44 protein-coding genes and 3 pseudogenes (2 of these 47 only partly in view) are annotated in these 57,671 nt (G+C 61.8%); 28 read left to right on the top strand and 19 right to left on the bottom strand.

The genetic code is table 11. The features are described from left to right. A protein-coding gene (locus OUO20_RS02065) for an NAD(P)H-binding protein (protein ID WP_268002747.1) crosses the window boundary here: on the bottom strand, nucleotides 1-60 show its 5' end (the start). The gene continues 831 nt to the left of window position 1, outside the view; the window shows 60 of its 891 coding nt (coding positions 1-60); its start codon is at nucleotides 58-60; its stop codon lies off the left edge, out of view. Beyond that, nucleotides 57-506 (bottom strand): nuclear transport factor 2 family protein, encoded by a 450-nt coding sequence (locus OUO20_RS02060; protein ID WP_268002746.1) that lies wholly within the window; start codon nucleotides 504-506, stop codon nucleotides 57-59. The genes OUO20_RS02065 and OUO20_RS02060 overlap by 4 nt, the downstream gene beginning before the upstream one ends. Before the next feature lie 98 nt (nucleotides 507-604). On the opposite strand from OUO20_RS02060, the gene OUO20_RS02055 reads away from it, so the two are divergent. Together OUO20_RS02055 and OUO20_RS02050 are read left to right on the top strand one after the other, a co-directional pair. Further along, nucleotides 605-1,120 carry a TetR/AcrR family transcriptional regulator gene (locus OUO20_RS02055; RefSeq protein WP_268002745.1) on the top strand — a complete coding sequence of 172 codons (516 nt, stop codon included), beginning with the start codon at nucleotides 605-607 and terminating at the stop codon, nucleotides 1,118-1,120. Nucleotides 1,121-1,131: 11 nt separating this feature from the next. Further along, complete coding sequence (locus tag OUO20_RS02050; protein ID WP_268002744.1) at nucleotides 1,132-1,266, top strand: hypothetical protein; 135 nt, start codon at nucleotides 1,132-1,134, stop codon at nucleotides 1,264-1,266. A 24-nt stretch (nucleotides 1,267-1,290) separates the two neighbouring features. Here OUO20_RS02050 and OUO20_RS02045 read toward each other — a convergent pair whose 3' ends face one another. Both OUO20_RS02045 and OUO20_RS02040 read right to left on the bottom strand, forming a co-directional pair. Continuing rightward, nucleotides 1,291-2,382, bottom strand: a complete 1,092-nt coding sequence (locus tag OUO20_RS02045; RefSeq protein ID WP_268002743.1) for a HoxN/HupN/NixA family nickel/cobalt transporter — start codon at nucleotides 2,380-2,382, stop codon at nucleotides 1,291-1,293. A 10-nt stretch (nucleotides 2,383-2,392) separates the two neighbouring features. Further along, nucleotides 2,393-2,908 (bottom strand): cupin domain-containing protein, encoded by a 516-nt coding sequence (locus OUO20_RS02040; protein ID WP_026265952.1) that lies wholly within the window; start codon nucleotides 2,906-2,908, stop codon nucleotides 2,393-2,395. 77 nt (nucleotides 2,909-2,985) lie between these two features. Here OUO20_RS02040 and OUO20_RS02035 point away from each other — a divergent pair, with 77 nt between their 5' ends. From OUO20_RS02035 to OUO20_RS02015, 5 genes are all read left to right on the top strand, one after another. Beyond that, nucleotides 2,986-3,597: a TetR/AcrR family transcriptional regulator gene (locus OUO20_RS02035; RefSeq protein ID WP_268002742.1), complete on the top strand. Its 612-nt coding sequence runs from the start codon at nucleotides 2,986-2,988 to the stop codon at nucleotides 3,595-3,597. 97 nt (nucleotides 3,598-3,694) lie between these two features. After that, complete coding sequence (locus OUO20_RS02030; protein ID WP_268002741.1) at nucleotides 3,695-3,997, top strand: YciI-like protein; 303 nt, start codon at nucleotides 3,695-3,697, stop codon at nucleotides 3,995-3,997. Between the two features lie 116 nt (nucleotides 3,998-4,113). Continuing rightward, nucleotides 4,114-5,808: an amidohydrolase gene (locus OUO20_RS02025; protein WP_268002740.1), complete on the top strand. Its 1,695-nt coding sequence runs from the start codon at nucleotides 4,114-4,116 to the stop codon at nucleotides 5,806-5,808. 109 nt (nucleotides 5,809-5,917) lie between these two features. Next, nucleotides 5,918-7,081: an MFS transporter gene (locus OUO20_RS02020; protein WP_268002739.1), complete on the top strand. Its 1,164-nt coding sequence runs from the start codon at nucleotides 5,918-5,920 to the stop codon at nucleotides 7,079-7,081. Nucleotides 7,082-7,221: 140 nt separating this feature from the next. Continuing rightward, complete coding sequence (locus tag OUO20_RS02015) at nucleotides 7,222-7,797, top strand: HNH endonuclease (protein ID WP_268002738.1); 576 nt, start codon at nucleotides 7,222-7,224, stop codon at nucleotides 7,795-7,797. A gap of 17 nt (nucleotides 7,798-7,814) precedes the next feature. On the opposite strand, the gene OUO20_RS02010 is transcribed toward OUO20_RS02015, so the two are convergent. From OUO20_RS02010 to OUO20_RS02000, 3 genes are all read right to left on the bottom strand, one after another. Next, complete coding sequence (locus OUO20_RS02010) at nucleotides 7,815-8,663, bottom strand: SAM-dependent methyltransferase (RefSeq protein WP_268002737.1); 849 nt, start codon at nucleotides 8,661-8,663, stop codon at nucleotides 7,815-7,817. A gap of 38 nt (nucleotides 8,664-8,701) precedes the next feature. After that, entirely contained in the window at nucleotides 8,702-9,955 is a 1,254-nt protein-coding gene (locus OUO20_RS02005; protein WP_268002736.1) for a S8 family serine peptidase, read from the bottom strand. Between the two features lie 198 nt (nucleotides 9,956-10,153). Then, nucleotides 10,154-11,320, bottom strand: coding sequence for a beta-propeller fold lactonase family protein (locus OUO20_RS02000; RefSeq protein ID WP_268002735.1), 1,167 nt, complete (start codon nucleotides 11,318-11,320; stop codon nucleotides 10,154-10,156). A gap of 763 nt (nucleotides 11,321-12,083) precedes the next feature. Between OUO20_RS02000 and OUO20_RS01995 the strand changes: the two are divergent. The 8 genes and pseudogenes from OUO20_RS01995 to OUO20_RS01960 form a co-directional block, all read left to right on the top strand. Beyond that, nucleotides 12,084-12,553, top strand: a pseudogene (locus OUO20_RS01995) (PfkB family carbohydrate kinase); the annotation flags it as partial. 810 nt (nucleotides 12,554-13,363) lie between these two features. Continuing rightward, complete coding sequence (locus tag OUO20_RS01990) at nucleotides 13,364-13,912, top strand: DUF2335 domain-containing protein (RefSeq protein WP_268002734.1); 549 nt, start codon at nucleotides 13,364-13,366, stop codon at nucleotides 13,910-13,912. 416 nt (nucleotides 13,913-14,328) lie between these two features. Further along, complete coding sequence (locus OUO20_RS01985; protein WP_326498063.1) at nucleotides 14,329-16,308, top strand: type I restriction-modification system subunit M; 1,980 nt, start codon at nucleotides 14,329-14,331, stop codon at nucleotides 16,306-16,308. Beyond that, nucleotides 16,305-17,594, top strand: coding sequence for a restriction endonuclease subunit S (locus tag OUO20_RS01980; protein ID WP_442781108.1), 1,290 nt, complete (start codon nucleotides 16,305-16,307; stop codon nucleotides 17,592-17,594). The genes OUO20_RS01985 and OUO20_RS01980 overlap by 4 nt, the downstream gene beginning before the upstream one ends. Further along, complete coding sequence (locus OUO20_RS01975; RefSeq protein WP_268002732.1) at nucleotides 17,591-18,526, top strand: restriction endonuclease; 936 nt, start codon at nucleotides 17,591-17,593, stop codon at nucleotides 18,524-18,526. The genes OUO20_RS01980 and OUO20_RS01975 overlap by 4 nt, the downstream gene beginning before the upstream one ends. 11 nt (nucleotides 18,527-18,537) lie before the next feature. Continuing rightward, a complete protein-coding gene (locus OUO20_RS01970; RefSeq protein WP_268002731.1) occupies nucleotides 18,538-21,615 on the top strand; it encodes a type I restriction endonuclease subunit R in 3,078 nt (1,025 codons plus the stop codon). After that, the gene (locus OUO20_RS01965; RefSeq protein ID WP_268002730.1) at nucleotides 21,612-23,054 is read left to right on the top strand and encodes an AAA family ATPase; all 1,443 of its coding nucleotides are present in this window, start codon (nucleotides 21,612-21,614) and stop codon (nucleotides 23,052-23,054) included. Before OUO20_RS01970 ends, OUO20_RS01965 begins: the two co-directional genes overlap by 4 nt. Further along, nucleotides 23,044-23,931: a hypothetical protein gene (locus tag OUO20_RS01960; protein ID WP_268002729.1), complete on the top strand. Its 888-nt coding sequence runs from the start codon at nucleotides 23,044-23,046 to the stop codon at nucleotides 23,929-23,931. The genes OUO20_RS01965 and OUO20_RS01960 overlap by 11 nt, the downstream gene beginning before the upstream one ends. An 80-nt stretch (nucleotides 23,932-24,011) precedes the next feature. On the opposite strand, the gene OUO20_RS01955 is transcribed toward OUO20_RS01960, so the two are convergent. The 4 genes from OUO20_RS01955 to OUO20_RS01940 form a co-directional block, all read right to left on the bottom strand. Then, nucleotides 24,012-27,119 carry a DUF3427 domain-containing protein gene (locus OUO20_RS01955; protein ID WP_268003363.1) on the bottom strand — a complete coding sequence of 1,036 codons (3,108 nt, stop codon included), beginning with the start codon at nucleotides 27,117-27,119 and terminating at the stop codon, nucleotides 24,012-24,014. Nucleotides 27,120-27,273: 154 nt separating this feature from the next. Next, entirely contained in the window at nucleotides 27,274-29,952 is a 2,679-nt protein-coding gene (locus tag OUO20_RS01950; protein ID WP_268002728.1) for a DUF1998 domain-containing protein, read from the bottom strand. Between the two features lie 74 nt (nucleotides 29,953-30,026). Next, nucleotides 30,027-32,624, bottom strand: coding sequence for a DEAD/DEAH box helicase (locus tag OUO20_RS01945; protein WP_268002727.1), 2,598 nt, complete (start codon nucleotides 32,622-32,624; stop codon nucleotides 30,027-30,029). Next, nucleotides 32,621-35,716 carry a hypothetical protein gene (locus OUO20_RS01940; protein ID WP_268002726.1) on the bottom strand — a complete coding sequence of 1,032 codons (3,096 nt, stop codon included), beginning with the start codon at nucleotides 35,714-35,716 and terminating at the stop codon, nucleotides 32,621-32,623. Before OUO20_RS01940 ends, OUO20_RS01945 begins: the two co-directional genes overlap by 4 nt. A 241-nt stretch (nucleotides 35,717-35,957) precedes the next feature. Here OUO20_RS01940 and OUO20_RS01935 point away from each other — a divergent pair, with 241 nt between their 5' ends. The 3 genes from OUO20_RS01935 to OUO20_RS01925 all read left to right on the top strand — a co-directional run bounded on the left by OUO20_RS01935 (nucleotide 35,958) and on the right by OUO20_RS01925 (nucleotide 39,948). After that, nucleotides 35,958-37,640 carry an NERD domain-containing protein gene (locus OUO20_RS01935; protein ID WP_268002725.1) on the top strand — a complete coding sequence of 561 codons (1,683 nt, stop codon included), beginning with the start codon at nucleotides 35,958-35,960 and terminating at the stop codon, nucleotides 37,638-37,640. A gap of 312 nt (nucleotides 37,641-37,952) precedes the next feature. Beyond that, a complete protein-coding gene (locus OUO20_RS01930) occupies nucleotides 37,953-39,119 on the top strand; it encodes a hypothetical protein (protein WP_268002724.1) in 1,167 nt (388 codons plus the stop codon). Between the two features lie 139 nt (nucleotides 39,120-39,258). Continuing rightward, nucleotides 39,259-39,948 carry a hypothetical protein gene (locus OUO20_RS01925; protein ID WP_268002723.1) on the top strand — a complete coding sequence of 230 codons (690 nt, stop codon included), beginning with the start codon at nucleotides 39,259-39,261 and terminating at the stop codon, nucleotides 39,946-39,948. A 254-nt stretch (nucleotides 39,949-40,202) separates the two neighbouring features. Here the strand turns inward: OUO20_RS01925 and OUO20_RS01920 are convergent, their stop codons facing one another. The 3 genes from OUO20_RS01920 to OUO20_RS01910 are packed head-to-tail and all read right to left on the bottom strand — an operon-like array spanning nucleotide 40,203 to nucleotide 43,064. Continuing rightward, nucleotides 40,203-40,982, bottom strand: a complete 780-nt coding sequence (locus OUO20_RS01920; protein WP_268002722.1) for a carbon-nitrogen hydrolase family protein — start codon at nucleotides 40,980-40,982, stop codon at nucleotides 40,203-40,205. A 48-nt stretch (nucleotides 40,983-41,030) separates the two neighbouring features. After that, nucleotides 41,031-42,380, bottom strand: coding sequence for an APC family permease (locus tag OUO20_RS01915; protein ID WP_268002721.1), 1,350 nt, complete (start codon nucleotides 42,378-42,380; stop codon nucleotides 41,031-41,033). Between the two features lie 9 nt (nucleotides 42,381-42,389). Beyond that, nucleotides 42,390-43,064 carry a carbon-nitrogen hydrolase family protein gene (locus tag OUO20_RS01910; RefSeq protein WP_268003362.1) on the bottom strand — a complete coding sequence of 225 codons (675 nt, stop codon included), beginning with the start codon at nucleotides 43,062-43,064 and terminating at the stop codon, nucleotides 42,390-42,392. 298 nt (nucleotides 43,065-43,362) lie between these two features. Between OUO20_RS01910 and OUO20_RS01905 the strand changes: the two genes are divergently transcribed. From OUO20_RS01905 to OUO20_RS01885, 5 genes and pseudogenes are all read left to right on the top strand, one after another. Further along, nucleotides 43,363-44,130, top strand: coding sequence for a FadR/GntR family transcriptional regulator (locus tag OUO20_RS01905; RefSeq protein WP_268002720.1), 768 nt, complete (start codon nucleotides 43,363-43,365; stop codon nucleotides 44,128-44,130). Between the two features lie 344 nt (nucleotides 44,131-44,474). Next, nucleotides 44,475-45,368 (top strand): Ltp family lipoprotein, encoded by an 894-nt coding sequence (locus OUO20_RS01900; RefSeq protein WP_268002719.1) that lies wholly within the window; start codon nucleotides 44,475-44,477, stop codon nucleotides 45,366-45,368. Nucleotides 45,369-45,803: 435 nt separating this feature from the next. Continuing rightward, nucleotides 45,804-45,980 (top strand): hypothetical protein, encoded by a 177-nt coding sequence (locus OUO20_RS01895; RefSeq protein ID WP_268002718.1) that lies wholly within the window; start codon nucleotides 45,804-45,806, stop codon nucleotides 45,978-45,980. 185 nt (nucleotides 45,981-46,165) lie between these two features. After that, nucleotides 46,166-46,348 (top strand): annotated as a pseudogene (locus OUO20_RS01890) (J domain-containing protein); the annotation flags it as partial. Nucleotides 46,349-46,822: 474 nt separating this feature from the next. Continuing rightward, entirely contained in the window at nucleotides 46,823-47,413 is a 591-nt protein-coding gene (locus OUO20_RS01885) for a nuclease-related domain-containing protein (RefSeq protein WP_268003489.1), read from the top strand. Between the two features lie 87 nt (nucleotides 47,414-47,500). On the opposite strand, the gene OUO20_RS01880 is transcribed toward OUO20_RS01885, so the two are convergent. The 3 genes and pseudogenes from OUO20_RS01880 to hisC all read right to left on the bottom strand — a co-directional run bounded on the left by OUO20_RS01880 (nucleotide 47,501) and on the right by hisC (nucleotide 51,174). Then, nucleotides 47,501-48,466 carry a DUF3883 domain-containing protein gene (locus OUO20_RS01880; RefSeq protein WP_268002717.1) on the bottom strand — a complete coding sequence of 322 codons (966 nt, stop codon included), beginning with the start codon at nucleotides 48,464-48,466 and terminating at the stop codon, nucleotides 47,501-47,503. Between the two features lie 154 nt (nucleotides 48,467-48,620). Continuing rightward, complete coding sequence (locus OUO20_RS01875) at nucleotides 48,621-50,033, bottom strand: amino acid permease (RefSeq protein WP_268002716.1); 1,413 nt, start codon at nucleotides 50,031-50,033, stop codon at nucleotides 48,621-48,623. A 44-nt stretch (nucleotides 50,034-50,077) separates the two neighbouring features. Beyond that, nucleotides 50,078-51,174: pseudogene (hisC, locus tag OUO20_RS01870) on the bottom strand (histidinol-phosphate transaminase). A gap of 93 nt (nucleotides 51,175-51,267) precedes the next feature. Between hisC and OUO20_RS01865 the strand changes: the two are divergent. Further along, complete coding sequence (locus OUO20_RS01865) at nucleotides 51,268-51,771, top strand: Lrp/AsnC family transcriptional regulator (protein WP_144600646.1); 504 nt, start codon at nucleotides 51,268-51,270, stop codon at nucleotides 51,769-51,771. Between the two features lie 116 nt (nucleotides 51,772-51,887). After that, nucleotides 51,888-53,546: a thiamine pyrophosphate-binding protein gene (locus OUO20_RS01860; RefSeq protein WP_268002715.1), complete on the top strand. Its 1,659-nt coding sequence runs from the start codon at nucleotides 51,888-51,890 to the stop codon at nucleotides 53,544-53,546. A 31-nt stretch (nucleotides 53,547-53,577) separates the two neighbouring features. Here the strand turns inward: OUO20_RS01860 and OUO20_RS01855 are convergent, their stop codons facing one another. Next, nucleotides 53,578-53,799 (bottom strand): hypothetical protein, encoded by a 222-nt coding sequence (locus tag OUO20_RS01855; RefSeq protein WP_268002714.1) that lies wholly within the window; start codon nucleotides 53,797-53,799, stop codon nucleotides 53,578-53,580. A 617-nt stretch (nucleotides 53,800-54,416) separates the two neighbouring features. Beyond that, nucleotides 54,417-55,001 carry a hypothetical protein gene (locus tag OUO20_RS01850; RefSeq protein ID WP_268002713.1) on the bottom strand — a complete coding sequence of 195 codons (585 nt, stop codon included), beginning with the start codon at nucleotides 54,999-55,001 and terminating at the stop codon, nucleotides 54,417-54,419. Between the two features lie 264 nt (nucleotides 55,002-55,265). On the opposite strand from OUO20_RS01850, the gene OUO20_RS01845 reads away from it, so the two are divergent. From OUO20_RS01845 to OUO20_RS01835, 3 genes are all read left to right on the top strand, one after another. Next, on the top strand, nucleotides 55,266-56,246 hold the full coding sequence (locus OUO20_RS01845; protein WP_268002712.1) for a hypothetical protein: 981 nt from the start codon (nucleotides 55,266-55,268) through the stop codon (nucleotides 56,244-56,246). A gap of 105 nt (nucleotides 56,247-56,351) precedes the next feature. Beyond that, nucleotides 56,352-57,101: an SDR family oxidoreductase gene (locus tag OUO20_RS01840; protein WP_268002711.1), complete on the top strand. Its 750-nt coding sequence runs from the start codon at nucleotides 56,352-56,354 to the stop codon at nucleotides 57,099-57,101. A gap of 84 nt (nucleotides 57,102-57,185) precedes the next feature. Further along, on the top strand, nucleotides 57,186-57,671 hold the 5' portion of the coding sequence (locus tag OUO20_RS01835; protein ID WP_268002710.1) for a hypothetical protein. It continues 270 nt past the right edge of the window; the window shows 486 of its 756 coding nt (coding positions 1-486); the start codon lies at nucleotides 57,186-57,188; its stop codon lies off the right edge, out of view.

The following is a 57,671-nucleotide window of genomic DNA, read 5'->3' as shown; positions in this document are numbered from 1 at the left end:
AACGAGCAGGGGAACCACGGCGCGGCCGAGGCGGCCGGTGCCGCCGACCACCAGGATCATGACCGGTCACCTCCGGCCGCACCATGGACTGCCTCCCGGACGGCTTCGTTCACGTCGCCGGAGTCCTGGTCCACGGGTTCGAGGTAGAACTGGGCCGCGGCAATTTTGTCGTCGCGGAGGGTGAAGATGGCCACCCCTGCGGCGCGCTGCACGGATCCGTCCGGCCGGGTGCCGCGGTTGCTCCATTCCATCCAGACCTTGCCGTCCGGTCCGGTGGCCGCGTCATGGACCGTCAGGGTGAGGTCCGGCAGGCCGGCAAAGAGCGCCGTCCAGTTCTTCCGGACCTGCGCGGAGCCCGTGAAGCTGCGGGCCGGGTGGACGGGGGTGGTGTTCCGGTAGTCCTCCGCGAACTGGGACACCATGGCCTCGAGGTCATGGCGGTTGGCCGCGGCCAGCATGCGCCGGACCGGGCCTTCGGGGACGCGCCCGATTCCTGAAGCGTCCATGATCTGCTCCTTAGGTTCCGTCGCGGGAGGCGGAGAGGCTGGTACGCTGAATTTGATACAGTCAGATGTATCTAACTGATACAAGGAGCTTAAGCCCGATGGGACCCGCGGTCAATGGTGCGCCACCCCGCCCCCGCAGCTACGACGCCCGGCGCCGGCAGGAGGCTGCCGGGGAAGCCAGGAAACGGGTGCTGGCCCAGTCCCGCGCGCTGTTCCTGGCCCACGGCTACGGCCGGACCACCATCGCCGCCATCGCCCACGCGGCCGGCGTCTCCAAGGAGTCCGTATACAAGGGGTTCGGCGGAAAGCCTGGGCTGGTGCGTGCCATCTACGAACAGAGCCTGCTGGGCGCCGGCGGCCCGCCGGCGGAAGAGCGGTCGGACCGCGCCCAGGCCACGGTCACCGATCCCCGCGAACTCATGGAGCAGTTCGGCCGCTTCATTTCCGAGGTGAGCCCGCTGGGCTCCCCGTCTACCTCCTCATCCGGGACGCCGCGGCGAGCGGGGACCAGGACATGGCCGCGCTCCTGCGCGACGTGGATGACGGGCGGTACCAACGGATGCTGCACAACGCGCGCCAGGTGCTCGGAAGGGGATTCCTGCGGCCGGGCCTGACGGCGGAGGAGGTGGCCGACGTCTTCTTCATGAGCACCTCGGCCGAGCTCTACGAAACCCTGGTCCTCAAGCGCGGCTGGAGTGCCGAACATTTCGGACGATTCATGGCCCGCACCTTGGCGGCCAACCTCCTGCCGGAAGGCTGAGGCAAACGGGAACCAAAAGGCGGCTCACTCCTCCAGGCTGGCAGCAGTGGGCGAGCCGCCCCGGAACCTCCAGATGAAGACCCCGGCCAGCCAGGCGAGAACAAACAAGCCAACCAACGCGTAGCCAAGCCCCGTCAGATCGATGCCGCCGATGGCCGCAAAGACCCCGGAAACCGCTCCCGTATTCGCCGTAACCACGGACAGCAGTTCCACGGTCCCCACACCCAGCGCCACGGTGGCCGAGAGCCCGGTCAACAGCAGGTTGTACAGCAGCCTCCGGCGCGGATGCTCGAACGCCCAACCGTAGGCCGCATCCATGAACCACCCATCCAGGCTGTCAAACAGGCTCATGCCCGCCGCGAAGAGGACGGGCAGGGTGAGGACGGCGTACCAGGGAAGTTCCACCGCCGCCGCTCCCCCGGCCACAACCAGCAGCGCCACCTCGGTGGCCGTATCGAATCCCAGGCCGAACAGCAGCCCCACCCAATACATCTGGGCGGGCCGGGTGATGCTGCGAAGGACCGGGCGCAGCAGGCGGACCAGAAGGCCCGGAACCTCGACAGTCGTCCCCAATCCCGGCTGCCCCGCCCGCAGCCGGAAGTCCTTGGCGACGCGGACCAGCAGGGCAAGGTTGAGGAAGGCCAGGAGGTAAAGGAACAATCCTGAGATGGTGGCGCCCACTGGTCCCAGGACCTCCCGCCACCACGAGGCGCCATCTCCGAGCTGGTTTCCCAGGCTGCGGGCTCCCGCAGCCAGCAGCAGGCAGAGGCCAAGGACGATGCTGGAGTGGCCAAGGGAGAACCAGAAACCGACGGAGACGGGCCGAAGGCCCTCACCCATGAGCTTTCGGGTGGTGCCGTCGATCGCGGCGATGTGGTCCACGTCGAAGGCGTGGCGCATGCCCAGCAGGTAGGCACCTAGCCCGATCCCCAGTCCGAAGACCTGGCTCGAGCCCAGGAGGAGGTTCTGCGGGACGACGCCCAGCACCAGCACTCCCCAGCCCACCACGTGCAGCAGAAGTACGACGGCGGCCATTCCGGCCAGCGGCGCGCCCGGCTTCTGCGCGGCGGGGCCACGTCGCCGTCCCCTTCGGTAAAGGGGAACCTGGAGGCCCATGGCCTTCCCGTCAGCCCATCGGTGGATTTAGCCCGTACCGGGCGATGATGTCCGGCAGCCATGGCGCCTCGCCGAACTGGAGGCCGTATTCTGCGGCCAGTTTGCCGATGGCTTCAGGGTCCGGCGGTCCACCGGCTTCAAGCTGGTCGGCCAGTCCCCAGAAGAAATGCTCGAACCCGGCCGGGCTGATGACTTCGATCATCCGCGCCGGAACTTTCCCCGCATTCCACATGGTGTGCAGTTCGCCGCGCGGTTTGGTGATGTAGCCCCCGGCACCCAGCACTGCCTCGCGCTCACCGGACCGGAATCCGATCTCGCCTTCCAGGACGATTGAGTATTCGTCCTCCCGGCTGTGCATATGCACTGGAACCAAGGCCCCCACCGGAAACGGGTGTTCCACGATGGAGATCTGCTCGTTGGTGTGTTCACCGAACAGTTTGAAGACAACCCCGATACTTCCGAGACTGCCCTGGCGTCCCTCCCCAGGCTGCACGACTGTCAGCCGCGGAGCCTCCTCAGCGCCCATGGCATCCATCCCTTTCCATTTCGATATACAGTTGTGTATATCGAATTGTCAGCCCACGCAGGACCGGTGTCAATACTTTGAGTGAACAGCAGCGTTCAGCCAAAGCGCGCAAGTACCAGATGAACAAGCGTGCCGAGCAGGTGGACACCACCCGGCAGCGCATCGTGGACGCGGCGGTGGCGCTCCACGGGTCAGTCGGCCCTGCCCGGACCACCATTGCGGGCATCGCCGAGCAGGCCCAGGTCACCCGGCTGACGGTCTACCGTCATTTCGCCGACGAGGAAGCGCTGTTCTCCGCCTGCTCCTCGCACTGGCTTTCACAACAGCAGCTGCCAGATCCTTCGGCGTGGTGTGAGCACCCGGACCCCCTCCAACGCCTCCATGCCGGACTCACAGACCTGTACCGGTTCTACCGCGACGGCGAGCCAATGCTCAGGAACATCTACGGCGATTGGGCCGCCCTTCCGGAAAAGCACCGCACAGGCCTCCGGGAGCGCGACACGTTCTTCCGTGACCGCCTCCTGGAGGCATTTCCGGAGCCAGGCAGCGCCAGGCTGCGCGCCGTCGTCGCCCACGCGGTGTCCTTCTGGACCTGGCGTTCCCTCTGCCACGACAACGTGCTCGCAGATGAGGACGCCGTCCACGCCATGACGGACTTGGCTGCGGTGACGGCCGGCCTGCGGCGCTGACCCACCGCTGCCCTTCCAGCCGCTGCTTGGCAGGGACGCAGGTGGGTACGCTACTTCTACAACGAGCGAAACCACTCAACGAAATGGACGGAACCACATGCACGCCGTGCTCGAATACACCTACGAGGACAACTACCTTCAGACCCGCGGACAATATCGTTCAGCCCACCTCAAGGCGGGCTGGGAAGCAGTGGAACGGGCCGAGCTTCTGTTGGGCGGGGCCGTTGGTGACGGACCCTTCACCGGGTTGCTGATCTTCACCGGCGAGAACGCACTCGAGGCGGCAAAGGCCTTTGCAGCCGCCGATCCCTACGTCAAAGCTGGCGTAGTGACGTCCTGGACCGCCCGCCCCTGGACAACGGTGCTGGGAAAAGAGGCGGCCACCCCCGTCCGGCCCTAAGACCAGGCTGGGACGGCGGCCTGCCGGGATTTGCAAATGCCGTGCACGGAGAGTCAAGCAACCAGTAGCGCGGCAACTTAGTGTTGTGGTCCAAAGCACCTTCAGGGACTGGGATTATGGACAACACAGCTGACCTTCTTCTGATCAACGGCGTCATTGACACCCTGCACGATGAACTCCCCCGCGTCACATCACTTGCGGTCAAGGCCGGGAAGGTCCACGCCGTCGGATTGTTGGCCGAGGCCGCGGCGGGGCCGGGCACTGAGATCATCAACCTCGGCGGCGCCTACGTCATGCCCGGGCTGCTTGACGTCCACAATCACCACATGCTGGCAGGGCAGATGGACTTGTTCGAATGCAACGAGGCGCCCACCAAGTCGCTCGATGACCTCCTCACCGCCGTCGCAGAGTATGCAGGGAGCCTGGGCCACGACGAGTGGGTGGTCGGTGGAAGCTGGGGTTCCGGACTCCTGGCCGAACTCAACTCCGTGGAAACGCTCCTCCGTTTTGATGCCGCAACCGGCGGACGGCCTGCCATCTTGAAAGACGACAGCAAGCACAACAGGTGGGTGAATTCCCGGGGCCTGGAACTGGCCGGAATCGGCCAGCACACTCCGGATCCCGAGGGTGGCCAGATAATGCGGGATGCTTCGGGGCGTGCCACCGGTGTCCTCATCGAGGCCGGTGGCGTCCTGGCGGAACAGACGCTGGCGCGGGTGCAGCCGCGGTCCACCCAGGACCTCTCCCGGGCCGCAGCGCGCGGCATCGAGATCCTCCATTCCTACGGCGTGACGGGATTCCAGGATGCGGCATCCTCACTCCAGATGTTGCAGGCGCTGAAAGAGCTCGACGAAACCGGTGAACTCGCTGCCTGGGTGGTGACGTCCATGCAAGCCAATGATTTTATTTTCGGCACCACGCCGCTCGGCGAGGGCATCATCGCCCATCGCGAAGAGACACGGTCCCGGCACCACCGGCCGGACTTCATCAAGATCTTCCTTGACGGGGTGCCCCCGGCGGGGACTGCGGCGTTCATCGAACCCTATTTGCCGGATGTCGGCTTCCCGGAGTGCCACTGCGGGGGCACCACCATGCCTGCAGCAGAGCTGGAGCGCTGGCTGATGGGCACGGCGGAGCGTGGTATTTCCGCCAAGATCCACTGCACGGGCGACGCGTCGGTCCGGCTGGTGCTCGACACCGTGGCGAAGGTCCGCTCAGCCGGACACATCATGCCGAAGTACCACATCGCCCACGGCCAGTTTGTCCAGGAACAGGACATCCCCCGGTTTGCCGAACTCGATGTCACCGCCGACATCTCCCCGTCGTTGTGGTTCCCCGGTGTCATCTCCGAGGCCATTGCCACGGTGCTCCCGGCGGAGAGGGCGTCGAAAATGCAGCCCAACCGCTCCCTGCTGGACGCCGGGGCCCGCATCGCCGGCGGCTCGGACTGGCCAGTCAGCGTGTCTCCGAATGCGTGGGAAGGAATCTACGGCTTGGTAACCCGGCAGGACCCAACAGGGCAATTCCCTGGCACGCTCTGGCCCGAACAGGCCATTTCACTCCCGGAAGCCATCCGGGTGTACACCACCAACTCGGCACAGGCGATGGGCCTGGACGATGTCACCGGCTCCCTGGTCCCGGGAAAGTCGGCGGATTTCATCGTCCTGAGTGCCAATCCGTACGAGATCGACACCGAACAAATCGCGCACATCAAAACCCGCCAGACCTGGTTCGCAGGCCGCAAGGTCTTCGATGCAGAAACAACGGACCCCGCAGCCCCGGCCGAAGGACGCGCAGCGCAGCGCGCCTGACGGCTTCCGCATAACCCCTGCTCCGTGTGTGCCCGGCAGGGGCTCACCAACACCCAATTCCCGCCGACGGCGGCCTTCGCCGCTTCGTCCTGCCCGAAAGACAAACATCATGGCCACCACCGCACAAGCTGCCCGGGCAGCCGTCTCCCCAGATAAGGGGACGTACACCTATATCGCCGTTTTCAGCGCAGTCCTGTACACCGTCCTGCTGATTGCCCCGGTGATCGCAGGCAAACTGATCGAGCAGTTCGGCCTTACACCAGTCCAGGTGGGGACACTCTTCTCCCTGGAGCTCGGCGCCTTCAGCCTGGCCACCGTGCCGGCCTATCTCTGGCTCCGGCGGCTGAACCTGAGGACGGCGAGCTATATCTTCACCGCGGTGGTCATTGCCGGCAACGTGGTTTCCGGCTTTGTGGACGATTTCGGCCTGTTGATGATCGCCCGGGTGGTGACCAGCCTCGCGGCCGGCTCCATCACCGTGATCATCTTGACCCTTAGTGGCAAAACCGCCAACCCCAGCCGCGCCTTTGGAATATTCGTCGTTTTCCAGCTGGCCATGGGAGCACTGATTCTTGCCGTCTTCCCCTCCCTGTTCGCGGGGGCGGCAGTTTCAGCGATCTACTGGACACTCGCCGGACTTGCCGTGCTGTGCCTCCTGGTTGTCAACCGCATCGACGGCGAGGTGCTGCGGACCGCCGCCGCACCCGCCCCAGGGCAGGCAGCGAACCGCGTCCCGGTGCTCAAAGCGGCCGCGGGAATGGCCGCTGTCCTCCTCTTCTACATCGCGCTCGGCGGTGTCTGGTCTTTCATTGCCCAGATCTCGGCCGCTTCCGGCATCGACCTTTCCGCCAGCAGCCTTGTCCTTTCCCTTGCTACCGTCGGCGGCATCCTGTCAGCCCTTGTTGCCACCGCACTTGGTGAGACGCCGCGCCGGAAGCTTTACCTGGCGGCAGGTTACGCAGGCATGGCCCTTAGCATCGTGCTTCTTTTCGGTTCACCGGCCCTGATCCAATTCGCCGTCGCCGCTGTGATCTTCAAGTTCGCCTGGACCTTCATCCTGCCGTACCTGCTGTCCACGTTGTCCTCGCTTTCCAGCGGCGCACACCTGATGAACACCACCAACCTCATGATCGGCACCGGCTTCTCCATCGGTCCGATTGTCAGCGGGGCATTGATCCAATCGGCCGGTGGTTCGTTCACGGGCATGCTCGTCTTCGCCCTCGCCGGCGTGCTGGCGTCCGGCGCTCTGGTCCTGATCGCCCAGCGCCGCTAGTCCCTGAGGCGGCGGCGGCCCCTGATTCGGGAAGTTCAGCAAAAACTCGGTAAAACCTGGGACATCCGCCCCCACCCGGCCTATACGATTTCCTGGACGACCGGGATCGGGGGCTTCCGGCGAACAAAACAGGGGGATCTATGCCGGAACTCAGCCGCATCTATTGGACCCGGCAGGGGCTTCGCCTGGCGTATTCAGCGGTGATGGTTTGGCTCGCTGTCGCGGTGATGTCAGCGCTCATGTCGAAGGCAGCTCCGGCTGCGGGAGCGGGAGCGTCCTCCGCCGCCGGGGTGTTGCGCAGCTTGTTCGACGGCGTCGTCGCCGCGGTCACTGTCCCCGGCGTGGCCGCCGTCGTTCTTGGCATTACGGCCGCCATCATCAGCAGCCGGGACCTACGACGCCGGGATCCCGTGCGGCGCTTCACCCGCCAGCAGCGCCGCGAAGGGATGGCCCGCGCTGGCGGGCTATGCGAGCTGGAAGCCGGGTTTGGGCGTCGCTGCGGCCGCCCGGCTGAGCACGGCGACCACTTTTACCCGTGGTCCAAGGGCGGTTCCACCAGTCTGCAGAACTTCGTGGCGGCCTGCGCCAGGTGCAACCGAGCCAAACGTGCCAGGATCCCGTCTCCGGGCCAGCAGCGGCGGATGGAACGACGACGGCGTGAGTACCTGCCGCCGTCGTCCCCCGTCAGCGTGGGCGAACGGCAGCCGCTGTCCTGAGGCAGTTGGCGTGCGGGCTACGGCCCGCTATCCCCCGCCTTTGAGAGCGTGAATATGCCGTAGCGCATTGCACCGGTGCGGTAGGCCAGGATCAGGCGGGGAATGCCCAGGAACGAGTTGCGGTTGCGTGCGCTCAGGGCGAGGCGGCGTGTCTCGCGGTCGGTGATCAACGCCTTTACGAGCCGGCCGGCGCAGATCGGCCAGGTCCGGGCGACGCGGCGGCTGACGTCCTCATAGCCGGTGACCGCAAAGGCCGCCGCCCTTGCCATCGCCTCATACTCCTCGCGCGTGCCCATCGAGGGCAGGCGCCCTTCCCGGCAGATCGGCTCCAGCAGGTGACGGACCTTCCACCCGCTGGCACCGGTCTCGGCGAGCCACGCGCAGATGACGAAGCGGGCGCCGGGTGACAGCACGCGGTGCGCCTCGGCGAAGAACCTGGGTTTATCGACCATGTGCTCGCTCGACTCGATGGCCCAGGCCGCATCGGCCGAGGCGTCGTCAAGGCCGTTGGCGAGCCAGTCGCGGACCTGGATGTCCACGTCCGGTACACCATGCGTGGCGGCGTAGCGGGCCTGCTCAGCGGACAGCGTGAAGCCGGTGACCCGGACACCTCGTGTCACTGCGAGCCGCCTCGCTGTGGAGCCGTAACCGCAGCCGATGTCGATGCACGCCTGGCCCGGCATCAGCCCCAGGCGATCGCCAACTGTATCGACCAGCGCCTCGACGGCCTCGCCGGGTGTCTCATGGCCGGTCACCCAGAGGCCGTGATGGACATGCTCCCCCCACACCCGGCGATAGACGGGATCGAGCTCGTCATAGTGATCGGCCACCGCCACAGCGTTCTGGGAGATATCGGGGACGATCACGCCACGACCCTACAACGGGCTCCTCGCCGCCGGAAGGGTCAACAACCTAGCGCCCCGACCGCTCTGCAGGCGTTAACCCGGCCATGGGCCCAGTCCTTCCCGATGTCGCCAGCCGCGTCGGTGGTGGATTCGACCTTGGCGCGGATGTCCGAGGTGGTGCCGCCGGGGTTCGCACTGCGGGCGAGCGCGGCAACTGCGGCAACAACCGGTGAGGCCATCGACGTGCCGCTGCCGATGTCGTACCCCTGGGAACGGTTGTACTCCCTGGCGAGCGTGAACTTGTGGTTGGGGAAAGTGGAGTAGACGCTGACCCCCGGCGCTGCCACGTCCACCCACGTGCCATAGGTGGAGAATGTCGCCTTCGTGTCGTTGTTGTCGGTTGCGCCCACGGCAATGACATTGGCGTACGCGGCCGGGTAATTCATGGAGGTGTTCCCACCGTTGCCGGCCGCGGCAACCAGCACCACACCCGCGTTCCAGGCATTATTGACCGCAGTTTCCAGGGTGGTTGACGCGCCGACCGCGAGGCTCATGTTTATGACCTTCGCGCCGTTCTTGACGGCCCAGTTGATGCCGTTCGCCAGGCCTGAGCTTGATCCCATCCCCGTGTCGCTGAGAATTTTCCCGGCCAGGATGCTGCATCCCGGGCACACGCCGGCCACACCCATGCCGTTGTTGGCGGTGGCGGCAACGATTCCTGCGACGTGGGTTCCGTGGCCGTAGTTGTCGTCGTTGCTCCTGGACGTGGTGAAGTTGGTCCGCGCCACGACCTTCGGGTTGATGTCGGGGTTGTCCATCGCGACGCCGGAGTCGAGGACAGCCACCCGGATCCCGGTACCTGTGGTGACGGTCCAGGCTTCCACCGCGTCCACGTCGGCGTCAGGTTTGCCCGCAGGAACGGTCAGGGTACCGGCGGTGTTCGTGAATGACTGGCCTGTGTTTTGCAGGGCGTACTGGCTGGGGAAGTAGGTGTCGTTCGAAGCCGGAGTGACCACATAGTCCGGTTCGGCGTATTCCACCGCGGGGTTCCGGCCCAGCGCTTCGACCAGCTGCAGCTCCTTCCCTGCCGGCACGGTGATCAGGTGCGCGCCGGTGCTGCCGACGTCGGGCCCGTCGGTAAGCCCGTGCGATCGGAGGGCGCCCGCGGCGGCGGCATTGTCGCGGAATTTGACCAGGATCTGCCCTGCAGTGATGGCAGGGTCGGCCGCGGCATTGCCGGGGACCACACCGCCCAGAAAGGAGCCAATAACCAGGAGAAGGGCGGCGAAGCTCGCCAGCACAGGCTTTTTCATGGGCTTATCTTCCGCGCGCGTGGCCCGGCTGGATAGGGGGAAAGCCCCTTGATATTTTCCCGGTCACCCGGGCTGTGGCCAGCAGGCAGGGCAGGAGGAACGACGGCGGCACTTGCGTCCCGCCGTCGTCCTTCCTTCCATAACGGGCGTCCGCCCGCCAGCCCTATGGGCGTGCTCGACCGACCGTGGCGTGTTGGCTCAGCGGGCCTTCGCCTTGGTCACGGTGATTGTGATGCGGTCCGTGACTGCGTGGGGGCTGACCCCGTTGGAGGCGGTGACCCTGAATGTGAACTTGCCGGCCTTCGTCGGGGTTCCGGACAGGACTCCTGTGGCGCCGTCCAGGCTGAGGCCTGCAGGCAGTGCACCGGAGGACACATGGAAGGTCGGCGCCGGGGCAGCCGTGGCGGCGAACGTGTAGCTGTAGGCGGCCCGCGTGTTCGCCTTGGTGGGCGGTGTGGCCGCGGTGAACACCGGCGGTGCTGCGTCCACGGTGATGACCGATACCGTGTTGGAAACGGTGTTGACGACGTAGGCAGCCGACCCGTCCGGGGAGACGGCAACACCGGTCGGATGGGTCCCGGCCGGGATGGTGGAGGTCACCGTACCGGACGCGACGTCGACGACCGACACCGTGTCGGCCGCGGAGTTGGTGACGTAGGCCGCTGACCCGTTCGGGGCGATCGCAACACTGTCCGGGGCAAACCCGACCGGGATGGTGGAGGTCACCGTACCCGATGCCACCTCGATGACGGACACTGAGTCGCCCTCGTTGTTGGCGACGTAGGCTTTTGACCCGTCCGGGGTGAACGCCACGCCCGTGGGAGATGACCCGACCGGGATCGTGGAAGTCATCGTGCCCGAGGCGACGTCTATGACCGACACCATGTTGGAGTCCTGCCCGTTGCTGACGTAGGCCTTGGACCCGTCCGGGGCGAACGCAACGGCATTCGGAAGCGGCCCCACCGGGATCGTGGAAGCCACCGTGCCCGAGGCCACATCGATGACCGACACCGTGCCTGAACCGCTGCCGCCGCTGGTGACATAGGCCGTCGCCCCGTCGGGGGCAAACGCAACGGCGAACGGAGCCGCCCCGACCGGGATCGCGGAAGCCACCGTGCCCGACGCGACATCGATGACCGACACCATGTCGGAATCCCCGCTGGTGACGTAGGCGATCGACATGTCCGGGGCGATCGCCAGATCGATGGGAGACACCCCGACCGGGCTTGTGGAAGTTACCGTGTCCGAGACGACATCGATGACCGACACCGTGCCGGCTTCCCAGTTGGTGACGTAGGCTTTCGACCCGTCCGGGGTGAACGCAACCTCCCTGGGGCTTGAACCGACCGGGATCGTGGCAGTCACCGTGGCTGCAGCGTTTGCAGGGACAGGGCCGACCATCACGAGGGCCGCCAGGATTGTACCGAGGATGCCCGCCCGCCGGCCGCGAAGGCGTGCAGCGAACGAACGTGGTCCTTGGTAGCGCCGGGACCCTGTATTGAGTAGCTGCATCACGTTTCCCCCTGCTTGAAGAGCGAATTCTGTTGTGGAGCGTGCGGACATCGGAAGCCACCCTCTGACGGCTGGCCGAAAATACGGCGTGAGCGGAGTCTATAAACCAGGCAAAACCATGGTCACCGTTGGCCCGTACCTGTCTTTTGGACCGGTACTACCTGTTGTGAAGTGCGGCGAGACTGGCGAGCAAGAGTTTTTTCATGGGGGTAATCTTCCGCAGACGAGGCCCGGCTAGATAGGGGGAAATATCCCTTGATGAATTTCCGGTTACCCGGGCAGTGACCAGCAGGCAGGGTAGGCGGCACGACGGCGGCACGTGCGTCCCGCCGTCGGCCTTCCTTCCATGCCGGGCTTGGCCTGGCTGTCAATCTCCCGATGTCTGCCCGTGAATGAGCCTTTGTCCAACAAACACGTCCGACGCTCAACTAGGCTGGAGACCCCGAACCCACCACACAAGAAGCGAGACATAACGTGTACCAGGACGCCGTCCGGTTCCTGTCCCAGCCGGTGGCCGCCCAGCCCGGCGCGCCCCTCCGCGTCGCCGTGTACTCGCGGATCGCCGAAGCCATCCGCAACGGCCTCCTCACCCCCGGCTCCATGATCCCCACCGACGGTGCTGTGCCAGCTGGAGGTCGGCCTGCCCGTGGTGCTGGAGGCTTCACGGAAGGCGCAGGGTTTCTTTGTGCTGAACGCGCCGCCGGCGGTGGATCTGCCGGCGGAGCTGCTGCAGCGGTGCGACCTGGTGATCGTCAATGAGAGCGAGTACGCCCTGATCCCCGGCTTTGCGGAGGCAAAGCTGGTGGCCGTGACGTACGGCAAGGACGGGTCGTCGATGTTCGAGCACGGCCGGAAGGTGGCCGAGGCTCCGTCTGTTGCGGTGGAGGTGGCGAACACGGTGGGTGCGGGTGACGCGTTCTGCGCCGCTCTGGTCCTGGCGCTGCGGAGCGGTCTGGACTACACGCGGGCTTTGGCTGTGGCCAATGCCGTGGGGCCGATGCCGTGGGCGACCCGTCGTCACAGCCGGATTTGGCACAGCTGGGCCACTACGTGGAGCGGACTGCTGCTTCAGGGGCCTCCTTGTGAATATCACCCTGCCGCTGACTGTCGCGCTCCGGCGGGGGTGCCGGCGGACTTTCCAGAGGTCCGGCGCACCACCCGCGAGGCCTACCTCCGGGCGGGACACTTCGCTGCCGATCATCCGTATATGACTGTGCTGGAGGACGCGGAGCACCGGGGCCGAACACGCTCAGGTGTGGGTGGCCGGGGCCGCCGGCAACGTGGCCGCGGCGGTGACCCTGACGCTCGCCGTCTTGGACGCCGACGCCGTGACCGGCTGAGGACGGCATCTGCGAAGCCAACCACGACTAGACCCGGCCCCTGCACCCATAGATCCCCTGCAGTTGGCATCGACTTCGCTGTTTGGAGTATCGATATGAGCTGCAGCTACTTGAACGCTGAAGAAAACAATCCTTGCACCGACACTACGTACCGCCTTTCAACAGACGTTTGCTGGGCCTTCGCAGCGGACGCCCACCGAAGACGCAGCCTCCTACAGCAAGACCATTCTTAAGCCCAAGGTGCTATCATCCGGAACATACAAGTGACGGTTGGCGTTACATGTACATGCGATCGTCTTCCAGCGAAGATTGGGGACCGGCATATGAGTTTTAAGGGATGGCGAGTAAGTGTGAGCGACAAGAATAGAGCCACTTTGCTCTTCTGCATGCCGAGTTTCCTCTCGGGCGCTGCTCAAGTATTTGATTTTATGGGAGACAGCGTTTGCATATACAACACTAGCCCGTCGCCTGAGGCAGCTGACGAACGGGCTACATATCAGGACTGGGCTTCAGTAGGGGATGATCTCATTTCCGCCTACCGTGCCACAACGGCTCTATGAGCCACGAGTCACCCAGCGAGCCGCATCCCAAGAACTTAAATCCTGATGCGGCGAAGGTGGTCCCGCGTCAGCAAGATGAAGATGATCCCCTCGACAAAGTCTTCGAGGGGATTCCGCTCGATGAAGAGAAAAAGGAAACCGTCATACAACGGTTGGAACTCTTACAGGGACAGTTCTCTAGCCCTGTTCCACCTCCCTTCATCATGCGTGAGCACGGTGAAGTTCTTTCAAGCGCACCTGAACGCATTTTCGCAATGGCGGAGCGGCAAGCAGCCCACCGCCAAAGCTTAGAACAGCGTGTAACCAAAGGCGCCGACATTCGGGCCTATATTGGGCAAGGCTGCGCTCTGACGGTTGCGCTAGTCTTTGGCTATTTTTCCTACGATCTGATTCGTGGCGGTGCCGAGGTAGCCGGTGCCGTCCTTGGCACGGTAGACCTAGTCGGGCTTGTGAGTGTTTTCTTGGTAGGTCGCAGAAGGCAATCCGTGGAAGCACAACGAAGGCCTCTGCCGCCAAGCCAAGTCGAACAAGAAGAGCAAGAGTAACCCTTAGCTAGGGCCTTCGCCCGGTTCGCCCGTGAGCTCTTCTTGCGGGGCCACGCTGCCGGCTTATTCCCATCCGATGCAAGTCGAAAAACGCAAAAAGCCTTCTCTCGCGACAGACCCATGCCATTGTAGTTCGGGTCTGGAACCATGCCTTGTCCTCTGATGGGGTAAACGGGGGATTTTTGCGTGGTGTTGTGGACTCTTTTCAACGCTCAATTGAGATACGGCTGGATCTTCTACAGTCTTCTGACACCTTGGCGAGCTACTAACGCGCGTCCTAGGGCGGCCGCAACTACTGACAGAAGTACAATGCAAAGCGAGTACGTGCGTGATCGAATAGGGCTGCACGGCAATGGGGAGAACGCCAGCGGCAAATCAAAGGAAGCACGCCTGCCCCACTGCCCGCAGCATGGGAAGTGGGAGCAGTGGCCGGCAACAACAACGCCAACCTGGTGTGGAGCATCGCGAATATTCTGCGGGGTACTTACAAACCCGCGCAGTACGGCTCGGTGATCCTGCCGTTCACCATCCTCCGCCGCTTGGACTGCGTCCTGGACTCCACAAAGGACGCCGTCCTGCAGGAAGCAGAGGCCAAGAAGGACCTCAACATCCCGCTCGACACCTTCCTCCAGAAGGCCTCCGGCCACAGCTTCTTCAACACCTCCAAGTTCAACTTCGCCAAACTCCTGGATGACCCCACCAACATCAAGGCGAACATCCTCAACTACGTCCAGGGATTCTCGGAGAACACCCGGGACATCTTCGAACGCTTCGAGTTCTACAAGACACTCGAGAAGCTGGACAGCTCGGACCTGCTCTACCACGTCACCAAGGACTTCGCCGCGATCGACCTCCACCCCGAGACCATCAGCAACATCGAGATGGGCCTCATGTTCGAGGAGCTCATCCGCCGCTTCGCCGAAGCCTCCAACGAAACCGCCGGTGAGCACTTCACCCCGCGCGAAGTCATCCAGCTCATGGTCCAGCTGCTGCTGAACTACGACGACGACGTCCTCACCAAAGAGGGCATCGTCCGGTCCATATACGACCCCACCGCCGGAACCGGCGGCATGCTCACCGTCGCGCAGGAGCACCTGCACGCACTCAACCCCAGCGCCTCCCTCGTCGCCTATGGGCAAGAAATCAACGACGAGTCCTACGCCATCTGCAAGTCGGACCTGCTTATCAAGGGCCAGGACATCTCCAAGATCTCGGTCGGCGACACCCTCGCCAACGACCAGAACATCGGCCAGCAGTTCGACTTCATGCTCTCCAACCCGCCCTTCGGCGTGGAATGGAAGAAGATCCAGCCGCAGATCCAGAAGGAGCACGAACTACACGGCTTCGACGGCCGCTTCGGGCCGGGCCTCCCCCGTGTCAGTGACGGCTCGCTGTTGTTCCTGCTTCATCTGGTCCGCAAGATGCGTCCCGCGCACGACGGCGGCTCCCGCATCGGCATCGTCCTGAACGGCTCGCCGCTGTTCACCGGCGGCGCCGGCTCGGGCGAGTCCGAGATCCGCAAATACCTGATCGAGAACGACTTCGTGGAGGCTATCATCGCGCTGCCCACGGACATGTTCTACAACACCGGCATCGCCACCTACATCTGGATCCTCTCCAACAGCAAGAAGCAGAAACACCCGGAACGCACCGGAAAGATCCAGCTAATCAACGGTGTCGATTTCTTCCAAAAGATGCGCAAGAGCCTCGGCTCCAAGCGCAAGGAGCTCGGCCCCAACGACATCGCCGCTATCGTTCAGCTTTACGGCACGTTCGAAGACGACGGCGAGACCTCCAAGATCTTCAACAACCAGGACTTCGGCTACTCCAACATCACGGTCGAACGGCCGTTGAAGCTCAACTTCGCTTGCACGCCGCAGCGGATAGATGCCGTCCTGGCCCAGAAGCCGGTCGAGAAGCTGTCCGACGACGACCGGCAGCTTATCGAGAAGACGCTCACCCGGCTCGGCGAAGACGAGACGAAGCTCTGGAAGAACCGTGAAGGTTTCCTCAAGACCCTCAAGCCCGCCCTCGCTGGCGCTGGGCTCAAACTAGGCGCCCCGGTCCTGAAAGCTGTCTTGTCCGGGCTTTCCGAACGCGACGAGACCGCCGACTTCTGCAAGGGCCCCAAGGGATCACCCGAGGCAGACACTGACCTCCGCGACACCGAAAACGTCCCGCTGGGCGAGGACATCACGGCCTACTTCGAACGCGAAGTCCTCCCCCACGTCCCCGACGCTTGGATCGACGAGTCCAGGACCAAGGTCGGATACGAAATCCCCTTCACCCGGCACTTCTACAAGTACGTCGCGCCCAGGTCTTTGGAGGAAATCGACACGGACCTCAACAAGCTCATCGCCGAGATCACGACGCTGCTAGTTGAGGTCGAGAAGTGAAAGTACGAGCGGAGATCGCCCCTGCCGATCTACCAGAGGGTTGGCCCATGCGGAGGGTCCGGGACGTTGCAACCCTAATAAATGGTTTTCCATTCAAATCCGAGGATTTTGACAGCTCAGGGGAAGTTCCCTTGGTGAGGATTCGAGATCTGACCGCCTCCGATTTCGAACTCTACGTTCCTAAATCCGCTGTTCCTGATGAGTCTCTGATGAAAAACGGTGATCTCGCAATTGGAATGGATGGCGATTTCAACTCCGTGCTTTGGGCTCGAGGTCCAGCGGCGCTCAACCAGCGAGTATGCATACTCCGGCCTCGACGAGGCACGGACATTAGGTTTCTGGGTTACGTCTTGCCGTCCGTCCTTCAGATCATCAACGACCTAACTTATTCGACGACGGTGAAGCATCTGTCCGGCTCCGATGTACTTCAGCAACTGCTCCCTTTCCCAGACGTTAAGCTCCAGCAACGTATATGCCAGTATCTGGACCGCGAGACCGCCAAGATCGACGACCTGATCTGCAAGCAGGAGCGGCTCATCGAACTGCTCGCCGAGAAGCGTCAGGCCATCATCACCCACGCTGTCACAAAGGGCCTCGACCCCACTGTCCCCACCAAATCCTCCGGTGTTCCTTGGCAGGGCCCCGTTCCGGAGCACTGGACAGTTCAGCCGCTGAAGAATCTGATTCGAATGCAGACCGGCGTTACGCTCGGCAAGGATTTCTCTGAGGTTGAGACTGAGACGTATCCGTATCTGCGAGTGGCAAACGTTCAAATCGGATATGTCGACCTTAATGAAGTCAAGGAAATCGACTTGCCCAAAGACTTGGCCGCGACGTCCATGCTGCGGGCTGGTGACGTGCTCATGACAGAAGGCGGGGACCGAGACAAGTTGGCCCGCGGCTGCATTTGGGAAGCTCAGATAGCTCCATGCGTGCACCAGAACCACATCTTCGCGGTGCGAACTGGCGATCAATTATTCAATAAGTTCTTGGTTCTGGCTCTGGACGCTGATCCTGCGCGAGCCTACTTCTACTTCACTGGCAAACAGTCGACCAATCTGGCGTCAACGAACTCTACGACGGTCAAGAACTTCAGGTTTGGTGTTCCACCAGTGGTTGAACAGCACCGGATTGTCGACCATCTCGGACGAAAGACCCGGCTCATCGATGACCTCGTGGATAAGGCAAATGCGGTTATTTCCACTCTGAAGGAACGTCGCTCGGCCCTCATTTCCGCTGCCGTGACCGGCAGGATCGATGTTCGTGAAGGAGTTGCTAAGTTATGACGTTGCCTCAGTGGCATGGATTCGTTGATCCGGTTCTGCGCATCATGTCGGACGGCCATGTCCGCCGGAATGCTGAAATCAGAACCGCTGTGGCTGAGCGCACCCGTCTAAGCGAAGAGGACATGGCGGAGGTGATGTCCTCCGGCGAGGCGCGTTGGTCCAACCGGATCAACTGGGCGGTCTTCGACTCCATGAAGGCCGGTTTGCTCGTCCGCGAGGCACGGGGGCAGTACAAGATCAGCGACGAGGGCCTTCGACGGGTGTCTTCCACTGCGGAAATCACCTATCAGACGTTGATGGAGTACGAGTCCTACCGCGCGTACCAGAACACGTCGAAGGCACCCAAGAAGACGGTCCTTTCCGGCGTCGAACCGGCTACCGCAGTCTCTGAAGTGGCGGTCGATGCAGATCCTTCCGAGGCCCTCGAGCAGTCCGCGGACCAGCTCAAGCGGGTGGTCATCGACGAGATCTATCGCAATCTGCTCGAACTCTCTCCCGACGCTTTCGAACGCCTCATTCCCTTTGTCGTGAGGGCGCTTGGCTACGGAACAGACCGTGAAGACAACCTGAAGCCCACTCAGCGTTCCGGCGACAAGGGCATCGACGGAATTGTCTGGCAGGATGCGCTGGGGTTCGACCGGGTGTACCTCCAGGCCAAGCGCTACTCCGAGGGCAATAATATCGGAGCACCCGAGGTGCAGGCCTTCAGCGGCGCTCTGGGCCAGTTCCGCGCTACAAAGGGCATCTTCATAACCACCTCGACGTTCACCACCGGGGCGCGTGCGGTCGCCCGCGACACGGCGCACTACACGCTGATTCTTATCGACGGGCAGCGGCTGGCGTCGCTCATGTTCGAATACGGCGTGGGCGTTCAGGTGGACCGCACAGTGGTCGTGAAAAAGCTGGATCAAGACTTTTTCGACAGTTTCTAGGGGGAAACCGTATGGCGCAGCACAATGAAGTGACGTTCGAGGACGAGATCTGCCAAGCCCTTGCCGCCGAGGGCTGGATCTACGAGCCCGACCGCAAGGCAGGCGAGCTCTACGACGCCACGCGGGCCCTGATCCCGGAGGACGTCTTCGGGTGGCTGCAGGACACGCAGCCGCAAGAGCTGGCCAAGGTCCTGAAGCCCACGGACTCCGCCGCCGAACACGAGATCGCCAAGCGCCTGATTCTGGACCGGCTGTGTAAAGTCCTGGACAAGCCCGCGGCCAAGGAAGCTGGCATGCTGTCGGTGCTGCGCACCGGGTTCAAGGACGTCGCGGCCAAATTCGATATGTGCCAGTTCAAGCCGGCCATGGGCCTGAACCCGGAGACGCTGGAGCGGTACGGCAAAGTCCGCCTCCGGGTGATCCGGCAGGTGCACTACTCCACGGTCGACACGATGAAGAGCATCGACCTGGTTCTGTTCGTCAACGGCTTGCCGGTCGCAACCATCGAGCTCAAGACGGACTTCACGCAGAACATCAATGACGCCGTCGAGCAGTACCGCAAGGACCGGCTGCCCCGGAACGCCAAGAACAAGGACGAGCCGCTGCTGTCCTTCGGCCGCCGCGCCCTGGTGCACTTCGCTGTCAGCAACGACGAAATCCAGATGACCACCGAACTCAAGGGCAAGGACACCTACTTCCTGCCCTTCAACCTCGGCAATGACGGCCACGCCGGCAACCCCGTCAACCCCAAGGGATCTGCCACCAGCTACCTCTGGGAGCAGGTCCTGCAGCGCGACTCCTGGCTGAACATCATCGGCAAATTCCTGCACCTGCAAATCAGCGACAAAACCAACCCCGTCACCGGCGAACGGGAAGTCCGCAAGTCCCTGCTGTTCCCCCGCTACCACCAGTGGGACGTGGTCAACCACCTCGTCGAGACCGCCCGCACCGAGGGTCCCGGCCACCGCTACCTGGTCCAGCACTCCGCCGGGTCCGGCAAGACCAACTCCATCGCTTGGACCGCGCACCAGCTCAGCTCTCTGCACGGCGCCGGCAACGAGAAGATCTTCGACTCCGTCATCGTTGTGACGGACCGGACCGTGCTGGACGCCCAACTGCAGGACGCGATCTACCAGATCGAGCACAAGTCCGGCGTCGTGGTTCCCATCCGCGGCAACGCCGGCTCCAAGTCCGCGGAACTCAGCACCGCACTGGCGGCCCGGACACCAATCATCATCGTCACCATCCAGACCTTCCCGTTCGCGCTGAAGGCCATAGCCGAGTCGCAGGCGCTGAAGGGTCGGAACTTCGCGATCATCGCGGACGAAGCGCACTCCTCGCAGACAGGATCCACCGCGAACAAGCTGAAGAAGGTGCTCTCCGCGGAGGAGCTGGCGGACGTCAACGACGGCGGCGAGGTCGACGTCGAAAGCTATCTGGCGGCCGAGATGGCCGAGCGTGCCGAGGCCAAAAACATCAGCTACTTCGCGTTCACCGCCACACCCAAGGCCAAGACGCTGGAGCTGTTCGGTCGCAAGGGCCCGGACGGGCTGCCGCAGCCGTTCCACCTGTACTCCATGCAGCAGGCCATCGAGGAGCGCTTCATCCTGGACGTGCTGCAGAACTACACCAGCTACAAGGTGGCCTACCGGCTCACCCACGAGGGCCGGGACTACGACTCCGACGACGCCCAGGTGGAGAAATCCGAGGCGCTGAAGTCCCTGATGAATTGGGTGAAGCTGCACCCGTACAACATCAGCCAGAAGGTCCAGGTGATCGTGGAGCATTTCCGCGCCAACGTCGCCTGGCGCCTCGACGGTAAGGCCAAGGCCATGGTGGTCACCGGCTCCCGCAAGGAAGCCGTCCGGTACAAGCTCGCCATCGACAAGTACATCAACGACGCCGGTTATTTTGGGTTGGGCACCATGGTGGCGTTCTCCGGCGAAGTGACTGACGACGAAGCGGGCCCTGATGCGTTCACCGAGCTCAACATGAACCCGGGACTGAAGGGACGCACCCTTCCCGAGGCGTTCGCCACCGACGAGTACAAGATCATGCTGGTGGCCAACAAGTTCCAGACTGGCTTCGATCAGCCCTTGCTCGTTGCGATGTACGTGGACAAAAAGCTCTCGGGTGTCTCCGCCGTGCAGACGCTCTCCCGATTGAACCGCACCGCCGTCGGCAAGGACCAGACGTTCGTGCTGGACTTTGTCAACAATCCCGATGAGATCCTGGCGTCCTTCCAGCCTTACTTCCGCGAGGCCGCGCTCGAGGGCGTCTCCGACCCGAACGTGGTGCACGATCTTCAGGCCAAGCTCGACGCCGCCCAGATCTATCTCGAGTCCGAGGTTGACGGGCTGGTGAAGTCCTATGTATTAGAGGCGGGGAACAACGCGCTCTCCGGCTGGGTGGCCCCGGCCAAATCGCGTTTCAACACCCGGTACAACGCGGCCGTGGCTGAGGGCGACAAGGCCGCCCAGGACGAGCTGGACCTGTTCCGGAAGGACCTTGGCTCCTTTGTCCGCGCCTACGACTTCCTCTCCCAGATCGTCGACTTCGCCGACACGGACCTGGAGAAGCGCTCGATCTACTACAAGCACCTCCTGCCCGTTCTCCGCGTGAACGACGCGAAGGTGGCGCTGGACCTCTCCGGAGTAGTGCTGGCGAAGTACGCGCTCAAAGACAAGGGCCAGGCCCAGCTGCAGCTATCCGGCGAGGACGCACTGCTGAAGCCGCAGACCGCCGTGGGTACCGGGCAAGCGAAGGACCCCGTTCTGGCGACGTGGGAGGAAATCATCCAGCAGGCCAACCTGCCGTTTGAGGGCGAGGAGCTAGACGCGGTGGCACACTTCGTAGAAGGCGTTCGGCGCGAGTTGGTGAAGAACGAAACGCTCCAGAAGCAGGCGAAGAACAATTCACGCAGTCACTTTGGAAGCAGCCCCCACCTAGAGTCCGCCGTCATCGAGGCCGTATCAGGCTCCATGGATAGCCACTATAACCTGAGTCTTCAGGCGCTGGGCGACAAATCAAAAATGAAAGCGCTCCTCAAAATGCTGGGTGAGCTAGTTTATGAGGAGCTACAAAGATGATCGAAGCGAAACGTGTATTCGACGAGGAAGAATTTACGGAAAGGCCTCGCTTCCTGTACGCGGAGCTGCGAGGACTGTTGGGCGAATTCAATCACCGTGTCGAGCTGCCAAACGGGCAGGAAATGGTGATACTTTATGGCCCTAACGGTGTTGGGAAGACGCACGTTCTCGAATTTATACATCATGCCCTTCGCGGAGATTGGTTCCGGCTGCAAGACATGCCGTTCGATAGTGCAGAGATCGGATATGATGACGGTCGCGCCCTTCGATTCCGCTTTGAATTGACCGATAGAGGCGTGGAGAGTGATTCACCTCGCAGGCGTGCCTTGGTTTCCAACGCCGCGCCCCCACTTCTTGTAACGCTTGAGACCGACGAAGCAACCCATGTCTGGCAGGGGCCTCTACGAGATTTCAGCGACGCGTCACCCATGATGATAAGAAGAGTTGTCGAGAGAGAGCTCGGATATCGGCGCGTCGAGCCAGACATGTACTTACAGCCCGCGTCAGACAAGAGACTTTCATTTGCCGAAGTGGTTTCGGCCGAAAGTAAGAACATACATAAGTTTTTATCAAGCAGATATCTTGATGCATCAGCTGACCTTCAGACAGTCATACCTGATGCTATGCAGGACTACATCGACGAAGATTCATCTATTCTAGTCGAAACCCAACGCTTGATTATGACGCAGGCGGGCACACCCACGACTAGAGAGCGTTCCAGCCAGCCTTTGCTAGCAATAGACCAGGTATCGAGGTCTGTGCAGTCTCTTATGGAGCAAGCGCTGGCTGACAATTCACGTCTTTCACAGCGATTGGATCGAACCTTCCCTAGCCGCCTGTTCGAACCAGACGCACAAGTCGCGTCTTCGGAGAAGGAAATACGCCAACTTCATCAAGACCAACAGGACTTCAGAAGCCGACTCGCAAATTACCACTTGGGGGGTGAGGATGAGTCGAATGTCGAATTACCTCAACGTCCGTTGGAAAGCTGGGAAGTCAAAGTATTGGGTCGTTATCTACAGGATAGCGCTCGAAAGTTGGAATCGTTTCACCAGCTTTTGGACAAGCTGGATCTCTTTATGAACACGTTGAACTCGCGATTCTTCCGTAAACGCATCTATTTGACAAGCGAGCGCTCACTCGCGATTGAAAATACTCGCGGTGATACGTTGACTGTTTCAGATCTTTCATCGGGCGAACAGCATGAGCTGATACTCCTAAAATATCTTCTATTTGACACCAACCCCGGTTCGATTGTGCTTATAGATGAGCCGGAGATATCCTTGCATGTGAGTTGGCAAAAGGCATTTCTGGAAGATCTGAGCCACGTCTCAAGCATATCGTCTTTGCGTTTCATCATCGCCACGCATTCGCCACAGATTATTAACAACTCCTGGCATCTTACTACCCCGCTAGGAGGACCTATCGATGAATGGTGATATGCGCGAGGAGCAAACTCCTGTGAATCGGGCTGTGGAACTGATGATGCAGGCTCAAATTGACCGTCGGTTAGTGTTGCTCGTAGAAGGAATATCAGACTTCCGTCTCTTCAACCGATTCCTTGCGGCTGAGCGCTGGGAACTCGAATATCTTGAGGGTAAGGATAATCTTGCCGAGTGCGCCCGGACGCTTAGTGAGATGGGACTTACCAATTTCCGGGTCCTTACTGATCGCGACCCATTGGATCCTTTGGAAATAAGGGGTGCCGTTTATACCACCTTCGCGGACATGGAGGCAGACCTTCTTGCATTGGAAGGACTCCTCGAAAGGGTTCTGCTTTCATCGGCTAGCAGAAGGCCGGACGAGCAGTTGCGCCGATGTCAGGCGGATAGTTGGCCGGAGCTAGTTCATGCACTCGTGTCTCCCTGGACTGCACTCCGAGTGGCGAGCAAGCAACAACGGCTGGAGCTCCCACTTAAGGACTTCCCGATCAATTCCCTCGCCAGCCAGAAGACGGCAACCGTCTCGGTAAGCGCGGTCGCAAAAGAAGCAGCACGGCGCTCACGCGGACAACTCACAGAAGAGGAAGCGAGAGAGCTCATAGAATCGCTGTCAGCAACCGACTTGGAGCGCGTGCACAACGGTCATCACCTAACAGGGGCCATCGCATGGATCACGAGTGAAATGTTGGATTCTTCAAAAATCAGTAGAGATCGAGTCGAAGAGCGGCTTAGGGCAGCAGTAGATCTGAATGGCCTGCTATTGCTAGCGAGCATACAGGACCTGGACTCATGGGCGCACAGGCATCGAAAGTGTATGTGGAAGTCTGGCCACTGCCCTCGCTGCATGGTTGAAAGTTCCCCTACTGCTGCCTAGCGGCATCGCACGATGCCAAGCACGGTCGTAGTTCGCTGCAGCTAACCACCTTGCCAGTGTTTCCGACGCTCCCCTTGCCCCTATATCGCTACTGCCGCGGCCGCTGCAAACACATCCGTCGGCATCGGCCGATGCAGCTTCCAGGTGATCGCGATCGGCTTTTCGCCCGTGTGCTGCACGTAGTCCACCTGCCCTAAGCATGTGTACGGGACTGTCAGCCCGGTCTCGTCGTCCGCCGTGTCCCTCGTGAAGATCAGAACCTTCGTGCCGTGAGAAGCGCGGTCAAGGTAGCGGCGTCCCGTCGGGCTTGTCAGTGACGTTGAGTTCTGCGATTCCCAGTGAAACAGCTCCGGACTAATGGCATAGTCCTTGTACATGGTGGTTGCAGAATGTTTCTTGTCATCCTTGTTGAGCGTGACGAAGAATGCGTCCGTCGACGTCGCCGGGCACCATGCCACACCCTCGCGGTGCTGCACGTTCCTGCCCTGTGCCAGCGAGCCGTACTGCAGCGCCGCCAGAACCTCCTCACGCCGGTAAGTGGCGTGCGAGAGCAACGGGATGTGCTGCAGCCGAGCTCCAAGGTTCTTGGCTGCGTGTTTGGACGCCGCCACTCCCAGCTTCACGACCTGGCGGATCTCGCGGCACACAAACTGATAGCCGCGCAGGTGGTCCAGGCCGTCGTCGTACGTCTTAAAGCCTCCGCCGTCATCCCACAGCGTGTAAAACAGCATCCGTGCAAAAGCCTGCTCGCGCATGCCAAGCTCCGCATAACGGGGCGCGTCGGGCGCAACCAGCATCGAATAGGCGGCGGCGCGTTCCGGATCGTCCACGTGGATCAGCGCGGCCATCCGGCCCAGCAGCTTCTTTTCCTCCGCGTCCGACAGCTGCTCGATCTTACTGCGGAGCACGGTCTCCAGAGGTGAAAGCCCTTGGATCAGCCCTGCCTGCCGGAGGTACCCGGTCCACGAGTCCCTGGTGGACCGGTAGATCGTCTTCACTTCACTCCCCGACCGCTCCAGATAGGCCTCCAGCTCGGTCTCGGCGTACGAGGCGATGTCCCGGACCAGCTGTGCCCGGTTGAACCGCAGCTGCGCCTTGATGTTGTCCAGCACCACCTTCTGCGCCACCCGGTCCAGCACGATCTGCGAGCCGGACGGTAGGTACGGGAACTCGTCCTCGACAGCCTTCTCCAGCTCCTTGCGGCCGTACCCGGTCAGCGCGCGGTACCGCAGATCGAAGCGGAACTCGCGGCGCTGCTGGCCGATGAAGTCCAGGACGGTCAGCACGGCCTTGCCCTCGGCGCGCCGCAGCCCGCGGCCCAGCTGCTGAAGGAAGACCGTGGCGCTCTGCGTGGGCCGGAGCAGCAGGATGGTGTCCACCTGCGGCAGGTCCAGCCCTTCATTGAAAAGGTCGACGGCGAAGATGCAGTTGATCTCCCGCTGCCCCAGGCGCCGGAGGGCTTCCTCGCGGGCAGCATTGTCAGTGGTGCCGTCGACGGCGACGGAGGCAATACCGGTCCTATTGAACACCTCGGCCATGTAGCGGGCGTGCTGGACGGAGACGCAGAAGCCGATTGCCCGCATCTGGTCGGTGCTGGTGACCTTGTCCTTGAGTTCGCGGATCACCTTGGCGGCGCGGGCATCATTCCCGGTGTAGAGTGCACTCAGCTGGGCGGTGTCGTAGTTGCCGCGTTTCCATTCCAACTGGCTCAGGTCGACGTCGTCTGAGACGCCGAAGTAGTGGAACGGCACCAGCAGGTCGGCGTCCAGTGCATCCCAGAGGCGCAGTTCACTGGCGGTGCGGCCTTCGAAGAACTGCTTGGCGACGTCAACGCCGTCGCCCCGTTCCGGGGTCGCCGTGAGTCCGAGGAGCTGCTGCGGTTTCAGGTAGTCCAGCAGGCGGCGGTACGTGGGTGCCATGGCGTGGTGGAACTCGTCGATGACAACGACGTCGAAGAAATCCGGCTCCAGCTGCTCGATGCCGAGGGAGGACAGCGACTGGACGGACGCGAAGATGTGCTTCCACTCTTGCGGCTTGTTCTCCCCCACATAGAGTTCGCCGAAGGCGCCGTCCTGCATGACGTCGCGGTAGGTGCGCATCGCCTGTTTCAGGATCTCCTGCCGGTGGGCGACGAAGAGCAGCTTTAAGTCTTTGTCGGCAATTTCGCTGAGCCGCTTGTAGTCCAGCGCTGCGATGACGGTTTTTCCTGTGCCGGTGGCAGCGACCAGGAGGTTGTGGTTGAAGCCCTTGAGCCGCTCGGCTTCCAGATCCTCCAGCATCTCCTCCTGATGGAGGAACGGCTGAACCTCAAGGCCGGTGGCAGCATCCGGGGCAGCGGTTCGGTGGCCGCCGTTGCGTTCGAGGGCAGCGTCCAGCTTTTCGCCGTCGCGTTCCGGATCGTAGCTTTGGAAGGCACGCTGCTCCCAGTAGCTGTCGAAGGTGACCTCAAATTTCTGCAGGAGGGCTGGCGTTGCAACGGAGCTGAGGCGGACGTTCCATTCAAGCCCGTCGAGGAGCGCAGCCTGACTCAGGTTGGAGCTGCCGACGTAGGCGGTGTCGAAGCCGGTGTTGCGGCGGAACAGCCAGGCCTTGGCATGCAACCGAGTTGCCTGCGTTTCATAGCTGATCTTTACCTCGGCCCCGTACCGGTTGACGAGCTCGTCAATGGCGCGGCGTTCGGTGGCACCCATATATGTGGTGGTGATGACCCGGAGCTTGGCGCCGCGCTCCTTGAGTTGCGCAAGGGCAGGCTCCAGGAGCCTGAGGCCGGTCCAGCGGACAAAGGCGCATAGGAGATCAACTGTGTCAGCGGACTCCATCTCGGCTCGAAGTTCGGCGGCGAGATTGGGGTCGTCCTTGCTGTTAGTCAGCAAAGCGGAATCGCTCAGTTTGGTGTTGGGGCGGCGCAGGTTGCGACGTTTGAGCTTATCCGGGCGATGGAGCGACTGGAGCTGGGTTGGCCCCGGTGCGATGCGGTCTCGAGTGTCCAGTTCCTGAAGGAGCCTGTTCGCGAGCGCGACGCGATCTGTGGGTTTGGCTGAGGCGAGGGCTCGCCGGACGGCGTCGGCGACGTGGCGGGCGAGTACTTCCGGGGAGTCTTCGTCCTCTACGTCTGCGAAGACTGGCTGGAGTCCTTGCTCTTGCTTCAGATGGTCACCGAGCACATCCGTGTTGAGCAGTTCGTACATGCCCTCGGGCAGCCGCTCCGCTGCCAATCCCCCAAAGAAACTAGTCACTGCGCCAGGCTACTAGCGATCACCGTCGGAGCACGGAATGGCGCGGATCAGCTTAGCCAACGAACTTGTTGAGCGAGCTGACCCGCGCAATCCTCGGCCAGCCGTTTCAGAGGGCGGCAGCCTCGCGTTCTATTGCGGAAACGAGAACTGGGAGTGCACGCCTGTCGAACTCAAAATGATCACTTATAGAGAGTCGATAGCCGGGTAGCTCCATTTTTGCCTCGGCTATGGCGGTTTCCCTTCGTGGATCTTTGACATCGGCGGCGCCGCGGAACCAGAGCGGATGTCCCACAAGAACACCGACTTTCTCATCGGGGATGAGTACGATCGGAACATTCAGAGATCCCACCGGCACGACATCGCATGCGGGGTCGATGGACTGTGCCGCCGACTGAACCTCTTGCCTGCGGTCGAACCATCTAGCCAGTCTCAGTTCATCCCCCGCACATAAATCAAGCATGTCGAGCGCCAACCGCCAGTCAAGTACGCCGTGGAGCCGTTGATTGTCCCACGACCTAAGGCAATCGGGGCAGGACGTGGAACATCCGGCATGACTGTCGTCTTCGTACATGAGACGCAATGTCTCACGAGTGGAGCGCAGCAAGTCCTTGAAATTTTCCTCTTTGGCTATCTCCACGGCGTATCCGGCTCCGTTATCCAGGCTGTCGGCCAAAAACACTCTCGCGGTCGGCTCCCCCGAAGTAGTCAGGTGCTGAAGGCCCGCCTGCATCTCCTGTGGATCGATATCCAACTGGGCCTTAACTCCAGCACGCATCACCTCAGCAAGCGACCAGAGGGCAGACATTCCTGCTGGCAGCACTCCTCCAGAGGTGGGAATGCCGCCGCTGGGCGTCTTCAGCCGGGTCAATGCGACAGTGACAGCATCCGTCGTGCGGATCTCCCCGATGGCGCTCTTTCCGATGTCGATGCCCGACGTAGGCATGTCCTTCCAACCACGCGTGTAAATCAACTTGTCTACCGCCACCACAGAACCATCGCCCTGCCGCTTAAGATCGAATAGACGTCCCCGGTTGTCGTTGTACTGCAGTAACTTTCCCTGCTCATACAAGCGGACATCGACACCTAGGACTTCTTCTAGCGCCGTCTCCCTTTGCGCGGAAACGAATGTAGGAAGACTTTTGGATTGTGCCCGCGAGCTGTCGATACGATAGGGGCGAGGCTTGTACGTCGTTCTGAACCCCCGCGGCTCAAACATGGAGAACCGAACGACTCCAGAACCGCAGTTCTCACACACGTCATTCACCTTTCGGTCAATGAACGTTGTTGCGCACTCCGTACAGGAAACAACCTCATGGGCAGCTCCAAGCGGGTCGACGGGTACCCATGCTTTGCCCGCCTTCTCGTAATGTGCGAAACCGGCTGCTGTATGAACCAACCCGTCCCGGACAACTTCGGCGCCCGGCGCGTAGTTTGTAACAGCCATGGCTAGGGGTCGGTCAGCAACAACGTTGTCGTCCAGCACCCGGCCCATCACTTCACCGTCATACAGATTGCGCACTCTCGTCGGAAAACCGAAGAGCGGAAGAAGACCGCCCAGCGCCAGGACCAGGCTAAGTTCCTCGTCGCTTCGTTCCGGAAGTGCAATTATTCGATCCACTTCTAGGACAAGTTCACTACGCGCCCAACGCTCGAGCTCCAAGACTTGCGCCTCAGTGAGCTTGGTGTAACGGCTCAGCTGGCGAACGATCTCGCCCACGCTCGGATGCGTAGTCAGCCATTCAGCGACGCCTGGCCGATAGTCAAGCCACGAGTCGACTTTTCCGAAGGATCCATGAAGGCTGTTCGGAGTCCATTCTGGACCTCCCCCAACGGATGAGAAGGCACGCTTGAGCAGCTCGGACGCCGCGACGCGCTGTACGATTCGTGTACGCCCCAGGTCCAGGAATGGCTGCGGCGGAAGATCACCCGTCATTCTGTAAGCATTGTTGTAGTAGTACTCATCGTGGGCCGAGTCACGGCACGACGTGATGGCAAATGAGAACGCTTGCCCCGCGCGGCCGGCGCGTCCAACTCGCTGCTGGTAGTTGAACCGCTGGGGAGGCATGTTGGCCATGAGAGTAGCGTTGAGCGCACCAATGTCGACCCCGACCTCCATCGTCGTCGTGACGCTTAGGACATCCAGCTGGCAGGTTCGGGAGTTTTCTTTCGGCGCTGGTAACTGGATGCCTTTAAACCAGCGCTGACGCTTACGTTGTTCAGAGGCTGGCTTGGTCTGGGCGGTCAGCTCCGCGACTGCTATTCGTCTTAGCTCCTGGCTGGCAAGCCACCTGTAGTAATCTCCGCCGCTATCTGCTGCTCCATCGCGTCGTGACAGTGCCGAAGACTGGCAACCCTTATTGGCGCAGACACCCGCCGAGCCGTGAAGGTGGACAAAGCCACAGCGGTCGCAAATCCAGACGTGAGCGTTGGGAGGGGCAAAACGTATGTGATTGGTTGCTCCGTGTATCTTCAGGATCCAGCCGTCATGAGTCAGCCCCTGGCTCCTCAGGGCCCCGTATACCCATGCCTCCAGGGTTTCACTGTCGACATGGTGAAGGGCTGAAACTCGTTTCAAGTAGTCCCGGACAGCGGTAGGCGTTTTGATCCCGTCCGCCCTTGCGGCGAATGAACCCTCGTAGTTTAAATCCAGGCCCAACAACCGCACGCAGCTTGCAGCGACCTCGCTGGCAAGATCATCGTCGAGGCCGGAACCAGTACCCGAAACCTCAGCACGGATCCAGGCAAGTCCGGTTGATTCAACATCGCGTCGGCCGGCGTCGAACACTTGTCGCGCCAACTCCTTGTCCAGCAGATTGCCTAGCTTCTCTTGTGCAACAGCCGAGGAAGCGGCATCAGCCTTTATCCAAAGGCCCGGTTTCGGCGGGGCATAAAAGGTGTACCAGGGCTCCTGGTTGAACTTCTGGGCAAAGGGCGAGGGGCCCCCGGGCTGATTCCTAAGTCGATCATCTGTGTTTCGATGCGAACTCGGAGGTCGTTCCATGCGATGGATTCGGACCCAGCTGAATTCAGATCCGACAGTATCTGATAGTCCGCCGGGGTGGCCACACCCGCAGTTGCACGCACGGTCGCTGTGAGCGCTTCGGGATTCGTCTGAAGTATGTGTTGTGCTTGGGCGAGTTCAGCCGGCTTCAGAGTCGACGGGTCGGAGGTGAAGCGTCGAAGGATATCCACGACATCTGTGTCCGCTGCGTCTGAGAGACCTCTTCGGAGCATTTGGACCAAAATATCGCTGTACTGGCGGGTCGCCAGGGAAGCGGCCGTCCGGGCCGCAGAATCTCGATTGTCCGTGAACACTATGGTTCGGTAGTCCTCCGGGCGCTCACCAAGGCTCCGAGGGAGCTGACGCAAGTATATGGAGGTAGTTTGTGCGGGAGATGTTGCGTGGCCCTGCAGCGGCGATGCGACTTGGCCTTGGATAAATTCAGCAGTTTGCCGTCCCTGTTGGCCGCATTGGGGGCACCTACCTGGGATGGCGGGCGTTGCGTCGGCGTCGCCCTTGCCGCTGATCTGAAGCACCCATCCATTTGCCCCGTCTGGAGGCCCCACTTCAATGCGGCCGCTAGTTTCAAGTCGTGCTCGAACCCAGGCAACATCAAATGAGTGGCTTGACCACTTACTGCCGGCGCCGACGGGAGGCTGGTCTCCGTGAGACGGCCAAAACCATCTGTACATGCCGCGATTTCGGCGTGTTACCAATCCCGGCGCGTCTGACAAGATCCCCGCTGGTGTCGCACTCAGGCTCTCTGTTCCGTCGCTGAAGGGCAAAACGTAACCGCCCAGGCTCGTATCGCCGCACTCGCCACACAAGATGAGCTCTAGGACTCGGCTGCCACAGTCATCACAGACCGACGCGGGTTGTCCGAAGAGTTTCCCGACGTTGCGATGTTTGTCTCGTCGCTTAGCCGTCACCCCGCAACAATGAGCGTTGCTGCATGCCCACAACCCTGACAGGACCCGCGCAAAGATGTGCCCGCGCAGAGGGACACCAACCTGTTGCCCGAGTGCCACAGCTTGGAATACTGCCTGAAGTGCTTCCCCTTCAGGATCCGCGCTGCCGAACAACCTTTGCGAAATAGTTTTGAGGAACTGAGCCCGATACCTGCCTTCCTCCTCCTCAAAGCATGCCACCGCAATTGCCTCGGAGAGTTCGGCAGATCGCTTTACCAAGGTGCCCGCCGCGTGTTCGCTGAGCACCTGGTCCCGGCTAATTGGCAGAGAACTCGTAATTGCACTGGGCTGCCCTGCAGTGACAAGAAAGCTGTTCTTCGACGATCCGAAGAACTCCTCCAGGAAGTTCAAGCCTTCATCGTCTTGAGTCAGTGACGCGCTGGCGGCGATGATGCGTAGCTGCGGACTGTCCGGCTCCAGGCCTAGCCGACTCATGAGTCTGCGTAAGAGAAGTGCAACTTCACTTCCGGCGGAGCCTCTGTAGGAGTGGAGTTCATCCACTGCCAACGTGAAAACGTGATCCGGCGATTGAGCAAGCCATTCACGTGTCTGCCGGAAAAGCGGTGCTTCAAAGTCCCGCATCAAGATCGCGTTGATCATGGCGAAGTTAGAAACCATGACGTCAGGTGGGTCCTGAACCATATCCCAGCGGGTGACCATCTCATGAATCGTCGGGTCAGTGAAGAGGGACAAATCGGCCTCCTCCACGGTTCCAGCGGACACGAGGCTCTCGTACTCCTCGGCCATCTCACGTAGTTCTTGGATTACCCGAGAAACAGCACCCGACTTCAGGGAGGGGGCTGGGAGTTTGTTAGTTCCGGGTGTGGCGCCCGTGTACCTCCCAAACCAGAGGCGTGCTTCTGGGCGCATCTCTGAAATCCTCCGAAAAGCAAGGCGCAGACGCGTGAGCTGATCCTCAACTAAAGCGTTAGTGGGGTACAGGATCATCGCCCGAACTGCAGCCTTGCGCTTCTCGTTCTTCCGCATCGGGCTGAAAGTGTCCCCAGTCCACCATCTGTTGACAGGCCCAGGCCTGCTCCAGCCCTCTGATTCCTCCACTAGCCGCAGCAAGATAGGCAAGAGGATCGCCTCGGTCTTGCCAGAGCCAGTGCCCGAGGTAACGACAACGTTTCTTTTGCCCGCCTCCCCTGCTCCTCTGTTCGTCAGGATGCTTGTCGCTTGATGTCGCCGAACTCCTAGCCGTTCCCCAGGCCTCACATACTGTCTAAAAAACGCGTCTCCAACGGTACCTCCAACCGATTCTGAATATCCCGCGGCCGTGGCTATGTCGACGAGGTAGTCAGTCGTCGGGTAGGGAATGACAGGTTCTACCAAGGGCTCCTGAAATACCTGGCCGGGCGCAGCTAGAAGCTCGTCCCGGTCTGCAGCAAGACCGGTGGACCGGAGGCGATAATTCGTGGAAAAGTACCTTGAAAAGGCTTCTTTGAGGTCATTGCTGACGCTGATGGGATTCGGGTAGTGGTTCATGATGTCAGCTTTCCAATCATGGCTTCCGCAGCGGCCGCGGGTACGTTGAAATAGTTCAGGGAACGGTCGGAAGGCACGATCTCCGGTAAATCGCCGTCGCCCATTACAGCCGCTCTGCCATAGATGCCGGGAAGTTCGGCTCCGACCGGGACCGATAGGGTCCCTGCCGCTGCGTCATAGGAGATTAGGGGACGTTTGGCTTCCAGAGCGGCAAGGTGTTTGCCGAGCTGCACGGTCACAAGGGCTGCCGCCCCGTTGGCAATGTCCTCTGCATTGCGATAGTAGTAGCGCGAGCTAAAGCTGCGAGAAACGCGGTAAAGGCCCGGGAATTGTGCAGCCTCAAGCTCCATCCAAGCGGCAGAGCGAGTATCGAAATACTCATAGCTATTCGCGAATGGCATCTCCCGCCGCTCTAACCCAGCGGCTACGGATGAGAGCGCAGGCAAGACCAGCGCAAGTGAATGTGAGGCGTGTGGCACGAAGTCGAACCCGAATTCATCGGCAACTTCGGCCAAGTCCTGGACCGAAAGATCGGCTACTGTGCGCTGGGCCTGGCGGTGGGGCGCTTTGATGGTCACCGAAGCCCCTAAACCTTGAAAGGCTTTCATCGCCTTGTTTTCCAGGTCTTTGGGCCAATAACCGGTAAGCAACCACGTCCCATTCGACAACTCGCCCATGCAGGTTGCTGCTGCTTCCCAACGGATCGCTTCGAGGTCCGCATTTCTTTCAACCTCGAGGATCCCCAACGCCTCAAGGTCGAGGAGGAGCTGATTCTCGAATATGGCGGAGTCTTCGAGCTGGCGCGCGAGAACCGAAAATTCGTGACGCGAACCTGCACCAAGATAGAACAGGGAGTCGATTAGAGGTGTCCAGGGAACAGAGGCCGCCCGGAGTGCCGGGAGAGCTGTTTTTTGGCGAGGCGCTGCCCCGGTTCCATTCTTGCTCTTCATTGCCCGCGTCGGGTAGCGCTTACTCATTCCGCACTGCGTGCAGACGCCATACATCCATCTTGATTTCGGCCACTTCCCGTCGAAAAGCGGCAGACTCCAGCGATGGCGCCCCGTTACGACGCAGGAATCTGCCGCCGGTCCGCGTACGATCAGAGCCGACGATTTCGGAGTGACTTTCCCTTCCCTGTTCCAGTCAGGTCGCTTGGACACCGTGCGGCGCATATAGCCAACTTCGGGTGCCGAGACAGCGATCCCGTCAATACCCGGGGCGGCGGCTTCTGCACTAGGGACGCTTCGGATTACCCACAGCTCGTCTTGCAAATCATGGCATAGGGACCTGAAGCGTTGTGAGCTGTCGGGACTCGGTGCCAACGAGCTTCTGAGCTTCACCGCTACTGTCTGCAGGGTGGTTTTACCCCGTCGAAGAGCAAGGGTGAAGTCGTCCACTCCCGGCGGGATCACGTCCATGTCAACCACGGCGGGCACAGCGAGTCCCGACCTGATTACCGTCTCTTCAGTCTGAAGAGACTCTGCGTTACGGGTCAGCATTACTAGGTCAACCGGCTCGTCAGTTTCAGAAGCGATTATCACCTGGATTGGACTCAAAGCGCTCCAACGCGGTACTCGTCCTGGCAGTTTAAGGCCACCCGAGACCGTCATCTGAGTAGACAGCCTCGGTTGAAACGCGGATAGATCGGCTCCCATCGCAAGGGAGGACTCCGGCGTGCGCAAGAGCATGACGTCTTTGTATACGGTCCAACCGACGGGTACACCTTCGGCGCCGCCTGGAACTGCCACGTAACCCGGCTGGGCTGAATAGGCCAGAATTTTGGAGACGGCGGCTACCAGCTGCGGCTCGTCCTTGACCAGAATGCGTGAAAGGACAGCTGCATTAATCCGGTCTGATTCTACGTAAGCCGCCGAAAAGGCATCCCGGGTCAAAATAATGACATTCTTGGGAACTCGCTGCCATTTGGCGCCACTAACTACTTGGATCTGCAAATCGCCGCACAGGGCTGAGCGCACATCCACGCCAACCACTCGCAAGTCGAAGCCGGCGGAATCCACTCCTATGAGATCTAGTGCGAACTCCCGCAGAGCCCCATCAATGCCCTCTATACGGCAAATATCTCCCTGAGACGCGGAAGATCCCACCGTGACTCCGAAGCGCATTTCTGTACGTAGCCCTGCCCTGCTGTCTCGCAATGTCAGGAGCGCACGAAGGTTCCTCTTTCCGGTGCCGTTTTGGACGCTGGTGTTTCTTTCGGAGCCTTCCCAAGTGGCGAGCTCCGCAAGCGCGATTTCAACTATTCGGCTCTGCAGCTCTGGTGAAGACCACATTTTGCGGAGTGCTGCGTTCGCTGAAGTTCGCGACGATGCAACCCAGACGTCCATAGCGCCGTGCATATCGACGTGGGAAACCGTTGTTCCCGCCGTAAATCCTTGTTCCTCAAACATCTTTTTGAGATTGCGGCGCTCCCGCTCACGAACCAGCGCCTGAGAGATTGGGAGTCCAACGTAGCGATGCATCAGGGCGTAGGCGCTGGGCAGACCTAGCTGACCGTCATGGTCCTCCAGCCACAAAGAAAGAGATTCCCAGAATGCTTCGCTTGATTTGGTGAACGAAACGCGAAATCGGCTAGATTCCTGTGGAGGTACGGCCAAAAACCCTTCTAGGCTCGCGTAGTAGCTCGACTCAGAAGCCCCCGAATTAACACTTGCGCCGCCCATGCGCTCAGCTGCCGACGACAGCAAAACCAACAGCGCGATGTGAGGAGGAGGCGGTACTGCAGCTGATTCTCTGAGTGCCTTTCTTCTCTTGGCCACCCACGACTTCGTCAGGAGTTCGAAGTTGGCAAAGCATGCCCGGCCAGAGTCTTTCCAGCAAAGATATCCTCTGACAGCGTTGGCTAAAGATTGATCTGCTTCCTCAGCCCGGACGCCCACAGCACGGCAAGCGTCTAAAAAGGCGTCATCGTCCTTATCCAGGTAGACAAGCTTGCCGGCTCTGTCTTCGTTGAAGAACGCCTCCGCCAGGGCATCATTCCATTCGTCATACCCCACGCGTTGCACAGACGTAGCAAGGTCAGAGGTGGGCACCGCGGCTGGTGTAAGACCTAAAAGAGCCTCGTAGTTCGACATTCTTATCCCCATTGATTCGGCAAACACGCATCCCAGGAGTCGTCGAGCCCTCTGCTAAACCTGACAACGTTGCAAACTGAGCATATGAAACCCGATAGGATAAAACGCACAGAAATTGATTCCTTTGTCAAAACTGCGCCAATCTTGATTAAAGTTGAGTTTCTCTCAACTAACCTGCTGTTCGGACTTGGGAAACTTTCTTCAGTATTCGCCGGGCTCATTGACAGGTATAGGGGCGACAATGAGGTGCATTCCAGAGGAACCCGACTTCGGTGATGGACACCACGCCGAGAAGGCCGTGTGGACCGCTTTACAGAACACCCTCCCCGACGACTGCGTCCTAGCCCACTCGGTCCACGTCCGCGATGGCCGCACGGAGTACGAGATTGACCTGCTCGTCCTCTGGCCGAACGTCGGCATAGCCGCGATCGAGGTCAAGGGCGGCCAGGTCAGCATCACGGATGGGCAGTGGTACCAGTCGGACCGAAGCCAAAGGCGAAAGATTCAAAGCCCCGTGGCGCAGTCCCAGAGCTCGCTGCACGCGCTCAAAAACTGGCTTGCGGACCAGCTCGGTACGCGTGTAAGCAGCCGCTGCGCGTACATGGTCAGCCTTCCCTATACGGATGTGCCGCGGAACTGGACCATGGCCGGCTGTCCCAGGCCGCTCATCCTCGACCAAACCGACAGCAAGTCCCCTGCCGAGCTCGTCCGCCAGGCCATCGAAAACGAGGGCGGCGGTGCCGCGGCACTTGCCCCGGCTTTCCTGGAACGCATCGGCCGCAAGCTGGGCGGCAACCTGGACGCCGCCGTCGTACCTTCGACCACCTCGCAGGAGGATGAGGCAGCGCAGGACCACCTCACCGAACGCCAGTCCGTGCTGCTACAGGCCACCCGATCGCTCCCCCGTATCCGCTTCACTGGTGGTGCGGGCAGCGGGAAGACCTGGCTTGCCGTCGAGAAGGCCAAGCTGCTGAGCAAGCAGGGAAAACGCGTAGGCCTCTTCTGCTACAACAAAGGCTTGGGGCAATACCTCCAGGACCGCGTGGCCGCGTGGCGCCAGGCCAAGCCGGTGTTCACGGGTGAGTTCCATGAATACGTGCGCGGGCTCGGCGTTCCAGATGGTTCAGGGCAGGAGTATTTCGACGTCGAGATGCCTCGCCTCCTGAAGGAGTTGGCGTCCGGAATGGCGCCGAACGAGCGGCTGGACGCTGTCGTCGTCGACGAAGCGCAGGACTTCGCGCCCCTCTGGTGGGACGCGCTTCTCGCCTGCACCACCGACATCGGCGCGGGCGTTTACGCCTTTATGGATGACCGGCAGGACGTCTACCAGCGCTGGGGAGGAGCGACGGCAGATCTCGCCCAAGGCGCGATGGCCACCCTGGTACCCATCCACATTGACGACAATCTCCGCAACACCCGGAAGATCGCCGAGATCTTCAAACCGTTTGCGGGCGAATATTTCACACCGAGGGGCAGCACCGGCCTGCCCGTTCGTTTCGTGGACTGCCCGACCGAGGATTCGCTTGACGTCGCCGCAGACTGTGTCGAGGCGCTGATTGAAGAAGGCTGGGCGAACAACCAAATCGCACTCCTCACCACCAAAGACCGCCACCCCATTCATTTGGACTACTTCGAACGCGGCGCCACGGAGGAGTACTGGCGGGACTTCCATGCCAATGAAGGTGAGTTCTACGGCCATGTGCTGGGGTTCAAGGGCCTGGAGCGGTCCGTGGTTGTCCTATGCGTCAACGGGTTCAAGCACATGGGCCGTGCCCGGGAACAGCTGTATGTCGGGTTGTCCCGGGCGCGGAGCCTGCTGGTGGTCGTCGGTGAGTCCGGGCTGCTGGAGCAGGTCGGCGGGCGTGAACTAAAGCTCGCGCTGTCCCGCGCCCAGGCTTGGCAGCCGGTGCTGAACGGTGGCTAGTGACGGCGCCCAAGCGCATTCCTGTCCTGGACGTCACACAGACGGCCAGGGTGGCTTCGAATCAACAACAGGACACGGCCATCGGTACGGGATATGCATCCTGATCTCCGTGTTGCAGTAGCTACCATCGCTAGTAAAGACATTCATTCTCTGAGGGGACAAAGCGTGACCGGTGATAATCAGGACCTCGTGCCAGTGTGGGCGCTCTCTACGGAGCGGGTCAGCGTGACGAACGTCCTGGGCGAGGGAGAGATGACTCCGCCTCGACTCGCGGAACTACGGACCGTCCTCGCAGCACTTGCTGATGCACCCGTGGCCACACTTGAGGCACATCCCATAATCACGCCACGTGATCGAAAGGGTGCTATTCCACTGGGATCGGCCAGTCCCCTCGCGCAACAGCTAGCCCAGCTCGTCTCCCAGACAGCAAAAACTGCCCCCTCAAAGCTGAACATCGAAGCCAGCGGTGAGGTTCTTTACAGGATGGTAGTGCCGGCAAAGGTTGCCGCTCAGGTAGGAAGCGGACTCGTGCAGCCCATGACTTCGAAGGCGGTGGCGGGAGGCATCCACAGCGCTCTTCGCACGTCGAGCGGCATTGCAGCACAGGCCACTTTTGTTCCGGTCGCCGGCCAGGCAGCGGTCGCGGGGGCAGCCACGGGATCCGCGGCAACCGCTGGTGTCGCGGTCGTTAGCGCGGGAGCGCTGACCGTTGCTGCGCCCCTCGTACTGATGGCAGTTGCAGTGGGCGTAAGCGCCCACGCTGAACATCAGCGACAGCAAGCGATTGAGCGGATTACCGACCTACTAGAACAGCTCCACGACGACAAGCTCGAGCAGGAACGCAGTGAGCTCGGCGCTTGCCGTGACGCCATCGATAAAGCAACCTCGGTCCTTCTCGACAGGGGTAGGGTAGGCGCTTCCTTGGGCCTGGATTCCTCTTCCTACGCAATTAGCGTGGCCATGCACGCAACAGAGCGGAGACTTAGCAAATGGCAGGAGGCGCTTGCCGCGCTGCCTGACGGACAGCCGGTTGAGCTGGATCAGCTGACAAAGTCATTTCCCGGCATCAATGCAGAGGGCGGAGCGTTTCGAGCCCATCTCGAAATTGCACGGCTTGCTATTGCGCTTAAACGCCGGGTGCTGGTTCTCCAGGCCGTCGAACACGCTCAACAAGACGCGGAGAACCCTTTCAGGAGCTTCATCGGCGCACTTCGGGAGGACGAGCGCCGTGTGAATGAATTGGAATCGGGCATCAACTCCGTTCTTTCCCGGTTGTCCGGGCTAGAACTAAAGCGTGGAGGCGGTTTTCTAAACATCATGGTTACTCAGGGCGAGGTGGACAACCTGCTGAAGGCTGCTTACCGCTTGCGTGATTTTGGGACCGGTTTGAACGGGGGCCACAAAGAAGCTGACGTTGCAATCGAAATCGAACGAAGCAAGGACGGATCGATTGTCGTATTCCCCGCAGTCGCCGCCTAAGACGGAGGCCAATTGCTGCTTCACAACGGTTGCAGCCTTGTGTGTGCCAACGTTGAAGCATCCAGCGCGGCTGGCGCGGGGCCCTCGACGGGAAGAGATCTCGTCGCAGTCTGTTGAACCGGCCTAGCCGCTTCATTAGATGACTAGGTTTATCAGCGATTTGGAGCTTACTGATATGCAGGACTCTACTTCAATGTTTCTCCAGATCTTGAACGCTTTTGGTGCCGTGGCAACCCCTATCGTCGTTGTAATAATCGGCTGGATAGTAAGTCGTAATCTTAAACGTCTAGAGAACCAACAATGGCGAAATCAGGAACTCATCAAGGTTCGTCTTGGTTATTATCAGGAGTTAGCGCCCTCGCTTAACGATCTTTTTTGCTACTTCACCTTTGTAGGTAACTGGAAGCAGCTGAGCCCAGTTGACGTGGTGTCACTAAAGCGCCAACTCGACCGAACCCTGTATTCGGCAGCGCCGCTCTTCAACAGCAAAGTGATCGAGGCGTACGATACGTTCACAGAACTTTGCTTCCAAACCTTTAACCGTTGGGGGGATGACGCCAAACTGCGAACGGGTTTCTATCATCGAAGAGAACATTTCCCGGGACAATGGATGCCTGAGTGGGATCGGTATTTCGACCGGAAGATTGATGACTCTGTTACGGCCGTCGAGCTCGAGGCCGTAAGGGCAGCATATACAGCAATTCTCGCAGCATTGGTTGGGGACATGGACCTCACGAGAAGCCGGACCGACTACGCGAGCGCTGCTGTCGCAGCGAACGCGGACGTGTGGCGCAGAACGCCCATGGAAGACGTCCGCGGAGAGCCATGACATTGTGGCCAACCATCTGGAGCAAAGCCCTCGCCCACTGCAGCGCCTGCTTGGCAAGCAAGTGCCCCAAGGCGATGCCGGACTCCCGACCGGTTGGGGAAGAACTTCCGGGAGCCCACAGACCTGCGCGGCCTGATAATGTTCTCCAAGTCCACGCAATTGCCGCACTTCCGCATTGGCCGGTCGCGGCCAGTTCGCCTACATGGAATTGCCTTGCCTTAGCCGTGTTTTAGCCGATCTCAGTACCGACGCCTCTACAACCGCCGCTGCCGGAACATGGGAAACGACTCACGCACCCGCTCCACCGTCTCCAACGAAACCTCCACCGCTCGAACACCGGGCTCCAGCCCCAGATCCGCTTCAACAACCCCCATCGGGTCCACCAGCACGCTCCGGCCCACCGACACCGGCGGTGCCTGGCAAACACCCGCCACGTACACGCTGTTCTCGATCGCCCGCGCCGCGTTCAAAGCGAGCCACTGCTCCGTCTTGTGCTCGCCCGGCACCCAGGACGAGCAGACCAGCAGGACATGCGCGCCGGCGTCGGCCAGTGACCTGGCCAGCTCCGGGAACCGCAGGTCGTAGCAGGTCATCAGTCCGAACTGCACTCCCCCGTGCTCGAACACCACGGGATCCGTGGACGGGCCCGGCTTGATGAACGTCGACTCCCCAAAGCCCTGCGCGTCGAAAAGGTGGATCTTCCGGTAGGAAGCCAGCCAGCCGCGGTCGGGCCCGAAAGCCACCAGCGTGTTGTACGCCCGGCCCGGCTCCTCGGAGGTTTCCACCACGCCCGCCACCAGCGCGATGCGGTGGCGGCGGGCGATGGCGGCAAGCTCCCGGCAGACGGGACCGTCCAGCGGCTCGGCCACCTCCGGGAACGTCGCGTCCATTTTCTTCTTCTCATAGGTGGCGTACTCCGGGAAGGCGACCAGCGCGGCACCGTTGCGCGCGGCCTGAGCGGCGAACCGGTCGATCGCGGCGAGGTTGGCCCGGATGTCGGCGCCCGACTCCAGCTGCCCCAGCGCTATCTTCACGAGTGTTCCTTCCCTCGGCCCAACAGCAGGACCCAAACCAACCAAAACTCAGGCAGCCGCCTCGACCGTCGCCTTCTCCGTGGCCGTCATCTCCGGCGGCGAGGCCTTGAACCCGCGGGTGATCAGGGCCAGGACCAGCACGCCCAGCACCAACCAGGACAGTCCCAGCGTAATGGCGTTGCTGTCCAGCTGGGAGAGCAGGTAGGCGCAGATGATGGCGCCGATCACCGGGACCACCACGTAGGACACCGGGTTCAGCTGATGCCCGGCCCGGCGCTGGCGCACATAGTGGAACACCACCGACGCGTTCACCAGCGTGAAGGCGGTGAAGGCACCAAAGTTGATGAATGACGTCGATGTGGCCACGTCCAGGAAGATCGCGATCAGGCCCACGATGCCGGTGATTACCAGGTTCGCCACCGGGGTGTGGAACTTCTCGCTGAGCTTGCCGAAGACGGCCTTGGGCAGGACCGAGTCGCGGCCCATCGCGTACAGCAGGCGCGAGGCGCTGGCCTGCGCGGCGAGGCCGGAGGCGAACTGCGCCACCACCAGGCCGGCCAGGAACACGGCACCGAACAGCTGCCCGCCAATCCGCAGGGCGATGGAGCTGGCCGCGGACGCCGAGTCCTCGAACACACCGCCCGGGTGGACCAGCTGGGTCACGTAGGACACGGCCACGAAGATGCCGCCGCCGATGAGCGCCACGAGCATGATGGCGCGCGGCACGGTGCGGCGCGGGTTGATGGTTTCCTCGGTGAGGGTGGTGACGGCGTCGAACCCCAAGAACGAGTACGCGGCGATGGCGGCGCCGGCGGAGATGGTGGTGAAGCTGGCGGTGTCGTTGAAGAACGGCTGCCCGCTGGCCAGTCCCCCGGTGCCGTTGGCCGACACCACGTTGCCGATGGCCAGCGCCACGAAGAACACCAGGACCAGCAGCTGGAACGCCATCAGCACGTAGTTGGCCTTGTCCGCCACCTTGATACCCAGGATGTTCAGCAGTGTGGTGATCACGATGAAGCCCACCACCCAGACGCCGATGGGGACGCCGGGGAACTGGGCGGTCAGGTAGGAGCCGCCGATGAGCCAGATGACCATGGGCAGGAAGAGGTAGTCGAGGAGCACGGCCCAGCCCACCAGGAACCCGACGCGGGGGTCGATGGAGCGGCGGACGTAGGTGTAGGCGGAGCCGGCCACGGGGTGGGCGACGGCCATCCGGCCGTAGCTGTGCGCGGTGAACAGCATGGCCACGAGCGCCACGAGGTATGCGGCAGGCGCGGCGCCGCCGGTGGTTTCGGCAATGATGCCGAAGATCCCCAGGACGATGATCGGAGTGAGGTACGCGAGCCCGAACAGGACCAGCGAGGGCAGCTTCAGCGTGCGGGTGAGGGTGGTGGTCACGGTGTTTCCTTAGGGCTTGTAGGACGGCGGTGTCCAGGTGGCCGGATTGATCCGGCCTTGGTAGACGGGAAGTTCGACGGCGGGTTCCCCCTCGCGGAACTGCGACCACGGGCGGTTGAGGTTCTCCGTGCCGTGCGTGCGGACACGCTCGACGGCGGCCAGGTCAAGTTCCGCGGTGAGCAGCTGCGGTTTCTCGTCCGTTGCTTCTGTGAGGGTGTTGCCCTCGGGATCCACGATGATGCTCCTGCCCTGGCCGGTGGGGCCGGCGCAGTTGACGCTGACCATGAAGACCTGGTTGACGATGGCGTTGGCCTTGGCGAGGACGAGCTCCTGTTTCCGGTCCGGCGTCGTGGTTTTGACGACGTTGAGGATGACCTCGGCGCCCATCCAGGCGAGCTGGCGGGACACCTCCGGGTACCAGGCGTCGTAGCAGATGTTCAGGCCGACCCTGCCGATGCCGGGCAGGTCCACGGTGGTGAACCGGTCGCCTGGATCGTAGGGCTCGAACGGGCGCCAGGGGAAGATCTTCCGGTAGTAGCCGGCGAGCTCCCCTTCGGGGGACAGGACCAGCTGGGTGTTGAACAGCTGGCCTTGGGGGCCGCGTTCGCAGACACTGCCGGGGACCAGCCAGATGTTGAGGTCTTTGGCGAGCTGTTGGAGTTCTTTGACGCGTGGGCCGTCCAGGGCTCGGCGCTCGCCTGGAGCATTTCGGTTCTTTGCAGGTCCGGGTTTTGGTCGCCGAAGAGGTGCAGCTCGGGGAAGACGACCAGCTTGCTGTGCTGCTGGGCTTCGAGGGCTGCTTTGACCTCATCGGCGAACGCCGAGACGGGCTCGCCAATGAGCCGCGGCCGGGACTGGGCGGCGATGAGGGGAAGGATGCGCTGCATGGGTTTTTCTCCGCTGTGGGGTGTGATCCGGGTTATATTAGATCAGAATGATCCAATAAAGGGAAGGGGCTGGCGTGGGCCGTAAAGTTGCGGATATGACGGATCAGCTGGAGGACACCGCCGAACCCGCCCGCCTTGGTGCGGGCAGAATGCCCTCGATGGAGCGGCGCAGTGCGATGGACGCTGTGCGGATGCGGATCGGGATGGCGATTTCGCTGGGGCTGTTGAAGCCTGGCGAGCGGTTGCCGGACCAGGAGGACGTGGCGTTGGGTCTTTCGGTCAGCCCGATCACGGCCCGCCGAGCGCTGGCGAGCCTGGCTGAACAGGGCGTGGTGGTTCGGCGGCGCGGCCGGGCCGGCGGGACGTTCGTGGCGGACTCGCCGCCTACGGATGTCTTGGCGTCGCTGTCGGCGTCGCCAGCAGAGTCCCAGGCCGTGAACCGGCTGGTGGACCGGCGCCTGCTGTTCGAATGCGCCGTCACGCACTATGCGGCGGTCAATGCAACTGACGAGCAGCTGGACGAGCTTGAGCGGCTGACCCGGGAAATGGCTGAGGCGACCGATTGGTCCTATTACCACCGGATGGACGAGCAGTTCCATCAACTGGTGGGCACGGCGTCATGTCTGGACTCCGCTGTCGAGGTTTATCACGAGACGCTCGCCGAGCTCTACGACTACTTCATCCCCTACCCGATCGAGAAGCTGCACAAATCCAACCAGGACCACATTGCTCTGGTGGCAGCCCTCCGTGCCGGCCGCGTAGAGGAAGCGGTGGAGGTGGCCCGGAAGCACGTGGACATCCTGCACCGGACGATGTTCATGGGGCTGGCGGAGGGCGGACCCCCAGTCAAAATGTTGGACTGACCGCGCGCTGCTCGCTGTATATTTCCGCAATCGCAGCCCAAACTTTCACCCTCGCCTGAGCTGAGACTCACAAAGCATCAAGGAATAGTCAAGATTCGCGACTAATAGTCAGGATTCGCGCAGTTTTAACTTAGGAACCAAAAATGTCGATGTTTTCTCGGATCTAATGAAATGACTTCGACGCTATTGGGGGAAGCGAAGATGCTGTGTCTGTCGGTTGGATCGGTGTACCGCTTTATGCGGCCGCGCTCCACGCTGAATTTCCTCCATGCGCGTCCATCATCACACCCAAACCCGCACGCTTCGCATCGCACGTCGGTCAGGTGTCCTATGGAAGGACTCTCATGAGCCAGCAACCCTACACAGCCCCCTATCCTCAGAACTACGGCTATGGTCAGCCGCCAGTAAGCAACAAGTCGTTCCTGACGACTTGGCTACTCTCACTACTCTTGGGCGTGTTCGGCGTCGACCGCTTCTATCTTGGCAAGGTGGGGACCGGCATCCTGAAGCTGGTCACCTTCGGCGGCTTTGGCATCTGGGCCTTGATAGACCTCATCCTGGTGCTGGCGAACAAGACCCGCGACAAGCAGGGGCTTCCGCTCGAAGGATACGACAAGCACAAGAAGATAGCTTTGATCGTAACGGGCGTTGTTATCCTCCTGAGCATCGTGGTCAACTCGGCCCGCGCGGGTTCTACCGCTTCGTCTGCTCCCGCTGCTTCAACTGAAAAGGTTGCGACTGCAGCTCAGACCGCTGCGGCCGTCCCGAAGGCCACAAAGGACCCTGCTGTTGCAGCTGCCGAAGCTGAGGCCGCGGCGAAAGCGAAGGCTGAAGCCGATGCAGCAGCCAAGGCCAAAGCTGAAGCCGATGCTGCTGCCAAGGCGAAGGCTGCCGCTGACGCCGCAGCTGCTAAGGCTGCCGCCGACGCTGAAGCTGCTGCCAAGAAGGGCACGGTCAGTCAGCAGAACGCTCTGCGGAAAGCCGAGAGCTACCTCAACTTCAGCGCCTTCTCCCGTACCGAACTGATCGGGCAGCTGGAGTACAACAAGTTTTCTACTGGCGATGCAACATGGGCTGTAGATCGCGTGAACGCCAACTGGAACGACCAGGCAGCCAAGAAAGCCGCAAGCTACCTCAAATTCACTTCCTTCTCACGTGGCGACTTGGTCGACCAGCTGATCTACAACGGCTTCACGCCAGAACAGGCCGAATACGGCGTGAGCACAACAGGCCTTTAGCGGCCCGTCATAGCTCCAGCGGCAATGAGGCTGGTCGGCGTGTTGACTTTGCAACCAAAACATCTGCTGGCATTTGTCCCCCTGGATGCTGTCCAGGGGGACCTTTCCGGACTCCGGATTTCGATCACCAACAACGGCAGCTCATGCCATGTATCAACACATTTCAAGGGGGCATTTAGTTTGAAACTCATCACAACCTTCGCCAGCGGCGCACTCCTGTGCTTGGTCCTTTCGAGCTGCGCGGGGTCACCCCAGGCAGCTCCTACGGTCACTCATACTGTGACTCAGACCGCTACGGAGACCGTTACAGCCACTGCGACCGTGACGGCGATTGCGACGGTAACAGCTGAGCCTGTTGCTCCTGCCGTGGTGGCGGCCCCAGCGCCAGCCCCTGTTGCTCCAGCGACTGCAATAATTCCTGCCCAGGTTGCAGGTATGAATGCAGAGGCACTGGACGATGAGCTGTCGGCGTTGGGGTTCAAAAAGATCGTCTACAACGCTGACACCGGCAAGACAGTCCTTCTGCTCAGCAACTGGACAGTCACCGGAATCGATAACGCCGGGGCGCAACAGGCCGTCGACAAGGCAGTCGTCGTCCACGTAACGAAGTGAAGCCGCCTCCTCGGCCTCCCGCGCCTGGTGGACGAAAGGGTCGCATCGTCTCGACGACATCTTCAAGAATGAAAATGGCGTTTGAAGGACGAAAGTCAGCTGGCTGCTGCAGGCGTTTGAGGCTCCGGCACGGAAGTTAGTCCCGCGGGTGGGCTGCCTGAGGGGAATCGAGAGGAACACTGCGGATGACACAAGCAGCCGTCACACACTACGAGGTGCTTGGAGTACCATCAACGGCGGATACAGCCGAAATCAAAAAGGCGTACCAACGGAGGCTCAGGACATCACATCCCGACACCGGCGGTAGCACAGGGCTCTTCCGACTCGTTCAGGAAGCCTACGAGGTCCTCTCGGACCCGGCCCGTAGAGCTGCCTACGACAGCGGTACGGACAAGAATTCTGGAGGCACCAGCGGCCAGCGGCCGCAACAGAAACCGTCGCCCCAACCGGATTCCTCTCAGCAGAAGTCGAAAGCAACTTTCACGGATATGGACCAGCCACCCGCCCCACCCCCATGGACTGGCCCGGCCGTCGAGTACCGGCCACCACTTGTCCCGCCCTCGGGCGAACCGCAGAAGATCCGACGACCTGCACCGCCCTGGACTCGCACTTGGCGTACAGTCTTCTTCGTTCTCGGCAGCGTCTGCAGCGTCCCGCCCTTGTTCAGTACCATTTGGTACTTCAGCACTACTCAGTCAAACCCCAACTGGTTGGTCATGGGGCTGACCTGTCTTCTTATCACCGTCCTAACTGCCGGATTCTGGTTCGTAATCGCCAGGCTCCCAAAGTGGTGGACAACCAGGAAACGCCCTGCACCGCCCACCGTCCTTGCCAGTGCCTACTTGGTTGAGGAAATCCTCAGCCGCCCCGTCCATGGCGTTCCGGGTCGCGGTCTTTCCGTGGGACGCTTCGGCGACAAGGCAGAAATCGGCGCAGAAGGCGAACGTCGCACCGCCCGACTGATTACGGATTCCGTCCTTTCTGGAATACCGTCCGCACGGCTGATCAACGGCCTCCGCTGGCCCGGGTCCGAACACGCCGACCTCGATCACGCCGTCATCGCGGGAAACAGGATCGCTCTGATCGACTCGAAAATGTGGGCGGACGGCGCCTACTGGTGGGACAACAAGCAGCTCTTCCGCAACGGCCGCGAGCTTAAAGCCTTCGGGTTGGGAGCAGGTGTCGAGGCAATTCGTGCAGCTTATCCCGGGTTCGCCGTTGACGGCTGGGTCGTGCTGCATTCGCCATCGGGGAGTCTCACGATGCCATCAGTAGAGCGTGCTGGCATGTTTCCGCTTCCCGGCAGGGCCCCCGTCAGGCTGGTCACTCCCTTGGAACTCGTCAACGAGGTCCGTGCCTTCTTGGTTCGGGGCGATGCGCCGCATGCGGTCCAGGTCCCCGCTTTGGCCGCGCTCCTCCGATCAATGTTGTAGGCCTTAAGCACTTTCGCAGTTCCGTTTCGAACCTGAACGGCCACGGGCAGCGCTCAACGATGTAGTCATCTCAGAAAGCCTTTGTCTTCAAGACGCGGACCAGGGAAGCGTCCAATCGAAGGCACGGGGACGAAGTTGCCGCTCCTCAGGATTAAAGGGAAAAATCGTGAAGTCGCCCTCGTCAGGGTCCACCGCCCCGTCCAGTAACCGGATTCCCGACCAGACGCCCATCATGCACAAACCCGGGTTTTGCCGCGCGTGCTCAACCTCATTTGGGGTCACAATGACGGTTTCCCCCTTGCTCTGAGTACCTTTGGCTTCAAGATAAATAGTCTCCCCGCTTCTCATAGCGACTGCGTCGTAGGGACGATTCTGCCGGGTGTCTGTCACCGTCCAGCCCCGCTCCCGGTAGTAGCACATGAGACGATCCTGCGCGGCGTTCTCAATCGCTTTGCGGACGTCCGCGTCCATCTGCAGCCCTTGACCCCCTGCACCTGGCGCATCCCGCGATTCGGATTGACGAGCGTCTTCTGCCGCTCTGGTATCAGGGTCCCGATCATAAGAAACGGGGTTCCTGCGGTACTCGACCGGCGTCCCTATCAAGGCCTCGTGAACCGGATGCCCAGCAGGCAGAACCCGGCCAATTAGCGCCTTTTTTGGAGCCCCTGTGCGATTATCAGGCAGTATCTCGTAACCAGGGTCTTGAAGTTCTGCGACAAGAATGACTCGGCTTTGATAATTGAGAGCCGCCCAGCGCTCGGTCGCGATGCGGCTGCCACTCAAGGACCAGATGCCACGATTATGATCCCAAAGTTGTTCAGGTGTTGCCTCGGGATTATAGCCCCACCAGTCACGCGGGAGGGGATCATCGCTATCGGCCGTCTGCCGGTCGATGAGCCTGATGTTGATAACCATGAACTGAGTATCGCTCAACGATCGCAAATAGCTGCCGTGCCGCTCCAGCAGCACGTTGCCTGTCCCGGAACTATCGGTTGCCTCTCCGCATGCTTTGGCGTCCCTTCTGTTCTCTAAGGCCTGCTGTTCCGGATTCAACTGCCGCAACTTTTCGGTCTGTGCTTCCGGGATCTAGGCATATGTAGAACTGAGCCAACGCCGCCGGTCTCCTGCATTGCGAAAGCGCGCCCGGCCAAAGCCGGACGCGCCCTCAGCGTGTACTGAACACCGCGAGTAGCTCCCAGCGCCTCCTTCAGTCGACGAGCACCGACGCCTTAGCCGGCTCGGAGGAGCTAACAGCGCCCGGAACCTTCCCCGAACGGTGATTGAACCAGTTGGCGACAGCCAGCAACGCGACCAGCCCAAAAGTGCTCAGGAGCTGCGGACGGGAATCCTCGCCGATGAAGCCCACCGTAAAGATCGCCGCGAGAATCAGCAGGCCAAGGGACGTGAGCCAGGGGAAGCCGGGCATCCGCAGGGGAAGCTCCGTTCCCTCGCGGTCGTCGCGGAGGCGCAGAGCCAGCTGGGCCAGGAGCGCGGACGTCCACACCAGCAGGCACGTCGAACCGACGATGTTGAGCAAGACCGGAAGGACCTTCTCCGGGAAGGCCAGCTCAAGCACCACCGTGACCACGCCGAAGGCAACGCTGGCGAGGACCGCGGCCACAGGAACCCTGGCCTTCGACACCGAAGCGAGCCAACGCGGCGCCTCACCGCGCTCGGCCAGGGAGAACGCCATCCGGGAGGCACCGTACAGGTTGGCGTTGAGTGCCGACAGCAGTGCCGCCACGGCCACCAGGGTGATGGCGGTAGCCGCACCCGGCATGCCCGCGGCATCCAGCACCGCGGCGAACGGGCTCTTCAGACCTGCCGAACCCACCGGAACCACTGCCGCGATCACGAAGATCGCACCGATGTAGAACACCAGGATGCGCCACAGTACCGTCCGGACGGCCTTCTTCACGCTACGGGCCGGCTCGGCCGTCTCGGCTGCTGCCACGGAGACAATCTCGGTGCCACCAAAGGCAAAGGCCACCACGAACAGCGCCGTCGCAATTCCGGCGAAACCGCTCGGCGCGAAACCGGCACCCGTGAAGTTGGACAGGCCCGGCGACTGCACGCCCGGCAGCAAGCCGAAGAGCAGCGCGAAGCCCACCAGCAGGAACCCCACGATCGCCGCCACCTTGAGCAGGGCGAACCAGAACTCGAACTCGCCGAAGTTCTTCACGCTGGTGAGGTTCACGGCGGTGAGCACCACGATGAACACAAAGGCCATCAGCCACACCGGCAGCGCCGGGAAGATGGTTGCCAGCAGGCCTGCCGCACCGAGCGCTTCGGCGGCGATCACCACCACGAGCTGCAGCCACCAGAGCCAGCCCACCGTGGCGCCGGCCACCGGCCCGTAGGCCTTGGCGGTGTAGACGGAGAAGGCGCCGCTGTCCGGGTTGGCCGCGGCCATCTCGCCGAGCGCCCACATCACCAGGATGATGAGCGTGCCGGCCACGAGGTAGGAGATCAGCACCGCCGGGCCGGCGGCCTGGATGCCAGCGCCGGAGCCGATGAACAGGCCCGCTCCGATGGCACTGCCCAGACCCATCATCGTCAGCTGGCGGGGTTTAAGGGCTGCGCCGAGTGGGCGGGCAGACGTCTTTGTCTGTTGTTCCATGGGAATTCCTCTTGGTTGTAGGTGGAATTGATGGGGATAAAGCTTCAGGCCGCGTGGGCTGCGAGGAGTCTGAGAACGCGGTTGTTGGAGGCGGGGTCGGCAACGGTGATCCGCACGCCGTCGCCCTGGTACGCCCGGACCATGATGCCCGCGCGGTCGAACGCATCCACCAGCGTTGCCAGCAGCCGCTCATCGGCGCGGATCCACAGGAAGTTGCCCTGGCTCGGCTGCAGCTTCCAGCCCTGGGCTTCCAGCTCCGCAGCCAACCGTGCGCGCTCCTGATTCACCGCCGAAACCCGCGCTTCCATCTCCTCCCCGCGTCCAGCGACGCGACGGCCGCCTTCTGCGCCAGCGCGCTCACGCCGAAGGGAAGGGCGGTCCGGCGCAGCCCCTCGGCGATGGCCGGCGCAGCCACGGCGTAGCCGACGCGCAGGCCGGCGAGTCCATAGGCCTTGGAGAAGGTGCGCAGGATGCAGACGTTCGGGTACCGGCGGTAGAGCGCCAGGGAATCGGGACCGCTGCCGGCGTTCGCGTATTCCACGTAGGCCTCGTCGATCACCACCAGGACGTCGGAGCGGACGGACTGCAGGAAGGCCTCGAGGCGGCGGTGGCTGATCGGCACACCGGTGGGGTTGTTGGGGGTGCAGAGCAGGATCACCTTGGTGCGGTCAGTGACGGCCGCAGTCATGGCATCGAGGTCGTGGCCCTCGGCGTCGTCCAGCGGGATGCGGACGGCGCGGGCGCCCGCCAACTCCACCAGGATGGGATAGGCCTCGAAGGAGCGCCATGCGAACACCACTTCGTCCCCGGCATCGCACAGTCCGGTGATGATCTGCTGCAGGACCCCCACGCTGCCGGGTCCCACCGCCACTTCCTCCACGGTGACGCCCAGGTGCCGGGCCAGCCGTTCGCGGAGTTCGACGGCGGCGCTGTCCGGGTAGCGGTTCATCCTGCCGGCCGCTTCGGTCACCGCAGCCATGGCGGCGGGCAGCGGGTGATAGTGGCTTTCGTTGCTGGCGAGGGCGGCGATGTCCGCGCCAGCACCTCGCCTGCCTGGGACGTAGGACGGCAGGCCGGCCACTGCGCCACGCAGGGTGGGCAACGCAGTTTCGGGAGCGGCAACAAGCTGATCACTGGTCATGAAGTCCGATCATGGAAGTGACCCGGACCACAATGCAAGGTAGGCTCCGGTGCTTGGGACTTCTGCTCAACTTCTAGTACCCCTGGTGAAAATATGACCATCGCAAACTCTCGCACCCTCGATTCCCTCGACGGCCGGATCATCCTTGCCCTGGACAAGGACCCCGAAGCCAGCGCCCTGGCACTCTCCCGGACACTCGGCGTCGCCCGCAACACCGTCCACGCCCGGCTGGCGCGGCTGGAGCGCAGCGGCGCGCTCCGCTCCTTCAGCCGCAGGCTGGACCCCGCCGCGCTGGGATACGAACTGATGGCTTTCCTCTCGCTGTCCATCAGCCAGACCCGGACCGGCTCAGTGGAGAACGGACTCGCCGCGATCCCGGAGGTCATCGAGGTGCACGCCACCACCGGCGACGCGGACCTCATGGCCAAGGTGGTGGCCCGCGGCACCGCGGACCTCTACCGCATCACCAACGAGATCCTGGAGATCGACGGGATCGAGCGGACCAGCACGGCCATCTCCATCCTGGAACTCATGCCGCCACGGTACGACGGCCTCATCAGCCGGCTGTCGGAACAGGAATCCCGCACACACGACTAACCCGTGACGCCCGCCACAGGTGGGCAAATTGTCACTGTAAGCGCCTTCTGCTGCCAAAAGTCCCAGCTGCATCGCGCGGTATTGCAAACGTGAGATGCAGGCCACACGATGCCTGCATGACTTCTCTCACTGTCTCGGGCCGCGTGGCACAGGTTCTCAGCAGCTATGTCAACGACGTCTTCGGCGTCATGGGCAACGGCAACGTCTACTTCCTGGACGCCGCCGAGCAGCAGGGCCTCCGCTTCTCCCCCGTCCGGCATGAGGGTGCGGCCATCGCCGCTGCCGACGCCTACTACCGCACCTCCGGACGGCTCGCCGCGGGCACCACCACCTACGGCCCCGGCTACACCAACGCCCTCACCGCCCTGGCCGAGGCCGTCCAGGCGCAGATCCCCGTCGTACTGGTCACCGGCGACGCCCCCACCAGCGGCGCCCGGCCCTGGGACGTGGACCAGGCCGCCATCGCCGGCGGCATCGGCGCGGCCACCTTCACCGTCACCCGCGACGCCGCGGGCGCCATCACCCGGCAGGCGGTGGAGTACGCACTCACCCGGCGCACCGCCGTCGTGCTTGCCATCCCCTACGACCTCGCCGCACTCGAGGCTTCGGATGAGGACCTTCCGGAACCGGCGGCACCAAAGGTGACGGACGACGTCGACGGCGGCCTTGGGCAGGTTGCCCGCCTGCTGGCCGCTGCCAGGCGGCCGCTGATCCTGGCCGGGCGGGGCGCGCACCTCGCCGGAGCCGGGCCGGAGCTCCGCGAACTCGCCGACCGGCTCGGCGCACTGACCGCCGGAACCGCCCTGGCGCTCAACCTCCTCAATGGTGAGGGGTACCTGGGCGTGGCCGGCGGTTTCGGCACCGACACGGCGGCCGGGCTCATGGGCGAGGCCGACGTGGTCCTGGTGGCCGGGGCCAGCCTGAGCCCGTTCACCATGCGGTTCGGGCACCTGCTGGGCCCGGACAGCACCGTCATCCAGATCGACACCGCGCTGCAGCCAACCAACCCGCGGGTGGACCTGTTCGTTCAGGCAGATGCGAAGACTGCTGCCTCGCGCCTGTTGTCGTTGTTGGATGGCGAGGCTGCTGTGGCGGGGTGGCGGGCGGAAGCCTCGAAGCGTCTGGCTGAAGGGCCGGGGCATGAGGCCGGATCCGAGGTGACCGAGGACGGCCGGCTGGACCCGCGCGCCCTCGCCACTGCGTTGGATGCCGTGCTGCCGGCGCGCCGCACGGTCGTGCAGGACGGCGGGCACTTCATCGGCTGGGCGCCGATGTACTGGAACATCCCGCGGCCGCAGGACCTGGTGATGGTGGGCACCGCCTTCCAGTCCATCGGGCTGGGCCTGGCGAGCGCCGTCGGGGCGGCCCGTGCGCTGGAGGACGGCCGCACCCTGGTGCTGGCCTCCGGCGACGGCGGGTTCCTGATGGGCCTGTCGGATCTTGAATCGCTGATCGGTGCAGCTCGCAGCGCCATCGTGGTGATCTACAACGACGCCGCGTACGGGGCCGAGATCCACCAGTACGGCTCGCAGGGCCTGACCGAGAAGCCGATGCTGATCCCGGAGGTGGACTTCAGTGGTGTCGCGCGGGCGTTGGGGGCTGAGTCGGCGGTCATCCGTTCGCTGGATGACCTGTCCGCGCTGCAGGACTGGATCGACGCCGGCGCGAAGGGAACGTTTGTGGCCGACTGCCGGATCACGTCCAGCGTCCGGGCGCCGTGGCTGACCGAGTGGATGAACGCCACGCGGGCGGCAAAGGCTACGGTGGCGGGGTAAAGCACCACGACCACTCCGGCATAAGAGGCAACTAAGGAAGAATCTCCGCAGAAACGGCCCTCACCCAGCCGTCGGTAGTCTCGCCATTGATGGTTGCCTCGCCCATTTCGACGATCATCTGGACCTTTCTACCGTCCCGCCAGCCAGCAGTTTTTGACTTGTCCACGAAGACGGACAGGTCCTGGGCACCTCCCTGAGCTTTGAGCATGACGGTGTACTCCCCGGTTGCTCCGGTCATCCAGAGATCCGACATAAACAACTCACCTTTCAGCCGGAAGCGGTCTCCAACTTTTATACCGCCCATTTGGGCAGAATTTAGCCGATCTAGCAGTTCGTCGACTGTTGTGTCCGAGACCACAGGGGCACTAACCGATGCGACGGCCGGTGTCGTGGTTACTGAAGTTGACGAAGGGGCGACTGAAGGCACCTCAGAATGAATCGATGCGCTTTGGGAAGGAGTTTGTGACAAGGGACTGACCGCTTCAACCTTCGAGTCGTTGTCACCCCCAAAAGCGTTACCTAGCAGCACTGCGACGATAACGAACGCGAAAAGTACCCCTCCGGTTCCAATCAGCTTCCAGGGAGTTGGAGGTTTCGGTCGCCGGAATGTTAGCTCGGAACGCACGGCCCCTTGCTCCTGGGTGACGAACTCCCACCCCGCTTCTTCCCACTTGGCTCGTGTTCTGGTCTCCAAGCCTCGAACCGTCTTCACGGATCTCGTCTCGTAGTTCATACGCTTTGCTGTCGACATCTTGTCCCCCACCCCCGCCGTTACATACTCTTCGAGAGCTTAGAGTGGTGCGGCCATGGCTCCAAACCCGCGCCCCTAGATGGATGCCCGGTGGCCACGTCTCCGCCATCTGCAAGGGGCTAATCCGACAAAGCTCGGAGGAGGGCTTCCCGGTATCGCCCGTAGGCTGCACTGCCGTTACCGTCAAGAATCGGTACCCGGATGACTGGTGGGTATCCCATAGCCGGAATCGTCAAATCGCGTAGGGCATCGTTATATGCGCGCTGCTTTTGTCTTCCGCCAATTCCGAAGCCGGTTGCAGCCTTCGCCGCCCGATAGCGATCAGCTCCTGGCGCCAGCTTTCGGCATAAATCCATGTAGAACCTACGACCGAATCCCAATGGCACGCCGTCTGGATACAACTCAAACGTCAGCAACCGGAAGCTTGTAAAGTGCTGGGTTTCATCGGTTTCGATGAACGTCCCTGTGGGTGCATGGTAAAAATCCCCAGGCAGGGGCGTCTGGCGTTTGCCCATCTGGGCTGCGGCCTCACCATCTAATGCCCGAAATATGGCCTCTAAAGCCGGACCGACAACTTCAGCAGCAGGAGATGGAAGCGCGAAATGTCCCTGCTGGTTGATCCAAGGAACCCGTGCAGCCTCAAGCTGAATGCCATCCCGCGCCGCCGCTCGAGCGAAATTTGCCTGTGCCGCCCCAACAGGCATTCTTCAGGCACCTACTTCTTCATCGAGTAGGTCCGGTTGTTGAAACCCCTTACCATCCATCCATAGAACCATATCCAGAACTCGCAATAACGAGATGCCGAACGTCGGGCACAGCCGGTTGGTCTGAGGAAACCGGCGAGTGAGGGTAGCCATCCGGACCGAGCGGAGCACGACGGAAAACCAAAAGATTATGCAGCGAATTGTCACTGCTAATACCTACCCTTAGAGAACGATTTTCGTTGCTGTTCGTGTTCTGGGGGAAGCATGAAGGAGAAGCACATAGAAGTTCCCGCTCAAGGGTCGAAACAGGACGCTGTTCTGTGGGAAGAACCAAGCGGGAAGATCTACAACGTCCATAACGACAGTGACTGGTCGTATATCCGAAGCTACAAACCGGTGCTTAAATGCCCTGTGAAACTTTGTGGCGTGAAACTCGTCGCTGTCGATCGACAAGGCACGCGCCACTTGCGCAACGCAGCAGGCTCTACTGACTGTCGTCATTTCACGGCCCGCCCACCAGATCACTCCACTCGGGGCGGCGGCCCAATGTCCGACGAACATCGTTGGTACCAGCAGGAGATAGCCAAGCAGGTCTCACGACGGCCCCACATGAGGGCAATTGTGGAGGACTATGAGTCCAACGCTGACGTTCTCATTTTCAATCACGCCACCAACCGGTCTTTGGCCATCGAGGTACAGCGCTGGGACACAAACATTCATAAGCGCACTGAGCACAGACTATCCCTGGGCCATGAAGTTCTCTGGTTGATAACCGACTCGGCTCACTTGTCACCGGAAATGCTGCACCAAGTCTACTTGGGACGGGGCGCCTTCATTAGGGTGAGGAGCTTCGATAAGCCCTATGTAGCCCTAGAACCATGGGAACCGGCGGCGCCCCGACGCGTTCCGGTGATGGAAGTTGCAGGAACGATTGCCAGGCTGGACGAGTCATCAGGCAACTTACGGGGAACGCAGTTGCCGCTCATGCGGGTCATAGACGAAATTCTCGACGGTAAACGCAATTGGATATTTCCCGGGAGTGAGGTTTTTAAAAATAGCTCCGGGGCAGGGCGAACGGGCGGAGCTTGGGTACGAAATATCGACTACACAAACGCCCTGATCCGCGCATCCGGCCTAGACATTCAGCCGCTGCTTCCGGAAACGTCGTACTACGGCAGGCGTTCTGCTCCGATCGTTCGTCCCCTTTCCTTCCAGGAATTGGAAGCAGGCGATGACAGGATCTAGACAAAACAGCTGCCGCACGGGCAGACATCTGGTTGTCTTCCTAGGTGGCTTTGGGCCGATATCCTCGGCGCTATTGTGTCCTAGGCCCCGCATAAGCTCTATCCCATGAGGATTGCCGTTGCAGGGGGAACCGGGACAGTGGGCCGCCACGTTGTGGCCATCGCCAGGGAGCGCGGGCATCACGTGGTCAGCCTCAGCCGCGCCGAAGGGGTGGACCTCCTCACCGGGCGCGGCCTCGACCAGGCACTCCAGGACGTCGACACAGTCATCGACGTCTCCGGCATCCAGGTCCTGTCCACCAAGAAGGCCGTGGATTTCTTCACCAATGCCACCCAGAACCTGCTGGCGGCCGGGAAGAAGGCCGGCGTAAAGCACCATGTGGTGCTGTCCATTGTGGGCATCGATAAGGCCAACTCGGGACTGTACGCCGGGAAGCTGGTGCAGGAGGACGAAGTCAGGCACGGCGGCATTCCGTGGACCCTCCTCCGGTCCACCCAGTTCCACGAGTTCGTGCCGATGTCCATCAAGGCCGCCTCCGTGGGCCCGCTGGCCTTCGTGCCCACGATGGTCACCCAGCCGGTGGCGGCAAAGGAGGTAGCCGCAGCCTTGGTGGATGCGGCCGAGTCCGGGCCGAAGGGACGCATTCCAGACCTCGGCGGCCCGCGGACCGAACACCTGAAAGGCCTGGTGGCGGCCTATCTGGCCAAGACGCAGCAGAAAAAACTGATCGTTCCGCTCCGGGTGCCGGGCCCCATGGGCAAGGCAATGCGCAACGGCGGGCTGATCCCGGCGCCGGGTTCCGCCGTCGGACGCCAAACGTTCCAGGAGTGGCTCGACGCCATCGACGCCGCGTAAAAGCCGATGCTAAATGGGGCAACTGCCCCATGCCCCTGCTGCGGCCCGGTCATAGTCTCGCCTCATAGAGACAAGGAGGCGGCCATGACCATCTACCAGCCGCAGTCATCAGCAGAGGCAACACCCAAACTTGCCGAACTTCCCGAGGACGCCGCCGAGCACTTCGCCGGCTACGCCGTCCTGGGGCTGCCTTTCACCAGCGGCCACTACCTGGCCTTCCGGGATTTCCCGGTGAGCTCCGTCGGCCCCGGCTACCGCTCCGTCTGGCACCGGACGCCCGGCGGCGAGTGGACCATCTACGCCAATACCGCGCCCGAGTTCAGCTGCGCCCGCTACTTCGGGGCGGCCGTCCACCATACGGTGGAGACCGACGTCGACATCCAGTGGAGCGGGCCCTTCACCGCCGTGATCACGGTCCCGGGAGTCCTCGACTGGGACCTGCAGCTGGGCACCTCCGCGGCCACCACAATGCTGACCGCCATGGCCGTGCGGATGCCGGAAAGCCTGTGGCGGAACGAGCTGGTGCTCCGGGCCATGGGGGCATTCGCCGGCCCGCTGCTCGGCGCGGGC

This window comes from Arthrobacter sp. FX8, assembly GCF_026723805.1.
GTDB lineage: Bacteria > Actinomycetota > Actinomycetes > Actinomycetales > Micrococcaceae > Arthrobacter.
Note: the sequence above shows the minus strand (reverse complement) of the source record. Positions and strands in the feature narration are given on the sequence as shown.

Coding starts and splice junctions, on each gene's coding strand:
- OUO20_RS02005 (WP_268002736.1), bottom strand. CDS start 9,955: ATGAAAAAGCCTGTGCTGGCGAGCTTCGCCGCCCTTCTCCTGGTTATT.
- OUO20_RS02055 (WP_268002745.1), top strand. CDS start 605: ATGGGACCCGCGGTCAATGGTGCGCCACCCCGCCCCCGCAGCTACGAC.
- OUO20_RS01905 (WP_268002720.1), top strand. CDS start 43,363: ATGACGGATCAGCTGGAGGACACCGCCGAACCCGCCCGCCTTGGTGCG.
- OUO20_RS01945 (WP_268002727.1), bottom strand. CDS start 32,624: ATGAACCACTACCCGAATCCCATCAGCGTCAGCAATGACCTCAAAGAA.
- OUO20_RS01960 (WP_268002729.1), top strand. CDS start 23,044: ATGAATGGTGATATGCGCGAGGAGCAAACTCCTGTGAATCGGGCTGTG.
- OUO20_RS02025 (WP_268002740.1), top strand. CDS start 4,114: ATGGACAACACAGCTGACCTTCTTCTGATCAACGGCGTCATTGACACC.
- OUO20_RS01875 (WP_268002716.1), bottom strand. CDS start 50,033: ATGGAACAACAGACAAAGACGTCTGCCCGCCCACTCGGCGCAGCCCTT.
- OUO20_RS01965 (WP_268002730.1), top strand. CDS start 21,612: ATGATCGAAGCGAAACGTGTATTCGACGAGGAAGAATTTACGGAAAGG.
- OUO20_RS01855 (WP_268002714.1), bottom strand. CDS start 53,799: ATGTCGGATCTCTGGATGACCGGAGCAACCGGGGAGTACACCGTCATG.
- OUO20_RS01900 (WP_268002719.1), top strand. CDS start 44,475: ATGAGCCAGCAACCCTACACAGCCCCCTATCCTCAGAACTACGGCTAT.
- OUO20_RS01990 (WP_268002734.1), top strand. CDS start 13,364: ATGAGCCACGAGTCACCCAGCGAGCCGCATCCCAAGAACTTAAATCCT.
- OUO20_RS02020 (WP_268002739.1), top strand. CDS start 5,918: ATGGCCACCACCGCACAAGCTGCCCGGGCAGCCGTCTCCCCAGATAAG.
- OUO20_RS01975 (WP_268002732.1), top strand. CDS start 17,591: ATGACGTTGCCTCAGTGGCATGGATTCGTTGATCCGGTTCTGCGCATC.
- OUO20_RS02040 (WP_026265952.1), bottom strand. CDS start 2,908: ATGGGCGCTGAGGAGGCTCCGCGGCTGACAGTCGTGCAGCCTGGGGAG.
- OUO20_RS01850 (WP_268002713.1), bottom strand. CDS start 55,001: ATGCCTGTTGGGGCGGCACAGGCAAATTTCGCTCGAGCGGCGGCGCGG.
- OUO20_RS02015 (WP_268002738.1), top strand. CDS start 7,222: ATGCCGGAACTCAGCCGCATCTATTGGACCCGGCAGGGGCTTCGCCTG.
- OUO20_RS01895 (WP_268002718.1), top strand. CDS start 45,804: ATGAATGCAGAGGCACTGGACGATGAGCTGTCGGCGTTGGGGTTCAAA.
- OUO20_RS01840 (WP_268002711.1), top strand. CDS start 56,352: ATGAGGATTGCCGTTGCAGGGGGAACCGGGACAGTGGGCCGCCACGTT.
- OUO20_RS01845 (WP_268002712.1), top strand. CDS start 55,266: ATGAAGGAGAAGCACATAGAAGTTCCCGCTCAAGGGTCGAAACAGGAC.
- OUO20_RS01860 (WP_268002715.1), top strand. CDS start 51,888: ATGACTTCTCTCACTGTCTCGGGCCGCGTGGCACAGGTTCTCAGCAGC.
- OUO20_RS02030 (WP_268002741.1), top strand. CDS start 3,695: ATGCACGCCGTGCTCGAATACACCTACGAGGACAACTACCTTCAGACC.
- OUO20_RS01970 (WP_268002731.1), top strand. CDS start 18,538: ATGGCGCAGCACAATGAAGTGACGTTCGAGGACGAGATCTGCCAAGCC.
- OUO20_RS01955 (WP_268003363.1), bottom strand. CDS start 27,119: ATGTACGAACTGCTCAACACGGATGTGCTCGGTGACCATCTGAAGCAA.
- OUO20_RS02060 (WP_268002746.1), bottom strand. CDS start 506: ATGGACGCTTCAGGAATCGGGCGCGTCCCCGAAGGCCCGGTCCGGCGC.
- OUO20_RS01865 (WP_144600646.1), top strand. CDS start 51,268: ATGACCATCGCAAACTCTCGCACCCTCGATTCCCTCGACGGCCGGATC.
- OUO20_RS02045 (WP_268002743.1), bottom strand. CDS start 2,382: ATGGGCCTCCAGGTTCCCCTTTACCGAAGGGGACGGCGACGTGGCCCC.
- OUO20_RS01935 (WP_268002725.1), top strand. CDS start 35,958: ATGAGGTGCATTCCAGAGGAACCCGACTTCGGTGATGGACACCACGCC.
- OUO20_RS01925 (WP_268002723.1), top strand. CDS start 39,259: ATGACTAGGTTTATCAGCGATTTGGAGCTTACTGATATGCAGGACTCT.
- OUO20_RS01940 (WP_268002726.1), bottom strand. CDS start 35,716: ATGTCGAACTACGAGGCTCTTTTAGGTCTTACACCAGCCGCGGTGCCC.